45 protein-coding genes and 2 pseudogenes (1 of these 47 running past the window's edge) are annotated in these 57,671 nt (G+C 51.2%); 33 read left to right on the plus strand and 14 right to left on the minus strand.

The genetic code is table 11. The features are described from left to right. The coding region (locus tag L0M99_RS03875) for a type I restriction endonuclease subunit R, EcoR124 family (RefSeq protein WP_425304304.1) at nucleotides 1–1,397 on the plus strand (1,397 nt) is incomplete at its 5' end. Nucleotides 1,398–1,492: 95 nt separating this feature from the next. Here the strand turns inward: L0M99_RS03875 and L0M99_RS03880 are convergent. Then, complete coding sequence (locus tag L0M99_RS03880; RefSeq protein ID WP_024058883.1) at nucleotides 1,493–3,055, minus strand: LPXTG cell wall anchor domain-containing protein; 1,563 nt, start codon at nucleotides 3,053–3,055, stop codon at nucleotides 1,493–1,495. A 123-nt stretch (nucleotides 3,056–3,178) separates the two neighbouring features. Between L0M99_RS03880 and L0M99_RS03885 the strand changes: the two are divergent. The 3 genes and pseudogenes from L0M99_RS03885 to L0M99_RS03895 form a co-directional block, all read left to right on the plus strand. After that, nucleotides 3,179–3,490 (plus strand): annotated as a pseudogene (locus L0M99_RS03885) (IS30 family transposase); the annotation flags it as partial. Between the two features lie 380 nt (nucleotides 3,491–3,870). Further along, nucleotides 3,871–4,206 carry a helix-turn-helix domain-containing protein gene (locus L0M99_RS03890; RefSeq protein WP_024058881.1) on the plus strand — a complete coding sequence of 112 codons (336 nt, stop codon included), beginning with the start codon at nucleotides 3,871–3,873 and terminating at the stop codon, nucleotides 4,204–4,206. Beyond that, the gene (locus L0M99_RS03895; RefSeq protein ID WP_024058880.1) at nucleotides 4,203–4,952 is read left to right on the plus strand and encodes an ImmA/IrrE family metallo-endopeptidase; all 750 of its coding nucleotides are present in this window, start codon (nucleotides 4,203–4,205) and stop codon (nucleotides 4,950–4,952) included. Before L0M99_RS03890 ends, L0M99_RS03895 begins: the two co-directional genes overlap by 4 nt. A 137-nt stretch (nucleotides 4,953–5,089) precedes the next feature. On the opposite strand, the gene L0M99_RS03900 is transcribed toward L0M99_RS03895, so the two are convergent. Both L0M99_RS03900 and L0M99_RS03905 read right to left on the minus strand, forming a co-directional pair. Continuing rightward, a complete protein-coding gene (locus tag L0M99_RS03900; protein ID WP_024058879.1) occupies nucleotides 5,090–5,371 on the minus strand; it encodes a type II toxin-antitoxin system YafQ family toxin in 282 nt (93 codons plus the stop codon). Then, entirely contained in the window at nucleotides 5,368–5,643 is a 276-nt protein-coding gene (locus L0M99_RS03905; protein ID WP_024058878.1) for a type II toxin-antitoxin system RelB/DinJ family antitoxin, read from the minus strand. The genes L0M99_RS03900 and L0M99_RS03905 overlap by 4 nt, the downstream gene beginning before the upstream one ends. Nucleotides 5,644–6,037: 394 nt before the next feature. Here L0M99_RS03905 and L0M99_RS03910 point away from each other — a divergent pair, with 394 nt between their 5' ends. From L0M99_RS03910 to L0M99_RS03925, 4 genes and pseudogenes are all read left to right on the plus strand, one after another. Next, nucleotides 6,038–7,255: a hypothetical protein gene (locus tag L0M99_RS03910; RefSeq protein ID WP_238127817.1), complete on the plus strand. Its 1,218-nt coding sequence runs from the start codon at nucleotides 6,038–6,040 to the stop codon at nucleotides 7,253–7,255. 123 nt (nucleotides 7,256–7,378) lie between these two features. Beyond that, nucleotides 7,379–8,602 (plus strand): annotated as a pseudogene (locus L0M99_RS03915) (IS3 family transposase). Nucleotides 8,603–8,799: 197 nt separating this feature from the next. Further along, the gene (locus tag L0M99_RS03920; RefSeq protein WP_238127818.1) at nucleotides 8,800–9,840 is read left to right on the plus strand and encodes a DNA cytosine methyltransferase; all 1,041 of its coding nucleotides are present in this window, start codon (nucleotides 8,800–8,802) and stop codon (nucleotides 9,838–9,840) included. Nucleotides 9,841–9,869: 29 nt separating this feature from the next. Then, entirely contained in the window at nucleotides 9,870–11,516 is a 1,647-nt protein-coding gene (locus L0M99_RS03925; protein WP_238127819.1) for an ATP-binding protein, read from the plus strand. Nucleotides 11,517–11,526: 10 nt separating this feature from the next. On the opposite strand, the gene L0M99_RS03930 is transcribed toward L0M99_RS03925, so the two are convergent. From L0M99_RS03930 to L0M99_RS03940, 3 genes are all read right to left on the minus strand, one after another. Further along, nucleotides 11,527–11,694 (minus strand): hypothetical protein, encoded by a 168-nt coding sequence (locus tag L0M99_RS03930; protein ID WP_399336945.1) that lies wholly within the window; start codon nucleotides 11,692–11,694, stop codon nucleotides 11,527–11,529. Between the two features lie 350 nt (nucleotides 11,695–12,044). Then, a complete protein-coding gene (locus tag L0M99_RS03935; RefSeq protein ID WP_238127820.1) occupies nucleotides 12,045–12,437 on the minus strand; it encodes a hypothetical protein in 393 nt (130 codons plus the stop codon). An 82-nt stretch (nucleotides 12,438–12,519) separates the two neighbouring features. After that, nucleotides 12,520–17,628, minus strand: coding sequence for a DEAD/DEAH box helicase (locus L0M99_RS03940; protein ID WP_238127821.1), 5,109 nt, complete (start codon nucleotides 17,626–17,628; stop codon nucleotides 12,520–12,522). A 397-nt stretch (nucleotides 17,629–18,025) separates the two neighbouring features. On the opposite strand from L0M99_RS03940, the gene L0M99_RS03945 reads away from it, so the two are divergent. Beyond that, nucleotides 18,026–18,865, plus strand: coding sequence for a hypothetical protein (locus tag L0M99_RS03945; protein ID WP_238127822.1), 840 nt, complete (start codon nucleotides 18,026–18,028; stop codon nucleotides 18,863–18,865). A 125-nt stretch (nucleotides 18,866–18,990) separates the two neighbouring features. Here L0M99_RS03945 and L0M99_RS03950 read toward each other — a convergent pair whose 3' ends face one another. Together L0M99_RS03950 and L0M99_RS03955 are read right to left on the minus strand one after the other, a co-directional pair. Then, nucleotides 18,991–19,434 (minus strand): DUF3021 family protein, encoded by a 444-nt coding sequence (locus tag L0M99_RS03950; protein ID WP_238127823.1) that lies wholly within the window; start codon nucleotides 19,432–19,434, stop codon nucleotides 18,991–18,993. A 41-nt stretch (nucleotides 19,435–19,475) separates the two neighbouring features. Then, nucleotides 19,476–19,949 (minus strand): LytTR family DNA-binding domain-containing protein, encoded by a 474-nt coding sequence (locus L0M99_RS03955; protein WP_238127824.1) that lies wholly within the window; start codon nucleotides 19,947–19,949, stop codon nucleotides 19,476–19,478. A 354-nt stretch (nucleotides 19,950–20,303) separates the two neighbouring features. Between L0M99_RS03955 and L0M99_RS03960 the strand changes: the two genes are divergently transcribed. The 4 genes from L0M99_RS03960 to L0M99_RS03975 all read left to right on the plus strand — a co-directional run bounded on the left by L0M99_RS03960 (nucleotide 20,304) and on the right by L0M99_RS03975 (nucleotide 25,993). Continuing rightward, nucleotides 20,304–20,585, plus strand: coding sequence for a type II toxin-antitoxin system RelB/DinJ family antitoxin (locus tag L0M99_RS03960; protein WP_238127825.1), 282 nt, complete (start codon nucleotides 20,304–20,306; stop codon nucleotides 20,583–20,585). 179 nt (nucleotides 20,586–20,764) lie between these two features. Continuing rightward, the gene (locus L0M99_RS03965; RefSeq protein WP_238127826.1) at nucleotides 20,765–21,250 is read left to right on the plus strand and encodes a hypothetical protein; all 486 of its coding nucleotides are present in this window, start codon (nucleotides 20,765–20,767) and stop codon (nucleotides 21,248–21,250) included. A 100-nt stretch (nucleotides 21,251–21,350) separates the two neighbouring features. Continuing rightward, on the plus strand, nucleotides 21,351–22,925 hold the full coding sequence (locus L0M99_RS03970) for a hypothetical protein (RefSeq protein WP_238127827.1): 1,575 nt from the start codon (nucleotides 21,351–21,353) through the stop codon (nucleotides 22,923–22,925). Beyond that, nucleotides 22,922–25,993, plus strand: a complete 3,072-nt coding sequence (locus tag L0M99_RS03975) for an error-prone DNA polymerase (protein ID WP_238127828.1) — start codon at nucleotides 22,922–22,924, stop codon at nucleotides 25,991–25,993. The genes L0M99_RS03970 and L0M99_RS03975 overlap by 4 nt, the downstream gene beginning before the upstream one ends. 56 nt (nucleotides 25,994–26,049) lie before the next feature. Here L0M99_RS03975 and pepN read toward each other — a convergent pair whose 3' ends face one another. Next, entirely contained in the window at nucleotides 26,050–28,608 is a 2,559-nt protein-coding gene (pepN, locus tag L0M99_RS03980; RefSeq protein ID WP_238127829.1) for an aminopeptidase N, read from the minus strand. A gap of 49 nt (nucleotides 28,609–28,657) precedes the next feature. Then, the gene (locus tag L0M99_RS03985) at nucleotides 28,658–30,637 is read right to left on the minus strand and encodes a M13 family metallopeptidase (protein ID WP_238127830.1); all 1,980 of its coding nucleotides are present in this window, start codon (nucleotides 30,635–30,637) and stop codon (nucleotides 28,658–28,660) included. A gap of 62 nt (nucleotides 30,638–30,699) precedes the next feature. Between L0M99_RS03985 and L0M99_RS03990 the strand changes: the two genes are divergently transcribed. Continuing rightward, nucleotides 30,700–31,560: an Fpg/Nei family DNA glycosylase gene (locus L0M99_RS03990; protein WP_238127831.1), complete on the plus strand. Its 861-nt coding sequence runs from the start codon at nucleotides 30,700–30,702 to the stop codon at nucleotides 31,558–31,560. A 60-nt stretch (nucleotides 31,561–31,620) separates the two neighbouring features. Here the strand turns inward: L0M99_RS03990 and purU are convergent, their stop codons facing one another. Continuing rightward, entirely contained in the window at nucleotides 31,621–32,475 is an 855-nt protein-coding gene (gene purU, locus L0M99_RS03995; protein ID WP_238127832.1) for a formyltetrahydrofolate deformylase, read from the minus strand. Between the two features lie 157 nt (nucleotides 32,476–32,632). Here purU and L0M99_RS04000 point away from each other — a divergent pair, with 157 nt between their 5' ends. From L0M99_RS04000 to L0M99_RS04045, 10 genes are all read left to right on the plus strand, one after another. Next, the gene (locus tag L0M99_RS04000) at nucleotides 32,633–33,061 is read left to right on the plus strand and encodes an FHA domain-containing protein (RefSeq protein ID WP_238127833.1); all 429 of its coding nucleotides are present in this window, start codon (nucleotides 32,633–32,635) and stop codon (nucleotides 33,059–33,061) included. Between the two features lie 5 nt (nucleotides 33,062–33,066). Further along, nucleotides 33,067–33,831, plus strand: a complete 765-nt coding sequence (locus L0M99_RS04005) for a MerR family transcriptional regulator (protein ID WP_238127834.1) — start codon at nucleotides 33,067–33,069, stop codon at nucleotides 33,829–33,831. A gap of 103 nt (nucleotides 33,832–33,934) precedes the next feature. After that, entirely contained in the window at nucleotides 33,935–34,486 is a 552-nt protein-coding gene (locus L0M99_RS04010) for a MerR family transcriptional regulator (protein WP_278605541.1), read from the plus strand. 2 nt (nucleotides 34,487–34,488) lie between these two features. Continuing rightward, the gene (locus L0M99_RS04015; RefSeq protein ID WP_024058861.1) at nucleotides 34,489–35,265 is read left to right on the plus strand and encodes a sensor histidine kinase; all 777 of its coding nucleotides are present in this window, start codon (nucleotides 34,489–34,491) and stop codon (nucleotides 35,263–35,265) included. After that, the gene (locus L0M99_RS04020; protein ID WP_238127835.1) at nucleotides 35,262–35,957 is read left to right on the plus strand and encodes a response regulator transcription factor; all 696 of its coding nucleotides are present in this window, start codon (nucleotides 35,262–35,264) and stop codon (nucleotides 35,955–35,957) included. Before L0M99_RS04015 ends, L0M99_RS04020 begins: the two co-directional genes overlap by 4 nt. A gap of 130 nt (nucleotides 35,958–36,087) precedes the next feature. Then, nucleotides 36,088–37,470 (plus strand): MFS transporter, encoded by a 1,383-nt coding sequence (locus L0M99_RS04025; protein WP_024058859.1) that lies wholly within the window; start codon nucleotides 36,088–36,090, stop codon nucleotides 37,468–37,470. A gap of 101 nt (nucleotides 37,471–37,571) precedes the next feature. Further along, on the plus strand, nucleotides 37,572–38,576 hold the full coding sequence (locus L0M99_RS04030; protein ID WP_238127836.1) for an extracellular solute-binding protein: 1,005 nt from the start codon (nucleotides 37,572–37,574) through the stop codon (nucleotides 38,574–38,576). Beyond that, on the plus strand, nucleotides 38,573–40,069 hold the full coding sequence (locus tag L0M99_RS04035) for an ABC transporter permease (protein WP_238127837.1): 1,497 nt from the start codon (nucleotides 38,573–38,575) through the stop codon (nucleotides 40,067–40,069). The genes L0M99_RS04030 and L0M99_RS04035 overlap by 4 nt, the downstream gene beginning before the upstream one ends. Then, entirely contained in the window at nucleotides 40,051–41,127 is a 1,077-nt protein-coding gene (locus L0M99_RS04040) for an ABC transporter ATP-binding protein (protein ID WP_024058856.1), read from the plus strand. The genes L0M99_RS04035 and L0M99_RS04040 overlap by 19 nt, the downstream gene beginning before the upstream one ends. A gap of 152 nt (nucleotides 41,128–41,279) precedes the next feature. Next, nucleotides 41,280–42,848: an alanine/glycine:cation symporter family protein gene (locus L0M99_RS04045; protein ID WP_238127838.1), complete on the plus strand. Its 1,569-nt coding sequence runs from the start codon at nucleotides 41,280–41,282 to the stop codon at nucleotides 42,846–42,848. Nucleotides 42,849–42,854: 6 nt separating this feature from the next. On the opposite strand, the gene L0M99_RS04050 is transcribed toward L0M99_RS04045, so the two are convergent. Further along, on the minus strand, nucleotides 42,855–44,849 hold the full coding sequence (locus L0M99_RS04050) for a solute carrier family 23 protein (protein WP_238127839.1): 1,995 nt from the start codon (nucleotides 44,847–44,849) through the stop codon (nucleotides 42,855–42,857). A 323-nt stretch (nucleotides 44,850–45,172) separates the two neighbouring features. Between L0M99_RS04050 and tkt the strand changes: the two genes are divergently transcribed. The 9 genes from tkt to L0M99_RS04095 all read left to right on the plus strand — a co-directional run bounded on the left by tkt (nucleotide 45,173) and on the right by L0M99_RS04095 (nucleotide 55,884). Then, nucleotides 45,173–47,272, plus strand: coding sequence for a transketolase (gene tkt, locus L0M99_RS04055; RefSeq protein ID WP_238127840.1), 2,100 nt, complete (start codon nucleotides 45,173–45,175; stop codon nucleotides 47,270–47,272). Between the two features lie 91 nt (nucleotides 47,273–47,363). Beyond that, entirely contained in the window at nucleotides 47,364–47,855 is a 492-nt protein-coding gene (locus L0M99_RS04060; RefSeq protein WP_238127841.1) for a ribose-5-phosphate isomerase, read from the plus strand. A gap of 95 nt (nucleotides 47,856–47,950) precedes the next feature. Then, entirely contained in the window at nucleotides 47,951–48,952 is a 1,002-nt protein-coding gene (locus L0M99_RS04065) for a hypothetical protein (protein ID WP_024058851.1), read from the plus strand. Between the two features lie 65 nt (nucleotides 48,953–49,017). Next, nucleotides 49,018–49,893 carry an HAD-IIA family hydrolase gene (locus tag L0M99_RS04070; protein ID WP_278605534.1) on the plus strand — a complete coding sequence of 292 codons (876 nt, stop codon included), beginning with the start codon at nucleotides 49,018–49,020 and terminating at the stop codon, nucleotides 49,891–49,893. A 102-nt stretch (nucleotides 49,894–49,995) separates the two neighbouring features. Then, on the plus strand, nucleotides 49,996–51,567 hold the full coding sequence (locus tag L0M99_RS04075; protein ID WP_238127842.1) for an FGGY-family carbohydrate kinase: 1,572 nt from the start codon (nucleotides 49,996–49,998) through the stop codon (nucleotides 51,565–51,567). Between the two features lie 26 nt (nucleotides 51,568–51,593). Beyond that, nucleotides 51,594–52,955 carry a sn-glycerol-1-phosphate dehydrogenase gene (locus tag L0M99_RS04080; RefSeq protein ID WP_238127843.1) on the plus strand — a complete coding sequence of 454 codons (1,362 nt, stop codon included), beginning with the start codon at nucleotides 51,594–51,596 and terminating at the stop codon, nucleotides 52,953–52,955. A 62-nt stretch (nucleotides 52,956–53,017) separates the two neighbouring features. Continuing rightward, nucleotides 53,018–54,682: a ribulokinase gene (locus L0M99_RS04085; RefSeq protein WP_238127844.1), complete on the plus strand. Its 1,665-nt coding sequence runs from the start codon at nucleotides 53,018–53,020 to the stop codon at nucleotides 54,680–54,682. Nucleotides 54,683–54,692: 10 nt separating this feature from the next. Continuing rightward, the gene (locus L0M99_RS04090; protein WP_238127845.1) at nucleotides 54,693–55,403 is read left to right on the plus strand and encodes an L-ribulose-5-phosphate 4-epimerase; all 711 of its coding nucleotides are present in this window, start codon (nucleotides 54,693–54,695) and stop codon (nucleotides 55,401–55,403) included. A 118-nt stretch (nucleotides 55,404–55,521) separates the two neighbouring features. Further along, nucleotides 55,522–55,884, plus strand: coding sequence for an RNA polymerase-binding protein RbpA (locus L0M99_RS04095; protein WP_022865235.1), 363 nt, complete (start codon nucleotides 55,522–55,524; stop codon nucleotides 55,882–55,884). 89 nt (nucleotides 55,885–55,973) lie between these two features. Here L0M99_RS04095 and L0M99_RS04100 read toward each other — a convergent pair whose 3' ends face one another. Together L0M99_RS04100 and lnt are read right to left on the minus strand one after the other, a co-directional pair. After that, entirely contained in the window at nucleotides 55,974–56,711 is a 738-nt protein-coding gene (locus L0M99_RS04100; RefSeq protein WP_238127846.1) for a polyprenol monophosphomannose synthase, read from the minus strand. Then, nucleotides 56,708–57,671, minus strand: partial view of an apolipoprotein N-acyltransferase gene (gene lnt / locus L0M99_RS04105; protein ID WP_238127847.1) — the 3' portion only. The gene runs 644 nt beyond the window's last position; 964 of the gene's 1,608 nt are visible here — the last part of the coding sequence; its start codon lies beyond the right edge, outside the window; it ends in the stop codon at nucleotides 56,708–56,710. Before lnt ends, L0M99_RS04100 begins: the two co-directional genes overlap by 4 nt.

The raw sequence follows: 57,671 nt of genomic DNA on the forward strand, positions 1-57,671 counted from the left end.
AAACAATCCTCTCAAAAAATCAAAAAAACCTAGGAACAAAACCTGGGACGCTTCAGCGGGGGTTTAACTCTATTTTTGCCGCTGCCTCGGTTAAAGCCGCTAAAGCCTACTATGTAGAGTTTGCGCGCCAGCAAAGCGAGCTTGCTGCCGATAAACGTCTCAAAATCGCCACTATTTTTACCTACGCCCCGAACTCGGATGACTATAGCGACGGGTTGCTGCCGGAAGAAGATTTCGATACCGGGGCTTTAGAACTCCCTGACCGCGAGTTTTTAGAGACTGCGATTGGAGACTATAACCAAATGTTTGGGAGTAGTTTCGATACCTCGGCAGATAGTTTTGGTGCCTACTATGAGGATGTGTCCGAGAAGATGCGTAACCGCCAGCTAGATATGTTGCTGGTAGTTAACATGTTCCTGACCGGTTTTGATGCGAAAACCCTCAACACGTTGTGGGTGGATAAACATATGCATCACCACGGGTTGTTGCAGGCCTATTCGCGTACTAACCGTATTTTGAACTCGGTGAAAGCTTACGGAAATATTGTTTCCTTTAGGAACCTAGAAAAAGAAACTTCCGAGGCTATCGCCCTCTTCGGTAATAAAGAAGCCGAGGGGATTACGGTACTTAAGCCTTTCGGGGTTTATTTTGATGCCTATTTGGAAAAACTTGACCAGTTGTCGCGCTGGGAGCCGGGTGAGCTAATTATTGGGGAGGCCGAACAAGACCTGTTTATAAAAACTTTCGGGGAACTGTTACGGTTGCGAAATATTCTGTCTGCTTTCGATGAATTTGAGGAAAAAGATCCGCTCAGCCCGCGTGACCTACAAGACTATCAGTCAGAATATATTGAGCTTTACCGGCAGCGGCGTGCCGAATCTGAGGGGGAACGTAAACGGATCAATGATGATTTGACCTTTGAAATCGAATTAATAAAACAGGTCGAAGTAAATGTTGACTACATTTTGATGCTGGTAGAAAAATACCGTGACCAGCACGCTGAGCAGAGCCGCCAGGAAGTGCGGGAAGATATTCGCCGCGCAGTTAAGTCCAGTCCTACCTTCCAGAATAAGCTGGATCTGATTGAACGGTTCGTGGATTCGGTTTCTGCCACTAGCGGTGAGATTGATGAAGAGTGGAAAGCTTTCCTAACTGATCAAAAAGCTATCGAGCTTGCAGGAATTGTCAAGGAAGAAAATCTGAAACAACCTGAAACCGAGCGGTTCATTAACGCCATGTTTAGGCGGGGACATCTGGAAACCTCTGGATCCGATATTGACCAGATTTTGCCGCGAGGATCCCTGTTCGCTACGGGTGCTGATAGCCGGATTGAACGCAAGAAGCGGGTTATCGAAAAGCTGAAAACCTTCTTTGATCGTTTCCACACCCTCGGATAGTTTTGACCAGGTTCTATGAAGAGCAGCGTCAGGTCGTATAAAAAGATTTCGCCTCCCGGCTAATGCCGGGAGGCGAAATGTAGGTTGCTAATTGGTTACTTGAACCTGCGTGCGGTTAGTGCACCACCTGCAAGGAGCAGTAGAGCAGAGATGCTGAGTAGGGTAGCGACCTCAACACCAGTTTTAGGGAGCTTCTTCATAGGATGGGAAGCTTGCTTATTATTAGGCTGAGCCGGCTTACAGGCTGGGGCCATTGCAGTATCGTGGCTGTCCCAGGTCCACTCAGTTACCGCGTCTTCAGCAAAGAAGTAACCGTCCAATGCGGAGGCCTTAACTTCTACCTTCGAGTTGTACGGGTAGATGTACTTGCCATCCTGGTTAGCCTTCAGCTTCACGCCGTTTGCAGTAACCGTGTAGGAAACGCCTTCGGTCTCTTGAATCGTCACGTAAGGATCGACGGTGCAAGAAGCAGGATCATCAGCGGAAGGATTGATCAGCTTAGGAGCAACCGGAGTTGCCAACTGTTCAGCTGGATCTAGTGTGCACGGTTTAGCTGCAACATTGAACTCCCACTTGGTGTCGCCCTTAACTTCGATCTTGTCCTTGAAATCCTGCTTCAATAGGGCGGCTACCGAAACTTTGGTTCCCTTGGTAACGGTTTCATAATCAAAGTACTTGGACTCGGGAAGCTGTACCGTTCCCTCAACCCCGCACTTATCTGCCTCTACTAGAGTGGGTGCCTCAGGAGTCATTGTGCGGACAGCCGAGCTTACCTTCACGGTCCAGCCATCAATGTCATTACCTTCAACGCTTTCAACGCGGAAGAGCTTAGCTTGTTCAGGATCGTCAATCGAAGCGGTCAACTGGTACCACCGGTAACGGCCAGTGTAGCCAGAGAACATGTCCAGGCTATTACCAATCGAAGCACGAGTAATAGGAGTATCCTGACGGTTCTTCGGATTGACTTCGGCAGAAGGCCTATGAGCAGCCTTATCGGCGAAAACGTACTTGTTTGCCGCCGGGTCGCCGCCCTTGGTTATAAGGGGCTTGTAAACTTTTTCGCCATCTTCGGTAACCGGGTCTCCGGCTTTATGCTGTGAAACTCCGATAGTAATTGTGGGGGCCTTACCCTCGGGAACCTTACCAAGATAGGTTTCCCCATCCCACTCGCCTTTAACCAACTCAAACTTGAAATCGGTGTTGGCCTGCTGGTTCATGGCGAGCTTTTTAACGCCATTGCTATAGCCGGTTGAAAAAGAGAACTGGCTGTGTCCGTACTTCCCGTCGCGATACTGGTAACAGTCCTGAACGCCGATCTTGTCAACACCCTTGTACGCGGGCTTGTCGAGTTTTATTTCAAGGGGAATTTTTTCATCTTTGCCAACAGTGAGTTGGAGCGTTGGCCACTCGTAACCAAGCTGGGAACCTGTTTTCTTGCCATCTTTGAATTCGTAAACCTCACAGTATAGAGGCACGTTAACTTCGGTGCCTTCCAGCTTGGGGTCATAGCGTTTGACCTTGTCACTCCAAGTAACATCGAAGGTCTTGACGTTGCTACCGTCGTCTACACTGTTTGCTGCTACAGCGGAAACAGCGCCCCCCAGTGTCAGTGCTGCCGCGCCTGCGAGAGCAGCCGTGGCTCGCAACCAATTCTTCATTATCCCTCCTAAATATGGTGAAAATTCCATAACTATGGTATCAAGGAAATTTGCCGTCCGGTACTCGTGCTACTTAGGTTCTAATGGTGGTTGCAACACCGAGTTTGAAAGGATGTTTCGACGGTGTTGTATGAGTATGCGGGTGTTGTTTACCCGTCTCGTTGAAAGATGTGTGCTGCTCGGCGTGAGCATTATGTAGAGCTTTTGCGTCAGGGGCTGAATTTTACGCAAGCAGCCAAAGTAGTGGGTATTTCCAAACGTACCGGGAAAGTATGGTGTAATGGGCGTACTCGCTCTAGCGGGCGTAACGAAAAGGCTAGCGTTGCCTGGTACTGTGCAAAAATGCAGACCCCTGGAAATGCTGGACCGTACTATCTAGGCCTGCAAGAACGAATCATTATCGCCGATAGACTTCATGCAGGTAAAAGTATTCGCGAAAAAACCGTAAAAAACGCGATGAAGAAACCACCCCAGACCAGGCAGATAATCCCACGCAAATCGGCAGGCTAACCCGCACGCACAGAGCAAAAAAGTTTAAAGGATCGACAAAACGTAAAGGATCACGTCATACAGCGCGACCGCGTAAATAATCGCGCACCCCCAAAACCCCTCAAACCAGCGCAAAAGCCGCCAAGCGTCCCCTCAAAACATCTCCAAGGATCTGTCTCCGGGATTTGAAAACCGGCAGTGGCAAGGGCTTTTAGTCGCCTCTTCGGTGGCCTGGTCAATTTTCCCGTTTAAATTGTGATTTTCACAAATTTACCTTCTGTTTTCATTAATCTTCGTTTATGCTGGGGTTATAGGAGGTGTCAGAGATGAAAAATATCGGAGAGCGGATTGGAAGCGCTTGCAAGGATAGCGGTCTAAGTCAAAAGCAATTAGCGGAGAAGCTGGGTTGGGATCAGGCTAGACTAAGCCGGGTGATTAGCGGTAGCCGCAAAGTTAGCGCTGGCGAGATTGCCGAAATCGCGACTATTTTGGACGTTTCTTTAGATTGGTTAATTACCGGCTCTGACCCTTATTGGGTATCCAAAAAAGAAGTGGCTGCTCGTCATGATTGGGATGGGAAAGCCAAAAAATACCACTTTAACCCGGCTGATTTAGATATTTTCCGTTCTGTTGCGTTGGTCTATAAGCAGGCATATAGATGAGTGATTTGCAAGGGAAAACTCCGGAAGAAGTCTGGGAGATGCTTGGGGATAGAATTAAGATTGATTTTTCTTCCCAAATCGAAGAGTATCTACACATTGACGTGGTGCAGATTGGGCTAGAGGGTAACGGAACCTGTCTTATACTGGATTATCGCCCGGTCATTGTGGTTCCCAGAACCGATAACTGGTTTAGGCAAGTATTTGCGATTGCCCATGAAATCGGGCATATAGCTAACGACACTACGATTAAGCGGGACGATGAAATATCAGAGCAGGAACGTGGTGCTAATCGTTTTGCTGCCGACTTATTGATGCCGAAAGTACAGGTTGAAAGGCTAGTAGAGGACAAAGCTGAACCGGCAAGGTTCGCCAAGTTTTTGTGGGATTGGGGGGTATCAGTTGCGGCCTTGGTGAATCGGCTCAATAAGTTTGACTTACCTACCCCAGATTTTCTTTTCGAGGACGAGAAAACAATAGTTACCCAAAAATTCCTAGGTAAACATCTAAAAGAAATCGGTCTTACCTGGAGTGATGTGCAGCGCCGTGCCAGTTTATCGGGCGCGCAAAGATTTCCTGCGCATCTGCTTGCTAAGCTCTACGAACAAGTAAATAGCGGGAAAGCACCAGCGCAAACCTATGAGTGGGCTCTTGGGGTGCAAAATACTGCCACAACTGCGGAGGAATCTGCACGGGAGACACCCGAGATGCTGTCGGCAGACGAGGTTCTTGAACTGCTGGAGCAATAAATCCATCCTGGCTTTTTGATAGGGAGCTAGTGCCGCTTTGGGGTTGCTTGCAGTGGTTAATTATTTGTAGGGCGCTGGTGTAAGCGGAATCGCCACCCGGGCTTTAGCCAATCTCAAATAGAAGTTGCCGGTTCGACTTACATGCCGAAGAGATCGGCGTGTGAGCCAGTTCGGTTTAAGAACAATATGAGGTCTTCGCCGTCTATACGATAGACCAAGAGCCAATCCGGTTTTATATGGCATTCGCGAAATCCTCGGAAATTACCTCCAAGGTCGTGATCTCGATGTTTAGGGGCAAGAGGTTTTCTTTGGGCGAGACGGTTGATAACCGAGTTCAGCAGTTCCAGATCTAAACCGCGTTTTTTCGCAAGTTTCAAGTCCTTCTTGAAACGGTTGGAAAGAATAATATTTAGCCTCATGCAAGGACGTCTTTCATTGCTTCTTCGAAGCTGTTATAGCGCGGGTACTTTTCGGGGTGTGCCTTCATATCCTCGTATTCCTGCAAGGCAGCAAGAGTCTGGGCGTTGGGAATGTCGCGCGATATTTGGAACGGGATTGCCTGATCTCGCACGGTTTGCCGCAAGAATATGGTGACCGCAGTGGTTAGATCCATGCCCAGGTCTTTGAGTAAGAGCTGCGCGGAGCGCTTGAGATCGGCGTCCAGATTGATGTTGGTACTAACTTTAGCCATCTGTACCCCTCCTGTTCTGACATAAATAGTAGAAAAATTGGGGCAAAAAATCAATGGTTATATGCGTGCTATATGTGTAATGCGCATATAACTATTGTTTTTTGGGGTTCACACCCTGGATGCGGAAACTTTAGAATTGGATGAGGACGTCTCGGCGGCGGCTGCTAACTTCCAGCCCCTGTTTGATTCCCTGGCGTCCGCGGTAACTCGGAAACGCTCCAACCTCGCTAAATTATTCGCGAGTGCTTTAGGTCTCAAGAAATATCCGAGCTGATAGCGTGGCTGACGGTGCTATGAAAACTCTAGTAGGTTGGGTTTACGAAACTTTACAATCGATTGGATATAATTTTGTTGCTCTTATGAGCTGGCTGTCTGAATAGCTCAACTAGAAAAGGTGTGGTTCGCATCGTCCCCCAGCGATTATTTAGATCCCCATTCACGCGGAGGATTTATTGCTTCGAAAGTTGACCAACAAGACGCTGTTGCTCTTTGGCTTGCAATGGAGCTATTCCATTCACCTGAACGTCTTGGGTTTGACCGGGAAACAGATCTTTACTTGGATTGTGAGCAAAATGAAGATTTGTGCTTTTCTGGAGCTCAACGCAGAGTGGTGGTGTCAGTAAAGAACACAAATATGACCATCGGAGAGTTTGCGGCTGAGTTGGAACGGCTTTCAACACTCGTTGCGATGAAGGAAGCTGACCTAGCACTTCTCGCGTTTATAGGCGCAGTAGACAGGAAAATCGTTGAAGCCATTAAACGTGACGAAGAATATCGGAGTCTTGTACAGGAAAAATCATTCGTGGAGTCCGTCCATATTAAGAAAGAATTCGATGAAAAATACGAAGGGGTGTTCAGCTCCGATGTGCTTCTGAGGCAATTTCCCGAACTGGACGCAGACGCATTTACTGCCGGTATTTCTCAGCTGCTCAGGCGAGCCCTTCCGATTAGCGATTACTCAGACGAAAGGATAGAGAGCCAAATCATATTTCTGTCTGCACGCATTGCTCGTGCGCGTCGTAAACGTGGCACAGTTAGACTATCCGAACTAGCAGAGGATGTTCTATCGCTCGTATCAAACCCTATGACAAGAGGTATATTAAAAGGGTTGCCTTATAAGTTAGACTCGGCGGGCTACGTTTTGGACAGAGCGCGCGCGAATGAAATTTTCTTTTTACACAGGAAAACGCAACAGGCTCAGCGATCTACACTAAGAAAATTTCGGAAACGCCATTTTTGGCACGCGTTGGGTTGGTTAATGTTTGGGGCTCCTGTCTGTCAAAATTGTTCTCACCCGTTACTGGCAAACCTGTGTGGTCTGGGGAAACTTGGGATTGCCTGCCCAGATTGCGGTGCGACTCCGTTTGTAACGCTTTATTTAGCGTGCCCATGTGGAGAAGCACTGTTGTTATTGGAGCAACCGCCATTGGATGATTTTTCTGCATTCAACCTTGCCTTAATAGCTTCAGTATCTGATCTGAAGTGCGGGAAGTGTGGACGCTCTGCGTCTTATGAAGACCTGGATTTGAGAGTATTTCAATTGAATATCCCAGCAGATGACACAGTTACTGTCACTGAAGCGTTAAAAAATCTGGTAGAGCCGACCGACTAGTTTAGTTTCTGTTCACAAGTATCTAGCCATCGCTAAATATAAAGCTCAGCACACTATCAGTACCTATCTCGAGGTGAAGCGTCCTGGGTTTTGTTTCTACTCGTTTTTGAGAGGATTAGGGATATGTCTAAGAGGTATTCTCAGGAGTTTAAGGATCGGGCGGTGCGTATGCTCGTGGATCGCTTAGCTGGTGATGGCTCGTGTTCTCAGTGGCAGGCAGTCCGTGAGATCGCGCCGAAGCTGGGGGTTGCAAACGAGTCACTGCGCCGCTGGTATGAGCAGCATCTTGTGAACACGGGTGAACGGCAGGGGTTCACGCGTGAAGAGCATGAGGAAATCAAACGGCTTAAGCGTGAGAATGCGGAGCTGCGTAGGGCGAATGAGATTTTGAAAACTGCTTCGGCTTTTTTCGCAGCGGAGCTCAACCGACCTGCCCGATGATGGTTGCTTATATTGACGAATATAGGGGTCGTTTCGGGGTCGAGCCGATTTGCCGGGTACTGGGTGCGAGTCTGGAAGGAGGGTTTATTACCTTTCGCGGCTACCGGCTAGCCAAGAGCAGACCAGCAAGTGTCAGAAGCATTCGTGATCGAAAACTTGCTAGGGAGTTGGCAGCTATTCACGCTCATAATTTCGGGGTTTACGGGATACGCAAGATGTGGCACGCAGCCAGGCGCGCGGGCTGGTATTGTTCGTGACCAGGTCGCCAGAATCATGAGGATCGCTGGGATTGCTGGTGTTCGCCGGGGACGCACAGCAATAACAACCAGACCCGCTCAAGTACCAGATTCTCGCCCGGATTTGGTTAAGCGTTGTTTTAAAGCTGGCAAACCCAATGAATTATGGGTCGCTGATATCACGTATGTGCGTACTCTGTCTGGTTTTGTTTATACAGCATTCGTTACTGACGTGTTCTCCAGGAAGATTGAGGGCTGGGCAACCAGATTGACCATGCAAACAGAGGCATTGCCACTGGAAGCGTTAGAGCAGGCGATCCTGAACGCTAAAGAGCACCTGTCTGGCTTGGTTCACCACTCAGATCACGGTTCTCAGTACACGAGTATTATCTATAACGACAAACTCGCTCACTGGGGAATCAAACCTTCCACCGGCAGTGTGGGAGATAGCTACGATAACGCGCTAGCCGAAGCGGTCAACGACCTATATAAGAGCGAGCTGATCTATTCACAATCAGGGTCTTCTTTGACCGAGGTTGAATTCGCCACCATGAACTGGGTCCACTGGTGGAACAACCACCGCCTATACCAGGAACTCGGATACAGAAGCCCCAGCGAGATAATCACCAGCTATAATCAAACACGGGTCAACGAATTGACCCCAGTATAAAAAGCGGAACAAAACCCAGTACGCTTCAGACTTCGAAATTTTGGTGTCAGAAGAATTGTGCCAATCTACAAAGACAACAAGTGGGCTACAAGGACACCCCGGGTAGCTTGACATGGTATACCAACTGAAAATACGGGTCGCTGGGGTAATATTGAAGAAATTCGGTAACCGAAACCCAAGAATATGGTGGGTAGCAGATGAACGTAGAAGCAATAGATTTGTTTTGTGGCGTGGGAGGGTTAACTAGGGGTCTAATAGACGCCGGTGTTCCTGTTGTTGCAGGCTACGATAATGACCCTACTTGTAAATTTGCGTATGAAAAAAATAATTTGGTCAATTTTTACGAAAGAGACATAAAAACGTTACATGGAAAAGAACTTAAAACGCTGTATGATCAAAACTCAATAAAAGTATTGGTCGGTTGTGCTCCATGTCAACCATTTTCCTCAATGCGCTCAAAATTAGGTATAGAGAATACAATGGATGAGAAGTATGGTCTGCTTCTTGAATTCGGCAGAGTAATCTCTGAGCTAAAGCCGGATATTATATCTATGGAAAATGTTCCTCAACTAATGAAAACAGACGTCTATCATGAGTTTATTAAAATAATTGAGGATAATGACTATTTCCATGACGAAGGGGTTGTCTATTGCCCTGATTATGGTATATCTCAGACTAGAAGAAGATTTGTCTTACTGGCATCAAAACTAAGAAAGATTACACTGAGTTCACCACAGACAACAAAACCTCTAGACCCTCCACTAACAGTAGATGTTATTGGCGCGTTACCCCCTATTGCAGCTGGCGAGGTTTGTGATAATGATCCATTACACAGAGCATCTAAGCTTTCAGCAACGAATTTAATACGAATTCAGGCATCCAGGCCGGGTGGCTCGTGGAAAGACTGGCCTGCAGCTTTGCGCTGTAAATGTCATCAAGAGAAATCAGGAAAAACTTATGGTTCTGTATATGGAAGATTGAAGTGGAATCAAATTGGTCCAACTATCACCACACAGTTTTATTCCTATGGAACCGGAAGATTTGGTCATCCTTCGCAGGATCGAGCTTTGTCGTTAAGAGAGGGTGCTATGTTCCAGACCTTCCCCAAAAATTATGACTTCATTGATCCTTCAGTGCCGTTTTCATTTCGCCGTATAGCGAGACATATTGGAAACGCTGTGCCTGTCAGGCTGGGCGAGGTAATTGGCAACTCAATTTTGAACCACGTGTCAGATTAATCAAGAGTTCACCGAAAATGGAGGTTGCTATGGATGAGTTTAGTTTTAATATTTCTCTAAGCGTTCTGAATCATTTAGGTAGGAATCTTTATAGAAATATAATTACGATTCTTGGTGAGGCTATTTCAAATTCTTGGGATGCAGATGCCCATAACGTGCGAATTGAGATCAACCGGCAGGACCGTACAATGTTAATTGTTGATGATGGTCTAGGGATGACGGCAAAAGATTTTCAAAATAAGTTTCTAAAGATTGGTTATAGTAAACGTAAGACCGGCATATATAAATCAAAATTAAATCGAAGGTTTATTGGTAGAAAAGGTATTGGTAAACTAGCATTATTATCTTGTGCACAAAGAATTAGTGTACTTACTAAGACTAAAACAACCGATGTTGTCGGCGGGGTAATTGATAATTCTGAATTAGATAAAGCAATTAAAGAAGACGAAGTTTCGGGCGATTATCACTTAAGTAAAGTTAATGCAAAGCTATATCGTCTTTTGGATGAGAAGGAACAAGGTACAGCGATTTTTTTTGAAAACATAACAGACGGAATTTATAATACAGTTGAGTATATTAGAAAAGCTATATCTCTCTATTTTAAATTTTCCTTGTATGATTCTGATTTTAACATTTTTGTTAATGGTAAAAAGATAGAAATTTCTGAATTAAAGGAATTGGCAAATAATACTCAGTTTCGGTGGTCGATAAATAACTTTACTGATCCATTATTTTCTATGATGAATGAATTAGATAATGTAATCGAGGTATCAACAAAACTTAATATTCGTGGATATATTGCTACTGTAAGAAAACCCTCAAATTTAAAAATTCCTAACACGAACGAGAAGGCTACAGTAGATTTATTTGTGAATGGTCGTCTAAGGGAGCGAGATGTTGTAAGACATATTCCTACAGCTAGGATTGTTGAAAATTACGTTTATGGACAGATTCATTACGATGACCTAGATAATGGCAGTGGAAAAGATATCTTTACGAGCAGTCGTGAAGGTATTGTTCCTAATGATCCTATTTTCAATAATTTCCTTGTTGAGTTCAAAAAGATTTTTAAGCAAGTGATAAATGAATGGGATGATTATCGACGACAGGCGCTAGATACTGGTGATCCAGATAATTTTAAAATAAAACCGAAAGAGCGAAAAGCAGAGGAACTTTTTAGTCTCACCATAAAAGATATGCAGGAAAAGGAGAAGTTTATTAGAAAGGGGGGTACTGTTCAGCAGTGGGCACAAACTCTTGCTTCCGAAGCACGATTTAATATCCCTTCATATACAGAATGTTTCATCTCGGAAAACCTTTTAAGATTTTATATAAAAAATACCGATAAGCCACTTTCTCAGGAGGCCATTAGGCAAGCCAAAAAATGGAAAAAGAGAGAGAATGAAAGCAAGAATGCTGCTAATATAAGCTATTCCGTTAGAGTGGATGAAGGGGATTTATACTATCTTGATATGTCTGATTTAGCAAACCTAATAGATAAAGCCAAAAACCAAAAAAGTGCTAGTCTTAGCCGATCTTCAATCACTTATAAACCACTCAGAGACGCTATTGGGCACACCTCTATTATTACCGATAACGCCAAGCGTCAGCTCTCTTTGACCTACGAAAATATTAAGAAAAGATTAGGGGAGATATTATCTCAAGTTAAAGATTGATAGTGCGAAGCTATTGTTCCGTGGGAAACCCCCTACGGTCTTCCGGCAGACCGGCTACTATCTGGGGGTCTACTCTTCGTTCTTCGGAGTACCTTACTATGCGTAGCCCCAGATTTGGTCCACTGTCCTCGTCCTCTTTTTCGGCCTCGACATACAAGGTAGTCACGTCATACAACACAGGGACAAATCCCCTGTTTTAGCGGCATGTCTGAAACAAGCTGCAGCAATCCTGGAAGGGTACTCTTGCCTGGCACAGTGTTGCAGGGTAGTGAACACGGTTCGCACACTCGTATTCTCCACCTCGAGCTCTATAAAAACTGTACTGTGTAGGCCTTGGAGGCGGGCTCCGCAGTCCTGGCCGTAACCAGCTGCTCAAACGTCCTATAGCCTATAGCCTAACCGAAACCAAAAACTCAATACGCATCACCTAGGACTCCCGACAACAGTACTTAGCGTTTAGACAAGGTGTTAGCACGTGAGGCGTCGGCGCAACCAGTATCAAACAAGTCGAATTCCAATTGCCTGGGACTAAGATCCCTGCGGCCTTTTCTCTAGTAATAGCTGGAGTTTAGCCTCATCAAGTGCCGAGCCTAGATGTTTTATAACCCTGTTTACACGACCCGGTTTCGCCAATATCTGCACATCCGTCGCATCAGAGGCAGTTCTCACTTCACGCAGTGGAGCCAACCGGGAAAATACAAATTTTACCCAGCTTTGGAAATCTTGCTGCCGTTCAACTAATGCGGATAATCCATCCACCCTAAACGGCGGAGAAATTATTTTAAGAGTATCCAAGGTAGAAAATTGCTTCGCTAAGGATTCAGCCACCGGAACAAGCGAAGGTGTCGCAAGCGGGCGAACTTTTCCAAATCTCTTCCCCAAAAGCTTATCGAAGCTATTATTTTGGGATTCTGTACTCATATCTACTAGCTTTCAGATCTAGAACTAGCATCTCAGTTCATTACAAGCTTGCCGGGTTACCGTCTGGTTAACCGATCCTTGCTCACTGTTCTTCATCGATGATGAATTCTGGGAGTGCGCGCGTTAGCTCTAGGGTGCGCATCGATACCGTGACTAATGCCGGAATTAGTTTAGCGATATAGGCAGGATCATTAATTTCACGACAATAATCATTGGGGTCATTGACAATGCCACTCTTGGTATCAGTCTTGATACGATAGCGATCCACCATCCACTCTAAGGGGCTGCGTCCACCTATCTTGTATTCATTAGCTTGTTCAGGAATCCCCGTGAACGTCAGATACTCGTTATACACCAAGGTAGTGTAATCCTTGGAACGTTTACCGGGCTTCTTCCCCCAGACCAGTTGTTTTAGGTGATACTTCTGCCAATCATCATCGGGTGCAATCAGACTGGTTTTTGCGGTAACTCCTGGATAGGGGGCGACTTCTTCATAGTTCACGTGTAGTTCCGCTAGTTCCCGCCCGATATTGGCGTAGCTCCAAAAATCCTGCACCTTCGGAATTCGAGGCAGCATCTTCTTCAAATCAGCTTCATAACGTTCCCGGAACTGCGGATGGTGCAGCAGGGCATAGATATAAAAGAAAATATCTTCTTTGCTGATCACCTCTTCCCGATAATGATGGCGGTAGGCGCTAAGCGTGGCATCGGTAATGTTGTCTCGGCGGCAGTAGCCGTTAATTTTTGCCGGTACCTGTGAGCTGATGGGCTTATTAAAATCAAAACTCCCAGAAAATTCCTCCGGCGTATCAAGATCTTCCCAGTTACCCGTAGACGCAAATAATGAATTATCATTCCCGGTTTTTTCTGTTTTCTCCCAGGTATAAAGGGGGAATACTTGACTAGTGCCGACTAAATGCAAATCAGGTATGTGCGCAACTAGGAAACCTGTTCCTTCTTTTATCGCATCGCTATCTATGGATATTCCTAGATTGGGCTGCTTGGGAGTGGGGAAAATCTGTGGTAGCTGATAAATCATGTCATTCATCGTCTGCTTAAAATAGACAGACTGTTTACAGAAAGGACGATACATTGACAGATTTAAGGCGTTAGATACAAATTTGTGCTGAGCTTGTTTATCTAAGTCTTTTAGTAACTGCCGGTTCCAAGCAATCTTTGTTTTGTCATTTATAGTATTTTTGCTGGTATGTCCGCAGGATACCTCCTGGTTGTAGTTATCAATCATTCGTTGCATATTTGATTCCACGGCCTGGCGTGAGAAGTTATAGCACCAAGCATCGCGGTTAGTCTTAAGTCCTCCCGAGTACTGTTGGAAAACCGCAGGTGTATTAACTTTGCCCTTGGTGCGCTTGTCCCCGATTTCCTGGAACTCCAGGTATCTTTCATCGCGTTGGTTAATCCAATCCCCATGAGCATTAGGGCTAATTAGTTCGAAGTCGGTATCTGCTATGGAAGCTTCTCGCGTTAGCAGATCTAATTTTTCCTGTCGTGCCAGATAGTCTCCCACCTCGGCGTAATGAATGCGGCAGGGGCGCGAAAGAGCATCTTTCTTCTTAACCAGGAGGGTAATCGCCACACCGGTGCGGGATCCTTCTCCAAATACGTTTCCTGCTTCTTGGCGTCTGCGTTCACCTTGGGTGCGGGCATTACCTCGCAGGTTATATATATAAATATCGCTAAATTCTTCCGCCCAACTGAGGCGAACCCCATCAGCGGTATTGCCATCAATAAAGGAACTATTGGATACAAAGGCGATAATTCCTTCTTCCCCGACACGGTCACTTGCCCAGCGCAGAGCCCGGAAGTAAGAATCGTAGAGGCTATTTTTATTAGTGGCGCTAGAACGAGCCACATAAGTATTTTCTATCCGCGCATCCAATTGGGGATACTTTAAATTCTGATTATTATCGTTCGCACTCTTTTGTCCGGCAGAATAGGGTGGATTCATCACTACCACCCGGATGGGAGCTTCCCGCTGCCGCTTAACGCGCTCCAGATTGGCCTGAAAATCACCAATACCAGCAAGTTGTCCCTCACCTTCGCGTAGTTGGAAGGTATCGGTCAAAGTGATGCCCGGAAATTCCAGATACCCTTGGTCTTGTCCGCGGTCCGCTCGAATCTGGTGATAAACCTGCTCGATATTAATACTGGCGATATAGTAGCTGAGCAGTACGATTTCATTAGCAAAAATTTCGTGTAGATATTTGTGCTCGAGCTGTTCAGGGGAAATAATCTCGGATTGCAGCAAGCGACTTACGAAAGTTCCGGTTCCCAAGAAGGGATCAATAATCGATACTCCACTATCACCCAGGCTCTTACCAAAGTGTCGTTGCATGGCGTACTCCGCCGATTTTAGGATGTAATCCACCACCGGCACCGGGGTAAACACTATCCCCAGGCGATCCTTAATCGCGGGGAAAGCCTTGGAAAAGAACCGATCGTAAAGAGTGCGCATGATTTCTTGTTTGCCAGCAAGATTATCGATGCTAGTAATCTTCTCGGCCATAGTGGCATAGAATTTTGCCAGCGGTTCCCTCTCATTTTCAAAAACTTGATTGGTAGCTAGGCGATCCAAAATAGCTTGCATCGCCTGGCTAACCGGGTTTTGGGCGGTGAAGTCCTGATTTGGGAACATGGCATCAAATAGCGGCTTAGTAATCAGATGCTGTGCCAGCATCTCCACCGCCTCGGCATTGTCAATAGCCGGATTCAAAGTAGTTTGCAAAGATTCCACAAACTTAGCGAAGTAATCTTGATTTAGCGGATCTTCGAGAAGATGATCAATCAGGTTAATATAGCGGCTGGCAATATCAGCAATGTCTTGGCTCCAGTCATCCCAGTAAAGCCGGTTACCAACTTTCTTCACTATTTTGGAATAAACCGCATCTTTCCATTCGGAACTGGGAATGTTTAACATGGCTTGAACTCCGCTGACTGCGTTATCCGCAGGAATGCCATCACCAGTTCCAACTTCAGTGCCTTCGATGTAGGTAGTAGAACCAGAGCCACGCTCTTTTGATTGGGCGAGATTTACTACCTCCACCATGATGTTTTCGGGAGGATTTTCGTTGTACTCGATGGCGTTTATCGTGGAATCAAAACGTTCGTCATGAGCGCGAATAGCTTGTAGCACCTGCCAGACAACCGCAAAGCGCTTATTATCATCCATTGCCTTTTCCGGTTCAGTGCCAACCGGTACCGCAACCGGCAAAATAATATAGCCAAACTCTTTGCCCTCGGCTTTGCGCATAAACCTACCGACTGCTTGGATTACATCCACCTGCGACCTGCGAGGATTGAGGAAAAGTACCGCATCCAGGGTAGGAACGTCTACTCCCTCAGAAAGGCAGCGAGCATTGGTAAGAATGCGGCAAACTGGATGATCATCTGAGGTTTCTGACTTTAACCAATCGAGTGCTTCGCCACGCTCGATAGCATTCATGGAACCATCCACGTGCTTACACTGCACTTCCAGGTTATCGCTCTCATCGGTGTTATTGAGGTCTTGTAGGTGAGTGCGTACTAACTCTGGGAACTCAGCAGTTACCTGTTTCGAGGTCTTGATATCTTTGGCAAAAGCCACAGCTCGGCGCATCGGTGATTTATCTTCGCCGTATTGCACATCAAATAGGTCATTTTTACGTTTGGAAAGGGCATTCCAACATCCCACGAGTTTCGCGGCTTCGGGGATCGTTAGTTCGCCTTCGGGGAGATCTTGTTGGAAAAACTGGGTAATCTGATCTTCCGGTATAGCCAGGACTACCACTTTATAATCGGTGAGTAACCCCAAACTTACAGCTTGACCGAATCCTAGTCGATGAAAAACCTTGCCATAAAGAGATTCATCATCCATCGAAGCAAGAATCGCATCGTTTTCTTTCGCTACGTTCTTCACTCGAGGCTGGAAAATGCGCGGGGTAGCAGTCATATAAAGCCGTTTTTCCGCGCGTAAATAAGTGTTGTCGTGTACCCGAGTAAAAGCAGACTCGTCCTCACCCGAAAGAGTAACGCCTGTGGTCCTATGTGCTTCATCGCAAATAATCAGATCGAAGTCACGCCATTGCTTTCCCGCGAGTTCTTGTGCCTGATGCACGATATCAATCGATTGATAGGTACAGAACACTACTTGCAGTCCTTCATCATCTTGGTGTTTTAAGAGAGAATCTGCAAGTTTCTTGGCATCGGTAGTGGGGGGAGTTTTCAAATCAACGGTGGCGATATCCACCAGGTCTTCGTGTTTCCTACGTTTGCGGTTAACTTTGGTGTCCGAGCAAACACTCCAAGCGGAAAAAGGAACCTGCACTTCAGATGCCCATTCGCTGAGAGTCTGACTCATTAGAGACAAAGACGGAACCATAAACATGATGCGAGCATTTCCGTCAAGATCATCGGTGAGCTGTTCAGCGATTTTTAGCGAGGTGAAGGTTTTCCCGGTACCGCAGGCCATCACCAAGGTTCCTCTATCGTGAGACTTGAACCCCTCGAACACATCATTTATTGCATTTACCTGGTGGTCGCGCAAAATTTTAGGTTGCCGATGCTGAGGAGCATCGTCAGGGGCATTAAAAGAATAAGTAGCCCAGTCAATATTCGAATTGCGCAAATCAGTAAGCCCGATTCGAGTAACTGGCTTACTTTGCCCTTCGATAGCTGTTTCGGCATTATCGCTCCAAGGCACGCCAGTAGTTTCTACAAAAATGCGACGCTTAAACGGTTCCTTACCAGAATCAGAAAGAAACGAATCGAGATTCCCTTTTTGGATCGTGTGACCCTGGCGGTAAAACTTGCATTGAATCGCCACCGCAGGGGTGTCAGCTGTCGGTTCTGAGCCATCGGCAGGCATATCTTCGGTCTCAATCGCTACCAGATCAATCCCGGTATCTGGTTTTCCAGCCAAGCCACCACCAGGCCAGTCCCTCCACAGATATACTGCACCGAACTGCGGCCCCATCTGCGAATCATTGAGCAGATATGAACGAATTAGCTGCTCGAACAAGTTACCTTTATTGCGTTCCGAATCAGCGATTTCGCGATATTCAGTTAACAGCGCGTCAAAAGCGGCAACGCTACGGGCTGCTTCTTGCTGGGTATCTACCGCATTCAAGGAATCCGAGGCGGAGATACCTTCACCTTTTGGAGCGGCATGCTCTGAAAAAATATCGGTGTTCAAGGTACTTCTCCTTCGATAAATTTAGTTCGCCAAGACCGTTTGTCAGGGGCGGCATCCTCGCGTTATCGCAGATTCTTATGGGTGCATAGGTGCCTGTCTATAAATAAGATATCGCTTGGTGAACGCTTACACTTTAAGCCTCGCTGGGTAGTTTCGGTTTTGGTGTGGTTAGTTAATTTGCCCCTGGTAGCAAGAAAGACTTCTTCGATCGTTTTTACACCCTTGGATAAATCTTTAGCTGTAAAGACGGTAAAAACTTAGCCATTCCAAAAACTTTCCGCCGCCGCGGGCATGGTGTGTTTTAAGATTCTACCTGCCGGTTCTAAGTCCGGGTGGTTCCCAGAGGTATTAGTGCAAACATCTTCCGGATTGGTATACCGACTATTAAAGTCGAGTTATGAACGATTTCTTTGACCTCGACTGTTTTTTACTGAACCCCGAACTTCCTAAAGAAGTGAGTAGTGAACACGTCCGCACGTGGCTTGAGCACAAAGCAGGAGGAGGGGTAGAAGATCCTAATTCCTCTGATGGAGCTCGCTATTTTTATAAAGAGCTGTGGGGAGAGCGTCTAGGTATTGCTGTTCGTGAATGCCGTAACACATTTAGTCGGAGACCGTCTAAATACGTCCAGGGGGATTGGATGTGTTCGGTGTGGACAACCCTTAAGTATGCTCTGCAGGAGGTTTACGGAAAAAATAAGAATGGAAATAAGTGGTGGCAAAAGCCTGATATCGAAGATAACTTCGCCGGCTCCAGTGCAACGAAAAAGACTTTTGATGCAATCTTGAAGCACTTTGACGAATTCAGGGAAGTGTTCGAAGAAAAAACTGTGCAAGAATTTATTCGCTCAGCATACACTTCGGCAAATCTGATTATTGTGCCAGATGGATTTAATGTTAAGCGTAACAACCGAGCTACCGAGGATTACTGGGATTTAACTTTAAAGAAGTATTACCAAGATAAAGAGTCTCTTTTCTATAAACCTCGAAATGATGATGGAAAATATGACGTGGCTACGCCTTTTCGAAAGCTGCTTAAGAAAAATCAGGAAGAGGGCGATCCGTTGTGTCTTTCTCCTTGGATAGACGAACAAGGTAATCCGATTCTTTTGCCACATTCGCCTAATGATGATAAGGACAACTGGCGTGAGTTGATGGCAGAAATGACTAAGCGCATTGATCGCCGCCGTGACCAAATGGCTCAACGTATGGAACAAATAGCCGCTAAGAATCGTTAATCGTTTTCTCGCTAGATTGAATACCCCGCCTAGCCCCGCCCGGTTTAGTACCGCCTAAAACCATATTCTCTGCTTTGGATTTTCCCGTTTACCCATTTGAGTAAACGGGAATCCAGAGGGAGATTTTATTGTAGTTTTTGGTTCATCTTTTTGACTTCAGCGCGAACCACTAGCCAATTAAACAGCCAAATCAGCAGATAGATAAGCAGTATTACGATGATTACGCCGAGCATATCGAAGCTAGAGCCCCACCATTTAAGGTAGCTACCAGCAGCAATCCCGCAGATAAGGATGATGCCGAAATGCAGGGCAGTATTGAGAGCAATTGGTCGGGTTTCGTTACGGTAAAGCAACCCCGCGAAGCTGCTAATGATGCCGTAGGCTGCGTAAATAAGCCGCTCAATTAGTACTGCCACGTTTTCGCTTCCAAAACTGTTTAAGAATTCTGGAACTCCCGGGTAATAGCTAGAGGAGGAAAGAGAAGAAAAAATAAGTTCAATACTGGTGCCGATAGTAATCCCAATGCAAGCCCCTACCAGGGTGAGACCAACTATTTTTTTAGTTTTCATGGTTTTTATCCTTTGTGTGATTTAAAGGTTTTCTGCGGAGGTTAGATTCCGAGTTTGGATTTAAAAGCTGGAAGTTGCCGGCGGGAAACGTAATAGCGAGAGCCATCTTTTAGCTGCACACTGATCGTTCCCGAGAAAGAAAGATCAAGTTTTTTGATCGCGACAATATTGACAATCTCCGATTGTGAAATGCGTACGAAATCGCCTGCGGGTAGAGATTCTTCGAGTTCATACATTCGGGCTTTAATTCGCCAATCACCGTCTCTGGTGTGGGCAAACACCGCTTTCTTTTTAGTAAAGAACGCGAGTATCGCGCGCACTTCCAACACCGTGGCATCATTGCCGCTGGTCCCGATGAGGCGGCGAAGCGGACGTTCAACTGCGGGGGAGGAGGAGCTATCTAGGCTACCGGAGGCGAGCCTTTGGATCGCTTGCACCTCAGCGTCGACCTCCCGCGCCGTTACCGTTACGATAGTTTCGGTTACGGTGGGATCAATCGTGAGCGTGAATTTCATTCCGTTCCGACTCCTTTCCTCTCGCACTTACCGGCAATATTGCGCAAAACCAGGACGTTTGCGTATCTGGTACTTACAGTTAAAAGCCTTAATGTCGGCAGTACAAGTAATCTGAACTAAGCGGTATAAAACCCGCGCCAAGAGGGCAGATTTCGAGCCTCACGCACGCCCTCAAAGGTAGATTTTCTTGCCCAGAAAGTGTCCGTGGTTCCTTCCGTCCCACGCGCTTGCGTGCTGTCTTCGTGGCTAAGACGATACCGGGTCTATCTGTAATTTCTAAATACTACTTCTGTCATAAAAAGTATTGATTTATTTGTGCAAATACCATACTATGCACCTAAAAGAAGGTGTTTTATGGCTACAACAAATATCAGTATTCGTATGGATGCAGCCTTGAAGAAAGAGGCGGATCAGCTGTTTAACGAGATGGGAATGAATATTTCTACCGCGTTCAATATCTTCGTACGGCAAGCTATCCGCGAGCGTGCCATTCCTTTCCAGATTCAACTAGGCAACCCCAATAGGGAGACGATTGCCGCCATGTTAGAGGCGGAACAGATTGCCAAAGACCCTCGCGTTCCCGGCTACGCAAGCGCCCGTGAAGCGTTTGCTGCCGCTCTTAGCGAGGATGACTAATGGCATGTTATGTCATTAAGTACTCCTCGCAGTTTCGCAAACAACTGACCGGAAGTCACGCAGACCTCTTTTAGGGGGCATAAGTACTTAACTGCATCTCTTTAAGGTGGATTTTTACCCCAAAAGCACTCCCGGAAAAAGGGGTGACAAATCAGGGGAGGCTCCCTATAATCGAACGTATGTTCGATAAGTTGGCTCAATTGCAGCGCCTAGAAAGGGCGCGCCGGGTCTTGGCGAACCGTCCTCGCCGGGTAAAGCCGCTGGCTAGCGCCTATCAACAGGTAGTGGGCGGGGCTGGGCTGCTAGAGATGGCCGCCGAAAAAATGGGGGAGAGCGGCTGGGCAGTGTTCCTAGATTTTCCCGATCTAGGCTGGCAGCGCGCCTGGCAAATCGGCTTGGACTTAAGGCGGGTAATCACCATTCCCTATACCGGGGGCAGCGCCCTGGCGTGCGCCCAACTTTTCGTCCCCTGCTCGGCAGTCCTGGCTATCGGGATGGTAGATTATGGCCCGCAGCAACAACGGATTCTAACTGCGAAGGCACGCCGCTCCGGCTGCGTAATTCTGTCTGCTCCGGCCTGGGCAGGCGCTATCTCCCTAGCAGCCAGTGCCCGGCACTCGGCAAGTTCCCCTGGGGTAGCTTCAGCCATAAAGGTGAGTGCCTGATGCATTCTCTGTACTGTTCAACCCCGCCACCGACGTTATTAAGTTTGCCTCTGGTGTTTCTCTTTCTCCTACCTATCCCGATTAAGGCGAGGAGGGCGCGATGAATGACAGATTACTAGCCCTCTATATCCCCGCCTGGCCAGCCCAAGCCGCTAAGCTCCCCCTAGATGAAGCGGTGGCGCTATGCAGTGGCGGGCGGGTGCAGGCAGTCACGGCTCCCGCGCGCGCCGCCGGAATCAGGCCGCAGATGCGGCTAAAGCAAGCGCGCGTCCTCTGCCCCTCCCTGAAAGAAAAACCCTACTCACTGGCAGATGCGGAACTGGCGTTTCAACCAGTTATCGAGGGCGCAACCCAGCAACTCTATTCCCCCAAGTGTTGGTTCCCAGGGCTGATAACCGCCGCTTTAAGTCGCAGTCAGCGCCGCGCAGAATCCGCCCTCGTCGCAGAACTAACTGAAGAGTTAGCGCAGGTAGGGTTCGCGGTGCAGATTGGGATTGCTCGGGGTACTTTAGCGGCGAGCCTAGCTGCCCGCGAACAGCTGCTGATTGCCGACCCTGGGGTAATGCCGTTTCTTGGTGCGCAACCCCTAAGTAGCCTGGGGTTTTTCTTGCGTCCGGGGATAAAAATAAGCGGATTCGATTTCTCCGACCAGTACCTAACGAAAATGACAGACAGCCTAACCCATTTGGGAATCACCAGCTTGGGGCAAATGTGCGCCCTGGGACGCCCAGCATTAATCCGGCGTTTCGGCACTCTGGGGGCGATTAGTTACGACTTAGCGAGTGGGGAAAATCTAGAGGACGCGGCCAAGGTGAAAACCGCGCCCGCTACGCCCGGTCTCTACCAATTCTTCACCCCGCCCGCCAGCTCCCTCATCCAGCTATTACTGCCCGCTAGGGCATTAGTGGTGGAAATGTATGCCCACCTACGCGCGAGCGGACTGGTATGCAGCCAGGTGCAGTTTATCTGCCGCTGCGAAAACGGGAAAATGCTTAGCCGCAGCTGGAACCTGGGGGTAGAAGCTAGCAGCAAAGACCTAGTAGAGAGGATAAAACACCAGTTAGATACGGTTACAGTCGGAGGCAGCGGCAGCGAAGCCCTGGGGGCAGTTAGCCAGATAGAACTCCACCCCTTACGGGTGGTGGATGCCCGCCAGGCAATGACCCCGCTTTGGGGACGAAACGCCGATCCTCCCCAGGAAGTCGATCAGGCAGCCTGCAGCGCCAGCTCTTTATTAGGTGAAAGCGGGGTACGCGTACCTCATTTAACCAGTGGATATGATCCGCGTTCGGTGATTGAACTGAAACCATGGCAAGAGCGGGGGAGCCAAAAGCGGCCGCGCCCTAGAGTCGGAGCGCTTACCGGGGTAGCCCCGGAAATAGTGTTCATGCATCCCAAACCGGCGGGAATTATCGATAGTCGCGGCCGGAAAATTATGCCCGGACGTGACGGACAGATAAAATCCCCGGTCAAATGGGTGCAGGTGGCTGGACGGAAAATCGAGGTGCAGAAAACCGAAGGCCCCTGGCCGATAAACGGACAGTGGTGGCGCCAGGATGCTCCCAGTCGGCTAGGACCGCGAATCTTTCTGCGGGTTTACGGCGAGCAAGAAACCTTACTGCTGGTGTTCCGCAAATCCTCCTGGTGGCTAGATGCCTGGGAAGGGCAAAAATGAGTGGCTATATCGAGCTGCACGCTCATTCGGCATATTCCTTCGCAGTCGGGGCGTGTTCGCCGCGCGAAATGGTGCACGGGGCGAAAAAACTGGGGATATCCGGCCTGGCGCTACTCGATTATGACGGAGTTTACGGGTTAATGGAGGCGCGCGCCGCCGCCCGCAAAGCCGAGCTGCCTTTCCTGCCGGGGTGCGAATTTACTTTAGAGGACGAAACCCATCTGCCGGTTATCTGCCGCTCTAGCCAAGGATATTCCGCTTTAACCGGGGCAATCAGCGCTCATCACCTAGCAGCCGGCAAACGCGAAGCAGACCGGCAAAACCTAAGTGAGCTAGCCTCCTGGGCAAAAGGACAGTGGCTAGTATTAACCGGAACCCGCGCCGGGCCGCTCCGCCGCGTGCTTTACCGCTTTGGAATCGCGGCGGCTACCCGCTTCCTCAAGCAGCTAAAAGAGCTGTTTGGGGCAGAAAATATCGCGGTAGAGGCCGCCTTAGCCGGTTTCGATGGGGAAGAACGCTTAGCGGCACAGCTAGCTTACTTGGCACGCAAAACCAAGTTACCCTTGGTAGCCACCAGTGCTGCCCGCTGCGCTGACCCCGCCAGTCAGCGCCTGGCAGACGTTATGACCGCCACCCGCCTGGCGCGTCCTCTCGATAAAATCCAAGACGACTTGCCCGCTTGCCATGCCATGTTGCGTAGCGAAGCTGAGATGCTCCGGATTCATCGGCATTTTCCGGGCGCAGTCGCTAACGCTGCCCAGATAGGTAAAGACCTGATCTTTGATTTTTCTACCCCGGTGCCGCATCTACCTTTAGCCCGGGTGCCCCCCGGCTATAGCGCCGACTCCTACCTGGAGCAGCTTACCTGGCAGGGGGCGCGCAGACGCTACGGGGATCCAGTACCCAAAAAAGCCGCCGACACAATTCGGCAAGAATTGAAAGTGATTTTCCAAAAAGGATTCTCCGGGTACTTCCTAATCGTGAAAGAAATAGTTGACTACTGTTTTTCCTCCGGTATCTATGTGCAAGGACGCGGCTCCGCCGCCAACTCGGCAGTCTGTTACTGCCTGGGAATCACCGCGGTAGATGCGGTGCGTCACCAAATGCTATTCGACCGCTTCCTAACCCCGGACCGTAAAGATCTACCCGATATTGACCTAGATATTGAATCTAACCAACGCGAAAAAGTACTTCAACACGTCTATAACAAATACGGACGAGAAAACGCTGCTCAAGTAGCTAATGTGATTAGCTATCGCCCGCGAGCCGCCCTAAAAGACGCCTCCCGCGCCCTCGGATACGATGCTAAAACCGCCGCGAAATGGTCGCGGCTAGACCGGAACTCTTTACCGGAAAACGTACAAAAAATAGCGGGACAGCTACAAAAACTTCCCCGTCACCTGGGGATCCACTGTGGAGGCATGGTGCTTTCCGATAAACCGCTTACCGAAGTAGCCGCGATTAACTGGGCAAATATGCCCGGGCGAACCGTGGTGCAATGGGATAAAGACAGCTGCGCCGAAGCCGGGTTAGTGAAAATCGATTTGTTATCCCTGGGAATGATGGGGGCGCTGCGTACCGCTTTTGAAACTTTAGAGGCGCGGGGCGAAAAATCGCCCTCCGGCAAGCCCTGGCGCCTGCATAACCTACCCCCGGAAGACCCCCGCGTCTACCAACTGTTACAGGCAGCCGACACCGTCGGGGTTTTTCAAGTAGAATCCCGCGCCCAAATGTCTACCTTGCCGCGGCTAAAACCAAAATGCTTCTATGACCTGGTAGTCGAAGTGGCTTTGATTCGTCCCGGCCCGATCCAAGGGCAAGCCGTAAACCCTTATCTGGCGCGCCGCTTAGGGCGCGAAAAGGTAACCTACCTGCATCCGCTGCTAAAACCCGCCCTGGAACGCACCTTGGGGGTGCCACTTTTCCAAGAACAACTAATGCGGATAGCCAAAGATGTGGCCGGATTTAACGGCTCCCAATCGGATAACCTGCGCCGGGCAATGGGACGCAAAAACCCGGGAGAACACCTAGCTGACCTGCGTGCCGAATTCTTCAAAGGCATGGAAAAGAACCAGATCCCGCCGCCGGTACAAGAAAAAATCTGGGCACAAATGTCCGGTTTCGCCGAATTTGGTTTCCCGGAATCTCACGCTTTTTCCTTCGCCTATCTGGTGTATGCTTCCGCCTGGCTAAAAGCCTATTATCCCGCGGTATTCTATGCCGCAATCCTTGCCAATCAGCCGATGGGTTTTTATTCCCCGCAATCATTAATCTCCGATGCGCGCCGCCACGGCCTTAAAATTCTGCGCCCAGACGTGAACACTTCTCAGAAGGATTCCATCCCCGGAACCGATTTAGCCTCCCTAAACCTGGGACTAGCAGAGATCCGCGGGATACGCCCGCCGTGGATAGAAAGCATCCTATCCGCCCGCACCACCGCTCCTTTTAAAACCCTGGAGGACTTTACTTCCCGCGTCCACCTGCCCACTGCCGCCCTAGAAGTGCTGGCTGGCGCGGGCGCGCTTTCTTCCCTGGGGGTGACCCGCCGCGAAGGACTCTGGCGCGCGCCCCTGCTAGCTGCCCCGCAAAAACGCTTTTACCAGCCAGAACTACCCGGGCTCGCCCTCAGCGAGACGACACCTAACTTCGCGCCCTTAAGCACCGGGGAACAGGTAAAATGGGACAGCTTAGCCCTGGGAATCAGCCTGTGGGGATACCCCACGAAACTGTTCAGACCAGAACTTAACCGGCGCGGAATCCTCCCGGCCGCTAGGCTGCGCCCGCAACTAGCCGGCAAACGTATCCGGTGCGCAGGGATAGTTACGCACCGCCAGCGCCCCCACACTGCCAAAGGGGTAGTGTTCCTATCTTTAGAGGACGAAACCGGGATAGTCAACGTGATCTGCCAAGTTGGTTGCTGGCAGCATTACCGCCGCCTCGCCCTCAGCCAAAACGCCCTCATCGTGCGGGGAGTGCTGCAAGCCAAAGACGGAGCCCTAGCCCTGCTAGCCGATAAAATCGAGCCGTTAAATCTGCCAGTCCCCACCAAATCCCGAGATTTTCGTTAGGCGGCCGACCCCTTTAGCTAAACGCTTTGAGCAGCCAGCCGCGCTAAGCGAAAAGCTTATTCACCAGTGCGGGCATGGCGTGAACGCCGCGCCCCATCAAGTTCCTCTAGCACCAGGCGACGCAGCGCCTTATCGGCATCTGGATTCTCTGCCAACCAACGCTCTGTCCGCTCCACCAGGTCAAAACCTTCCCGGCTTTGCACCGCTAAGGGATAAAGCCCGCCGACTAGGGATTCTGCCATATGCATAGTGCGGGAGGACCAAATATCGTTCAGCGCTGCAAAATAGGGCTCGATCATATCGGCGGCATCGGCTGGCTGCAGCCAGAGGGAACGCGCAATCCCCACGGTCAAAGCATCAATCTGCCCATTGGTGAGGCTAGTGTCTTCCAGGACCCGCTGCGCCCACTGCGTCTTGTTATCTCGACCCGGCAGGGCGGCGCGCGCTAAGAAAGCGTTCTCCCGACCGGTAATCGTATCGTCGCTTTCCTCCATTTTGCGGATCATATCTTCGTTGGCCTGCCCATTAGCCGCCAAAGCAAAAAGCATATCCCAACGCAGATCCGTATCTACGCTCACGCCCTCAAGCACTTTGCCTTCCGCAAACCAACGCTCGATTTCCGGGGCTTCCTTTCCTCCCGCAACCTGCAAGAATGCCCGCACCAATTGCCGTTGGCGATCCGAGGCCGGCTCTGCTTCCTCTGCCAAAGCGAAAAGCGCCGGAGCCAGCAGGCGATGCGCGCTAGCGGGATCGGCAGCATAGTAAACCAGGGCACCCTGGATGTGCCGTAGAATCCCGTTCAACACCGAAGAATTAGTTTCGTGTTTGAGCGCCCCCAAAGCCATCTCTAGGTATTTCGAAGCGCTCAGATCTCCGTCGCGCACCATATCCCAGGCAGCACACATAATCACTGCTCGCGGCAACGAATCCGCGAAATCGCCAACGCGAGTACGCAGTACTTCCCAGGAATCAGCATCAAAACGGATCTTCGCATACGCTAAATCTTCATAGTTAAGTACATAGACGTCATGCCTGGTTCCCACTAACCCGGGAACCGCGGTGACCTCGCCTTTAATGTCCACATCGACGCGGCGCACCAAAACCAGTTTCCCGCGCGAATCAAAATCGTAGGCGCCGACGCTAGTGGCGTGGGGACGCAGACTAGTGCCTTCCTGCGGCAAAGACTGAACAATGTTGAAGCTGGTAACCTTCCCGCTCGCGTCCCTTTCAATCTGTGACTCCAGCTGGGTAATCCCGGCCTCTAGCAGCCAAACCTGACTCCACTGCTTCAAGTTGCGTCCACTGGCGTTTTCCAGCTCTCCCAAGAAATCAGCCAAAGTCGCATTGGAATATTCGTGGCTAGCAAAATAGCTACGCAGAGCTTTCAAGAAATTACCTTCACCCACATAAGCCACCAATTGCCGCAGCACGCAGGCGCCCTTGGAATAGGTAATGCCATCGAAGTTGACTTCTACATCTGCAAGATCACTGATGGGTGCCACAATCGGGTGAGTGGTAGGCAGCTGATCGCAGTTGACCCCCCATACTTTCCGCATGGTGAACCCGGTCCAGGCATCCTGGAAGCGAGTGCCTTCGGCCATGCACCAATACGACATAAACTCGGCAAAAGACTCATTTAGCCACAGGTCATCCCACCATTTCATAGTGACCAGATCCCCGAACCACATGTGAGCCAGCTCGTGCAAAATTGTGTTAGTTAGCTGTTCCAGCTGCGCTCCAGACGGCTTAGTGCGGAAAATATATTCATCCCGGAAAGTAATACAGCCCGCGTTTTCCATTGCCCCCGCGTTATATTCGGGAACAAAAATCTGGTCATACTTGGTGAAGGGATAGGGGCGACCGTAGTGAGATTCGTAAAAACGGAACCCGGCAATGGTTTGCTCGAAAACAAAATCCGCGTCCAGATATTTGGCTAGCGATTGCCGGCAGTAAACTCCCAAGGGAATGGAGCGCCCATCAATACTGGTAAGCACAGATTTTACGCTATGGTAGGGGCCGGCGACCAGGGCAGTGATATAGCTGGATAGTAAAGGCGTGCGTTCAAAATGGAAAACATGTTGCTTAGTATCCCCGGCGCGCTCCACCTTTAAAGATTGCGGACGCGGGGTATCCATATTCGATAGCACCGTCCAACTTTCCGGTACCGTCACCGAGAACTGGTAGGTCGCTTTCAGGTCGGGCTGTTCAAAACAGGCAAATACTCGCCGCGCATCCGGTACCTCAAACTGGGTGTAAACATAGGTGAGGCCATCGGCAGGATCAGTAAAGCGATGCGCACCCTCGCCAGTATGCATATAGGCGCAGTTAGCTACTACTTCCAGGTGATTTTCCGACTGCAAGTCGCTAAGTTCAATCCGCCTGTCGCGGTAACAATCAGTGCCCAAATCTTGGCCGTTTAACTCGATAGAGACCACTTCCGGGGCGATTAAATCTACGAAAGTGCTGGCTCCGGCTTTAGCCTCAAAATCAATCACCGTGCGGGAAGAAAAAGTTTCTCCGCGTTCCGATAGCTCTACTTCGACGGTGTAATCGACTTTCCCGATAACGTTCTTGCGTTCTTGCGCCTCAATCTTGGTCAGATTAGTACCCGGCATGTCCTCTCCTGTTTTTAGACCTATCCTAATGCTTACTTTTGAAGTGTTCCTATTCCCAGATTCTTACCCGTTCCTCCGGCTCCATCCAGAGTTTATCCGCGGGCGTGGTCTGGAAAGTATCGTGGAAAGCATCCAAGTTACGTACTACCCCGTTACAGCGGAACTCGGCAGGGGAGTGGGGGTCGATCACCAGGCGTTGGCGGGCCGCTTCCGGGCGGATCGCAGTGCGCCACACCCGGGCCCAAGAATAAAAGAACTCGGGAGCCAAGTCGGCCTCTTCTGGATGCGCCTTCTTCCAAGCTTTAAAAGCAATCGCCAGTCCGCCCAGGTCACCGATATTTTCCCCGATAGTGAGGGCGCCGTTGACGTGCACGTCCTCGCCCGGAAGTTCGCTGGGGCGGTAGCTATCGTATTGCGCGATTAAGGCTGCGGTGCGTTTAGTAAACTCTTCCCGGTCGTCCTCGGTCCACCATTCGGTAAGCTTGCCGTCACCGTCATAGTGGGAGCCTTGATCATCGAAACCATGCCCGATTTCGTGGCCGATCACCGCACCGATACCGCCAAAGTTGGCGGCGTGCGAAGCCTTCGGATCAAAAAATGGGGGCTGCAGAATGGCGGCCGGAAAGACGATTTCATTGGCCAGCGGAGAATAATAGGCGTTAACCGTTTGCGGGCTCATATGCCATTCTTCCTTATCTACCGGTTTTAAAATCCGCGCCAGCTGGAAGTCAGTTTCAAAAGCACTGGAAGCGCGAATCATATCTACCAGGGTGTCGCCTTCGTTAAAGCGCAGAGCGCTATCGTCGCGCCAACGTCGTGGATACCCGATTTTGTAAGTAAATTTGGAAAGTTTTTCGAGGGCGCGCGTGCGGGTTTCTTCTCCCATCCAATCAAGTTTTTCGATTCCCTCCCGATAGGCATCCAAAAGCGCCCCCACGAGTTTCTCCATCTCGTCGCGGCGCTCCGGCGGGAAATGGTAGGCCACATAGGCGCGCCCCAGCGCCTCATCTAAAACCGATTCCACGGTTCCCACCGCCCGCTTCCATAGCTTGGGGCGCTGGGGAGTCCCCGAAAGGGTAGTTCCGTAAAAAGAAAAGCGGAGTTCTTGCAGCTGCGGAGCCAGATACGGCGCGAAGGCTAAAACTACTTTCATCTGAAGATAATGCTTTAAAACGGCTAGATCGGTGTTCGCCCACAGCTGGGCAAACCCTTCCTGATAGGAAGGCATATACACGTTAATCGGATCCGCACCGGCCGCAAGTTTCACCCTCAAACCGTCCGCCCAAGCAGTGTAGGCAAACCCGGTATTTTTACGGGTAAACTCCTCGAAAGTAGTGGGGTTATTGGTAGCTTGCGCGTCGCGGCTGCGCACCGCATCCCAGTGGTGACCCGCTAACGCGGTTTCAAAATCGAAAATCTGCTGAGCGAAGTCGGTTTCCGTTCCCGCGGCAGCAATCCCGCTTTCTAAGGCCATTTGCGCCAAAAAATCTCGGTATTTTTCCCGGATCTCCCGGTGTTCATCCTGATGGTAATAGGATTCATCAGGCAATCCCAGCCCCGCCTGATAGAACTGTCCGATATACCGCTGCGGATTTTCAGCATCGATACTGACCAGGAAAGCAACCGGAGAATCAATGCCTTCCCGCTCCAACTCTCCCAGTACCTGGGCTAACTTCTCCCGGCTTGCGCAGGAGTCCACTTTTTCTAGCAGAGGCGCAATCGGGGCGGTTCCCTGCGCGGTGAGCGCTTCTTGATCCAGATAAGCCTGAAAGAGCTGTCCAATCCGGGTGGCATCAAAATCCCAACGCTCACTGCTGGTTTCCGCCTCCTGCGGGCGCTCCAATTTTCCGGCTGCCGCATTTTCACAAAGGGTACGGCAGTGGAGTAGCGCCTCCTCTACCAGGTCGCGGAAAGCCCCATCAACCGCGCGGTCAGCTGGGATTTCATAGCTGTCTAGCCAAGTGCCATTGATATGGCGGTAAAGGTCATCTTGAACACGCGGGGTCTGCCCCCAGGAATTTTCACTCATGCTTCAAGCCTAGATATTCCCGGCGGTTTGGCAAACGTAGCGCCCTAGGCAAGAATTGTCCTATGCCAGAGGGACATTCTATTCACCGTTTAGCCATCGCTTTTACCGAGCTCTCAAAACTCGGTATCGCGCGCGCTTCCTCCCCGCAGGGACGTTTTGCTGAGGGCGCGGCCGCCCTCGATAACGCAAAAATTACTCGCCCCTGGGCCTGGGGCAAACACCTCTTCCTAGATTTTAATGTTCCGCAGCCAGCGACTTTGCACGTACACCTGGGGCTATACGGTTCCTGGAAGTTTCAAGCTGGGGAGGGCATAGCTTTGCCCGGGCATATCGGTGCTCCCCGGATGGCGGGCGAACACCCTGGCGATACCTATAAACATTTTTCGGGTCAGTTCCAGCCGACTCCTCCCGGGGAAAACGTGCGGCTGCGGCTAGAATTTTCGCGGGCAATAGCTGACCTTTCTGGTCCGAACCAATGCGAACTGCTCGATAAAGCGGGGGTAGAGAAAATTTTGGATCGCCTGGGACCTGATCCGCTGGTGGATTCTTGCACGGCTGAGGATTTTATTGCCCGCGCCCGCAAAACTACCCGCCGGATCGGGGAAGTAGTAATGGATCAATCCTTTATCGCCGGGCCCGGCAATATTTACCGCGCCGAATGCCTATTTCGCTGCGGGATCAACCCTAACCGGCAGGCCGCTAAAGTCTCGGTAAAACGCTTGCAGGCATTATGGGAAGACCTGCGCTCCCAAATGCGGCGCGGCCTCAAAGAAGGCCTGATATGCACCACTGATGATCCTTCCCAGGGGCGTTTTTGGGTTTACCAGCGCTCTGGACAGCCTTGTCGGCGTTGCGGAGCAACTGTCCGCGAACAGATCGTGGCCGGCAGGCGCAGCTACTGGTGTCCTAAGTGCCAAAATTAAGGTGCATCTTTAAGGGCGCGCCCGCAAAAACGTGCCGGGCGGATTCCCTCTACAGACGCCCTATTCAAAAACCACAGTGCGGTTACCGTTTAGCAGGATTCGCCGCTGGGAATACCAGGTGACGGCCTGAGCCAGCACCCTACGCTCAACATCCTGCCCCTTTTGCACCATGGAGGCAGTAGAGTCCCGGTGGGAAACCGGAATCACCTCTTGGGCAATAATCGGGCCTTCGTCCAGATCGGGCGTTACGAAATGGGCAGTTGCCCCGATTAGTTTCACTCCCCGTTGATGCGCCTGGTGATAGGGACGCGCCCCCTTGAAAGAAGGTAAGAAAGAGTGGTGGATATTGATTACTTGGCCGTGCAGGCGCTCGCAAACCTTATCGGAGAGAATCTGCATATAGCGGGCAAGCACCACTAGTTCCACATTTTCCGCATCAATGAGGGCGAGCAGCTCTGCCTCTGCCTTGGCTTTAGTGTCTTTGGTCACTGGGATACACAGGAAGGGCGCATCATAGAACTGGGCAAGCGGCGCCAAATCTGGGTGGTTGCCGATTACTGCCACCACTTCGAGCGGTAGATTCAAATTACGGTGGCGATATAGCAGGTCAGACAGGCAATGCCCTTCTTTGGAAACCATAATGATAGTGCGGACTTTCTTGCCGACCTCATTGACGCTCCAACGCATCGAGTACTGCTGCGCCAAGGGGGTAAAAGCCTCTCTAACTTCCTGGACGCTGCGCCGGGTGTGGATCTCTACCCGCATAAAGAAACTTTTAGTTTCAGGATCGTCGAACTGTTGAGAATCGACAATGTTGCCCTCTACCTTGACAATCACTTTGGTGACGTCATGGACAATTCCAGGACGGTCAGGACAGGACAAGGTTAAGACCAAATGTGATACGGGTTCGTTCATGGCGCAAACTATACCAGTCCTGGCGCGACCTATATTTTTTGGCTCGGAAAATTTTGTTACCAATATGTGACAAACCGGTGAGTCGGAAAAAGTTTTGCGCTAACATTGAAAAGCCCGCCAGGATAGGTGGGCAAGGAACTAGCAAGAGGAGGACTCCATGAGCGACAACGACTTGGCAGATCCCATAACTACCGCGGTTATCGGCGCGATTAGGGACGATGATCTGGTTGCCGGCAGTGCGCTTTCTGAAGATGCTCGCAACACCATTGCGCAGCTTCCGGAGGGGTCAGCTTTGCTGGTAGTCGTACGCGGCCCGAACGTAGGAGCCCGCTTCTTACTAAACGCGGAAAAAGTCACAGTAGGGCGCAAACCCAAATGCGACATTTTCCTTGATGACGTTACCGTTTCTCGCAAGCACGCCATCTTTGTAAGCGAAGAGGACGGTTACGTGGTTCGCGATGCCGGTTCCCTTAACGGAACCTATGTAAACCGCGAGCGGGTAGATTCTATCCAGTTGAAAACCGGCGATAGTGTGCAGATTGGAAAATACCGGATGGTTTACTATGCCTCCCGGAGGGATTCTTAGACTTGGTGGCGGCATCAGCAAGACGGAGCGCGCAACTTGAGACTAAAGCTGCGTCCTGGCCGGCGGGAGTATCCATTAAGCCGGTTTTCTCGATCGGCAAAGTAGTCGAACGCGTAAAAGGTGAATTCCCGACTATTTCGGTCTCCAAGCTGCGTTTCCTGGAAGATCAGGGGATAGTTTCACCGGCGCGTACTGCCTCGGGATACCGCAAGTATTCGGCTGCCGACATCGAGAGGGTTCGTTTTTGCCTGTCGAGGCAACGTGATTCTTTTCTGCCCCTGCGGGTTATTCGCGAACAGCTAGCGCAACTAGACGCGGGGCAAACTCTCAGTGAGGTTCCCCCTCCGCAACAGGCGGCGCGGCTGATTGCCTCCGAAGGGCAATTGGTTACCTCTGCGGCGAGCGATGGAACCCTTACGACCCGTGAGCTTTTGGACTTAAGTGGGGTTTCCACTGCGGAATTAAACTCTTTTGTGCAGGCAGGGCTGGTTTCCCCGGATCTGGCGGGGCGGTTTCCTCCTCGCAGTCACCAAATCGTTAAGCTGGCTAGCCTGCTGGTGGAACAGGGGATTCCTCCGCGTCAGTTACGGTTCTTAAAAACTGCTGCCCTGCGTTTACTAGACCTGGTAGAACGGGCGGCTACTCCTGCGGGCTACCGCGCGAATAGCGTGGCGAAGGCGCGACATCTATCGGAGACGCAAGAACTGTCCGAAGCAGCTGCTCAAATGTTTTTGCAGATGGTGCGGGTTTCTGCGGAAAAGCTGAATTAAACCTCAAGTAAAGCTTGAGACTTTCCGTAAAAGGTTCTTGACCGACCAGGGCAAAGAAAATACCGTTAAGACTGTAGTTAAACCGATCGTCAGGGAGTTGTCCATGGATAGGCAGCCGCGCCCACAACGTTCGCAAGGCATGTTATTTGGAGATACCTTAGCGGATCTGGATACCGAGACCGGCTACCGCGGCCCTATTGCTTGTAAAGCCGCCGGGATAACTTACCGGCAACTGGATTATTGGGCGCGAACCGGATTGGTGGAGCCCACCATTCGCTCCGCTAAAGGCTCAGGTTCCCATCGCCTGTATTCTTTCCGCGATATTTTGGTGCTGAAAATTGTAAAACGTCTGCTCGATACCGGAGTATCCCTGCAACAGATTCGAGTAGCAGTCGACGCCCTCTCAAAACGCGGGGTGGACTCGCTTTCCTCTATTACCCTCATGTCCGATGGAGCCTCCGTTTACGAATGTACCTCCACCGACGAGGTAATCGACCTGGTGCAAGGGGGACAAGGAGTATTTGGAATCGCAGTAGGGCGCGTCTGGCGAGAGATTGAAGGCACCCTAGCGGAACTTCCGGTAGAGTCTGCTAACCAAGAACTGAAAGTTCCCGACGAGCTAGCTGCCGCCCGGGCACGGCGAAATGCCGGATAACGGTGGAAATCCTAGTTTTCTTAATTGGGCTGGCTGGCGGAATTTTAGGTGGCTACGCCCTACACAAATGGATATGGCATCTGCCACGGCGCAGAGCAAAGCTCCCCAGTGACGCCACCAACACCGATATTTTGTCCCATGAAATCCGTACCCCTTTGGCGCTGATTTCCGGGGCGGCGGAACTTTTAGAAGATACTTCCCTGGATGAGCGGCAACGCCGCCTGTTACACACGGTTACCACTAATTCTGCCCACGCGATTCGCCTCGCGGAAACCTTTCTAACCGGTGCGAAGATTCGCGGCTCGGGATTGCGACTAGACAAAGAAGACGTGGATTTGCGCGAGCTAGTACGGCAGGCAGCCTCGCAGGTTCGCGAAATTTTAGCGGTAGATATTTTGTTAACCGATCCCGGCGCCCCGCTCTATGTATACGGGGATCGGCAGTTACTTTCACAGGTGATTTGGAACCTGATCAATAACGCGGCTCGGCACTGCCGGGAGGGAGTAAAAATCGTGGTGCGCTCCTTCCAGGACGGAGCACAAGTTATTTTAGAAGTCACCGATAATGGCGGTGGAATCTCTAAGAGTCAGCGGCGTGATTTGTTCACCTACTACGGGGGACAAACCAGCCAGGCTGCGACTGCGAACTCGGGGGCGGGACTAGGACTGGGGGTAGTCTCCCAAATCGTTCGCGGCCATGGGGGAGAGGTATTGGTTGACACTTTAGAGGGAAGAGGAACTACATTTGTAGTGAGTTTGCCCAAGGGAGGAACAAAGTGAAACCACTGGTGCTGGTAGTAGATGACGAAGCGCAAATGCGCGAAATTGTTCGCTATACCCTGGAGGAAACCGGTTGCGAAGTATTGGAGGCCTCCGGTGCGGCCTCGGCCTGGAAATTGGTTAAATCTTCCGATTTAGCGCTGGTGATACTGGATTTAATGCTACCTGACGGCTCGGGGGTAGAACTGGCAAAACGCATTAGATCAGCGCAAAAGCTGCCGATTCTAATGCTTACTGCTCTGGGGGACCCTCAGCAGCGCATCGAAGGGTTGCAGGCGGGTGCCGATGACTATTTACCGAAACCCTTTTCTCCCCGGGAACTATCCTTGCGGGTAGAAGCAATTTTACGGCGTACCCATAAAATGCGGCAGATGGAACCGCGGCGCGAACTAGGGCCGCTTTCGCTGGATACTGCGCGCGGACGCGCCTACTATCTAGCTAAAGATCTAAAGCTGTCGGAAACCGAATTTAAGTTACTGCGAGTATTAGCTGAGGCCAACGGGGGAGTAGTAACTATTCGGGAACTACTTAACCAAGTTTGGGAAACCACCTCTACTTCGGGCGGCCGCGATATGGTAAAAACTACTATTTACCGCCTACGTGCCAAACTGCGCTCTGCCGGCAGTGATGAAATGATTCATACCCTGCGCGGTGGCGGGTATATTTTAGAGTATCTCGGTCGAGAAAATTGATTTTTGGGTAACAGCATCGTTACTGCCTGTCACCGCTTTTGCCGCTGATTGTTACCAATAGGAAGGCAGACTAGAGTCTGTAAGTTTCCTTAAGGCGGTCAAAGCCGCCACGAACACAGCGGAGTGAATTATGGCATCCCCTAAAGGTCTTTCCTGGCTAAAGGCACCCTTGCCGGCGCCACGACTGCCCGAAAATAAAGTCAAACAGCTTTTCCCTCGCCTGCGATTGCAGGTCTTCTTAGGTATCTTCATTGGTTATGCCGGTTTTTATCTGATTAGAAACAATATCTCCTCCATCGCTCCTTTGCTGATGGATGACACCGGCATCGACAAAGTCGGAGTAGGAATTATCGCGAACGCGGTTCTGTTTGCCTACGGGCTATCGAAGTTCTTCTCCGCGATGCTCTCTGACCGTTCCAACGCCCGCTATTTCCTGGTGATCGGCCTGGCACTATCGGCATGTACCAACCTGGTAGTAGCCTTCGTGCCTTGGGTAACCGCCTCAGTCGGAATCTTTGCGACCGTCATGTTTTTGAATGGATGGTTCCAAGGTATGGGCTGGCCTCCTTGCGGCAGGGTATTAGTACACTGGTTCTCCACTAATGAACGCGGTACCATCACCTCTATTTGGAATACTGCCCATAACGTTGGGGGAGCCCTGCTACCCACCCTGGTAGGTATTGGCCTGGCCTGGACCGCTGATGACTGGCGCTCGGCCTTTTGGTTGCCTGCGGTGATCGCCCTGATAGTAGCGTTTATTGGCTTCCTGTTGATCCGGGATACTCCCGAATCTCTTGGGCTTCCCCCGATCGAGGAATACCGCAACGACCCGGCCAAAGTGGAAGTAGACGAGGGAGAAAAGATGTCCGCCAAGGATTTGATTTTCAAACACGTCCTCACCAACCGCACGATCGTCATGCTGGCAGTGGCTAACGTATTCGTCTACGCCCTGCGTTACGGGGTACTGAACTGGATTACCGTCTACATGAACGAAAAGCATCATGCCGAGATTGGTTCCGGCCTGGCGGGTATCTTCGCCTATGAAATCGCGGGGATCGTGGGTACGCTACTATGTGGCTGGATGTCCGACAAAGTCTTTAAAGGATATCGCTCGGGGGCAGGAATCTTCTTTACTATCTGCACTGCCCTAGCAATCCTGGGGTACTGGTTGGCTCCGGTAGGGACTCCCATGTGGGTATTGATCCTGCTAGTAGCGCTAATCGGGGGACTTATTTACGGTCCGGTGATGCTGATTGGTTTGCAGGCTATTGACCTATCTCCGCGTAACGTAGCGGGTACCGCCGCTGGATTCACTGGTCTATTCGGATATCTGCTGGGAGCTACCTTGGCTTCCACTGGAGTCGGGCTGCTAGTTCATAACTTCGGTTGGAACCTGACCTTTATCGTATTTATCGTCTTTTCGGTATTGACAGTCTTAATCTTTGCGATCGTAGGACGTGACGAACGGCGGATTATGAGCGCCCATAAACAAAAACTGGATGAGCGGGCATAGCGTTACGCCTAAGCGGCGCTAAACGATCCCAAATAATCAAAATACCCAAAGCAGGCTGGCGGAAACCAAAATGTTTCCGCCAGCCTGCTATCGTTACTGACATGCGTTCCCGCTTGGTAGTTCTCTTGACTTTGCTTTTGAGCATGGTTTTATGCGGTTGTCACCCCGCAGGAAAAGAACAACTAGCTTTTATCTGTTCTAACGAAGAATCCATCTGTAAAAATTGGCGGGATGCCTATGCCGCCGCCACGGGAAAAAATGTTTCCTACCTGCGCTTGCCGACTGCTCAAGCCTTAACCCGGATTTCCTCGAGCCCCAAAACCCGCGAGTTTGATGTTTGGGTGGGAGGCCCGGCAGAAAACTATGTGCTAGCGAAGCGGCGCGGCCTGCTGTCTGCCTACCAGCCAGCGGGAATCAGCGATATTCCGGAAGCTATGCGCGATGGCGAGGGTTACTGGTTCGGGGTTTATGGCTCGTTGCTGGGGTTTTGTTCTGATCAAACAGCTTTAGCCGCCCGGGGCTTACCGGTACCTAGATCATGGGCCGAGCTTGCCAACCCGCAATATCGCACCCTGGTGGCTGCTTCTTCTCCGCTTACTTCGGGAACTGCCTTTACCGTGGTGCGGGTTCTAGATGAAATCTATGCTGACCAGGCGAGCACTGCCATTAGAAACATTTACGACAATGTACCCCGTCTTACGAACTCGGGAACTGCTCCTGTGAAAACGGTACTGGCAGGGGAAGCCGCGATTGCGATCACCTTCACCCCCTATTGTGCTGGCAAAAGCGAAGCTACCAAGCCCCTTACTATCTCCTATCCACAAGAGGGCACCTCCTATGAGATCGGTTCGGCCGCCCTTTTGAAGAATGCGGGTCGCGTCGGAGAAGCAAAACGGTTTCTGGATTGGCTGTCACAAAAAGCTGGCCAAGGGGTAGCCGTTAAATCTGCTACCCCGCAACTGGCGATTATTCGGTCTATCCCCGGCTCTCTAGCTTCGCGTTTAGAGCAGGACGACCCCTATATTTTGCCGGCGCGTCCGCAAAAATCAGCCGCGGATCGTGATCGCTGGTTGACTTGGTTCGCCAGGCAGGAGTGGCGGCAGTGAACAAGATATTACTACGCACACTTAGCTGGTCAATTATTATTGTCTTCTGTATTCTCGCAGCTCTATGGCCGCTGGCTTTCGTAGTTCGCGCGGCGATCGTAAAATCTAGCCCCGGAGAGGAAGCCATTACTGCTGCCATCCGTCTGTCCCTACTCGAGGCGATTGGTTCGGCAATTCTGGCTACTTTATGGGGCAGTGGTGCCGCCTTAGGAACCCGGTTTTTACCCGAGCGTTTTCGGCAACTTGCCACCATGCTATGCCTGTGTCCCATCGCGATCCCGCCCTTTATAGTTGCTAGCGCTTTACGCTCCTTCGCGGGTTCCTCCGCGAGCGTCCTCGTCGGGCCGCTTCCAGTAATAGCGGTTTTTGCTTTCTCGCTCGCGCCCTTAGCCTATTTTTCTGCCCGCTCTACTTTGCAAACCATTCGCCCGGATCAACTAGACCAGGCGCGAATCTTGGGGCTTAGTAACTGGCAGGTTTTCCGCTTGGTGATTGCGCGGCCCCTATTGGTATCGGTTCCTTTATCGCTGGGGGTAACTTTCTCGCTAGCTCTTTCCGACCCGCTAGTGCCTGACCTGGTGGGAGGAAAAAATATGAATGTGGCTCACTCTTTATGGCTGCGATCCACCGGCAGTTTCGAAACCGCATTTTTAGGACGCGCCTCCCTGGCACTAATCGGTCTTTGCCTATGCGTGGCCGGACTTTTAATCGGCCTATATTTCTCTAGCTACCGCCGGTTTTTCCCGGCTGCCTCCCTAGGAGAGCGTAGCTTTTCTTTGGGGCCGGCCCGGCCGCTCCCGCTTGTAGCAGTGGGCCTCTATGCCGTTAGCTCTGCATGCTTGCTCCTATACCTGCTGCTCAACGCCAAGTTCTCTTTCGATAAGTTGGAATCGGTGATCAACACCTGGTTGCTATCGGCCTTAGCCGCCGGCCTGTGCCTACTGGTGCTAGCAGCTACTAGAGGCGCCGGATCCCAGAGACGAAATCTGGGTGTCGAAGCCTTGTTTATTGTGATCTTGTCCCTGCCCGCAGCCGCCATTGGTGCTGGCTGGATGCTTAGTCGCCAACAGGGTTTGCCGTGGCCCTTTTCCAGTGGAGGGTTTTTATCACTATGTTCCTTCCTCTTAATCGGTATGCCGGTTACCTATTTTTTGGCTGCCCGTTTTAGAGTTATCGGCCAAGCCGAATTTGAGTCGGTAAGAGTCTTAGGCGTCGGTAGGGTAGAGGCAGCCCTAAAAATACTGCTTCCCGCTGTCAGGCGCTACTTCAGTTTGACTTTAGCGACAGTAGTCGCGATTTCCACCACTTTATCGGCGCCACTGGTGTGGGTGGCGGCTCCCGATACTCCGGTGGTGGTTCCGCAAATGTTTGCCATGGTTGATGAAGCGAACTATCCGCCAGCTTTCGGACTGTCTTTGGCGGTATTAATTGTCTCTATTTTGCTATTTATCCTGGTACCGAAGGAGGAGGGAAAATGGAACCGTCCGCGTTAACGGTAAAAGAGCTACGGGTTTCGCGTTCTTCACATTGGGTGCTCGGTCCCGTGTCCTTTAGCGTTGATCCGGGAGAACTAGTGGTAATTATCGGGCCTTCCGGAGCGGGGAAAACCACATTATTACGAGCCATTGCGGGACTGCAACCAAGTAGTGGCCAGATATTTTGTGGGGACGAGGACGTGTCTGACTTTTCTCCCGGTGCCCGCGCCAGTGCGCTGGTAGCTGATCGGGACGGCCTCTTTCCGCATCTAACGGTTCAGGAAAATGTGGCCTTAGCCGGGGGGAATGCGGAAGACCTGCAGGTAACGCTGACCGATCTGGGGTTAAGTTCCCTTTCGCGGCAATATCCCGGCTCACTATCTACCGGGCAACGGCAAATGGTGGCTTTGGCGCGAGCACTACTGCGCCGACCCCGTTGGCTACTGTTTGATGAGCCTTTAGCCCATGTCGACCCCTATTCGCGCCTGCGACTTCGCGGAGAAATCTTGCGGATCCACCGGCGGATTGGGGCTGCTTCCCTGTATGTTACCCACGACCTGCCGGAAGCCTTTGCGATTGCCGACCGGATTATTTTGCTGCGCGAAGGAAAAATTATTCAAGATGATTACCCGCAGGATCTGGTATCTCACCCGGCGGATCTGCAAACCGCCCTCTACCTGGGAGCCACTACCCAAGTCAGTACTAACGCGGTGATCAACACAGATCGATTCGGGCAAGTTAGTGCGCATTTCACCGCTTTTGGACAGCAGCTGGAGGTTCCCGCTGCTGATAGCTTAGCTGGTGCCAATGGACAGAGCCGGAAAATAGTGGCGCTCGGCTCGCCCTATTCTATAGAAATTAGTAACCTGCCCCCTGAACGTAATAAAGATCCTATCCAAGCAGAAGTGGGGCAGGTAGTGGGGTCGCTTTTCGAAGGCGATACCTATCTTCTGCAGGTGGAAACCGAGTTTGGGCTACTGGCCAGTCGTCGCCAAAGCGGGGATGAACCATTTATTGTGGGGGACCGGGTAAAAGTGAAGGCGCTTGCGACCCATCTGTGGGCAGTGCCGGCTTAACTTAAATGCCGGGGCTTTTTCTGCAAATTTAAGAAATATACAAATTTTTTAGCTACCCGCTACAGCGAGTATATTTAAACAGGTTTCGGGAGTATCTTCCCCTCACCTAGTCAAAGCTAATTGCTAAGCCGCCCATCATGAAGGAGTAACCTATGCCGATTTCGGTCTCTAAAGAATCTCTAACTGCCTTTGAACAGTGGAATGAGACAATCTCCGGCCTCCTCGATACTGCCTATAACAATTCGGTGGTGTGGTTGCTGATGATAACCCTGCTAGGGGTGGGCATCTGGCTCACCATACGTACCTCAGGTATGCAGGTGCGCATGTTCACCCACATGCTGAAAGTAATTACGCGTTCTCGTGGCGGCTCCGAAGGTGGGGTTTCTTCCTTCCAAGCGTTTGCGATCGGGCTGGCAGATAGGGTAGGGACGGGCTCAATTACCGGGGTTGCGCTGGCGGTAGTTGCCGGCGGACCGGGCTCGGTATTTTGGATGTGGGTAGTGGCGTTAGTCGGTATGGCTACCGCTTTTGTGGAAGCTACTTTGGCACAGCTATTTAAAGTTCGCAACGGAGACGGCACCTTCCGGGGCGGCCCGGCCTTTTATATTCAACGCGGCCTTGGCTCGCGTACCTGGGGGATTGTGTTTGCGGTGCTGCTAATCTTTGCCTACGGATTTAGTTTCGAAATGATCCAGGCAAACTCGATTTCTCAGCTAGCCAACTCCGACTATCTAGGTTTCCCGGTCTGGGCAACCGCACTGATCCTAGTCCTTTTAACTTTGCCGCTAGTAGTAGGTGGGGTACGCAAAATTGCTCAGTTTTCGGAATATCTGGCTCCGGCGATGGCGCTGCTGTATGTTGCCATGGGGATCTTGGTGATTATTCTTAACTATGATCGGATTCCCTTTGTGTTCCGGGAGATCTTTATGGGAGCGTTCGGGCAGTCCAACACCTATATGCCGCCGGCAGTTGCGGGAGCTGGGGGAGCGTTCATTGCCGCGATTACTACCGGTACTAAGCGGGGTCTGTTTACTAACGAGGCCGGCATGGGGTCGGCTCCTAATGCGGCTGCTATTGCTACGGTGCGTCACCCCGCCACCCAGGGAATGATTCAAGCGCTGGGAGTTTTCGTGGACACCATGCTGGTGTGCACCTCCACCGCCTTCATTATTTTGATGTCAGTTCCCTTCTGGGATAAGCAAAACCATGTCGATGGGGCAGTGCTGACTATGGATTCCATAGTTACGTCATTGGGGTCAAATAGCACCACCCAAACTGTGGTGTTCGTGTTCGTAATGGTAATGATGGTTTGTTTTGGTTATTCCACTATCCTGGGGAACTACACCTACGCGGAAACCAATTACAAGTTTATTGTGGGTGTAGATCGCTCCGCTTTGCCTTTGAAATTGCTGGTAATCGCGTCTACGGCTATCGGGGCGATTCTGCCTTTGAAATCAGTGTGGTCGATAGCTGACTGGGCGACCGCCCTAATGGCATTGGTTAATCTGGTAGCCCTGATTTTCTTGGGGAAATGGGCAGTGGGAGCCTTGCGCGACTACCGCGCGCAGATGAAAACTGATGATCCTGCTGGACCGATCTTCTGTTCGCAAAATAATCAGTATTTGCCAGGGGAGCTACCCACCCGGGTATGGACAACCCCGGGTGGGTTCGATCCCGCATGGGAAACCTCTTCTGGTACGTCAGAAAAGGAAAATAGCTAATCGCTATTAGTCGAGTTGTTCAAACTTGCGACTCCAAGCCGAACGGATGGGGTTGGCGTCCGCCATCATGATCTCTAAGCGATCATTGGCCACTTCTACCACCTGACCCAGGGCGACTACCCGTTCATGGCGCGGGGAGTTCTCTAGGCGGTGTAGTCCGTCCTTAATGATCTCCTCTACGCTGTCCATTCGGGAAAGCAAGGCCACTAAAGGCAGATTGAACTTCTCATGATAGGAGCTTTCCAAGGTGTGCAGCTGAGCTTTTTGTTCTTCCGTGAGCGTACCTAAGGCTAAAGAACCCACGTCTTGGGAAATTTCTTTGGCTTCACTCTCGCTGGCAGTCAACATCTGGGTTACATCAGGATAGGCAGCAATCAGCTGATTCTGAGCGTCTTTATCCGCCACCATTACCGCGTCCTGGAGTGCTTCTTTAAGTTCTCCTACATCCTGGAAGGGACGCATCCCAGCTGCTGCCTGCAGCGGCCAAGTTACCCCATTAAACAAGCGGGAGAAGGTATTTACAAACTCTTCTTCACTCATTTTGTTAACTGCCCGCAAAGAACGTCGCTTGCCGGTGGCACCTAGCGCCACGTCCTCGCCTTTTGCGCGCGGGCCCACGTGGAAGAACAACAAGTTGAGCAAGATGGCGGTAATCGAGCCAAGGGTTACTCCCGAAGCGAAGAAAATCTGTGCCCAGGCAGGGAAGGCGTCTGCAATTGCTGGTTTGAAGGAAACTAGCATGGCTAGCGCGATCGAAGTAGTCAGAATAATCCCGTTGCGGGTATCTGAAAGGTCTACGCGAGATAGGGTCTGAATCCCCACTAAGGTTAAGTTGGCAAACAAAGCCATGGAGGCTCCGCCCAGAACCGGGGAGGGGATTGAGGCTACAATCGCCCCCGCCTTGGGAATAACTCCCAAAATGATCATAATTCCGCCGGCACAGGCTACTACCCAGCGAGAATGTACCTTAGTTAGGCGAACCAAACCAATATTTTGCGCGAAGCAGGTGTAGGGGAAAGAGTTCAAGATTCCCCCTAAAGTAGTAGAGAGGCCATCGGCGCGCAAAGCTGCCGTGATCTCTTTCTTTCCGATACGTTTGCCCACGATTTCACCGGTGGCAAAGACGTCGCCGGTAGTTTCTACCATGGTCAGCAGCATGACTACGATCATAGAAATACAGGCAGTTAGGGAGAATTGGGGCCAGCCGAAATAGAACGGGGTAGTGACTGCTACCCAGGACGATTTGCCTACCTGGCTGAAGGAAGCATCACCGAGAGCCACCGCGACTCCGGTGCCAATTATGAGGCCGGCGAGTACCGCCAAGGTGCCCATAAAACCTTTAAAGAAACGTTGAATGAGGACGATTATGGCTAAGGTTCCCAGGCCATAGGCTAAAGAGCGCAAAGTGATCGGCATGGGCGGTACCTGTTCGTCGACGCGTCCGATCACGTCCGCAGCGGATACTCCCAGCAATGTGGTGCCCATAGTGGTTAGCACAATCCCGATAACCAGCGGAGGGAAGAAACGAATCAGCTTGGCAAAAACTGGAGCCGCGAAGAAAGTAAATAGTCCGGCTACAATGACTGCGCCGTAAATCGTGGGGAGCACTCCCACGCCGCCGTCTTGGTTAACCGCCAGACCAATGGCAATCATAGGCGAAATCGCCATGGTGGTTACGCCCTGGATAATCGGCAGGCGCACCCCGACACGCCAAAATCCAATCGACTGAATCAGCGTTGCGATTCCACAAGTAAAAAGGTCAGCATTAATTAGGTGCACGGTAGTAGTGGGATCGAGCTTAAGGCCGCCCGCAACTACCAAGGGAACAACTACCGCGCCCGCGTAAAACGCTAAAACGTGCTGTACTGATAGCAGCAGCGTCCGAGGAGCCGAAGGTACTTGGTCTACCGGATGCTTATGGGTTTTTCTGTCTTTAATTTCTGCCTCTAGGCTGTCACCTAGAGCTTTCAGTGGTGGATTTAGTGGCTCGTCAGCGGCCATCGTGGATATTCTCCTTTGTGCTTTGCCGGAAATACTTCCAGTGTTAATTCAAGCGCTTGGCAACCCATAACTCAAAACGACCACGAAGATGTTGTCCGGAAGACAGGAGAGAGGTCGTCCGGTAGGTAGAGAGCAGAGAATGTTCCCTAAACCGTTTAGTTTACATAATGTACATTATCGGATCTAGGTTTGGAGTTTCGCGTCAGAGTACGCGCGTGCACTTTTGTGAGCAAAACTCGCTAGACCCGACTTTCTGACGAGCCAACTGTTAGTATCGGCAACAGAGTAAGTGCCTAATCAATCCAATGATGGAAGGGAAAAATATGACCACTCAGTGGAATGAACTTGATCAACGCGCAGTTAAAACGGCAAAGCTCTTAGCTGCCGATGCAGTAGAAAAAGCCGGCAGCGGACACCCGGGAACCCCAATTTCGCTAGCAGCCGCTGCCTATTTGCTTTACCAACGTCACCTGCGTTTTGATCCTAAGGATTCAGATTGGTTAGGACGCGACCGCTTCGTACTTTCAGCCGGACACGCCTCGCTGCTGCAATACATTCAGTTGTATCTGGCTGGTCAAGACATGGAGCTCGATGATTTAAAGAGTTTCCGTATCTTTAATTCTTATACTCCCGGTCACCCCGAATACGGTCATACTAAGGGCGTGGAGGTTACTACTGGGCCGCTGGGATCTGGCTTTGCCGCCGCGGTTGGTTTTGCGATGGCTTCCCGGCGGGCACACGGTATGCTCGACTCTTCCACTCCCCTCGGCGAAAGCCCCTTTGACCACAATGTTTACGTGATCGCTGGTGATGGTTGCCTGCAAGAAGGAATCTCCGGAGAAGCGTCCTCCCTGGCTGGGGTACAAGATCTGGGTAACCTCATTGTGATCTGGGATGATAACCATATCTCCATTGAGGACGATACCGATGTATCTTTCCAAGAAGACGTACTCAAGCGCTACGAATCTTACGGCTGGCACACCCAGCGGGTTGATTGGCTGGCTAAGGACGGAAAATACGACGAAGATGTAAATGCTCTTGACCAGGCAATAAATGCTGCTAAAGCTGAAAAGCATCGGCCTTCAATCATTGCCTTGCGCACAATTATCGGTTGGCCTTCGCCTACCAAGCAAAACACCGGCGCGATTCATGGCGCAAAACTGGGGGAAGAAGAACTCAAGGGCTTGAAGAAAGCTCTGGGAGCTGACCCGGAGAAAATGTTTGCTATCGACGAAGAAGCCGTCAAACACTCCCGGGACAATGCCGCCGCGCGTGCCCAGGAAGCTCATTCCGATTGGGAGCCCCGCTTTGAGGCCTGGAAGAAAGCAAATCCGGATAAAAATGAGCTACTAGAGCGGATCCTAGCCGGCAAGCTCCCCGAGGGTATCGAGGACGCACTCCCGGTATTTACTGCCGGAGGCTCACTAGCTACTCGCGCGGCCTCGGGAAAGGTTATTTCTGCAATCGGAGCCGTAATGCCAGAATTTTGGGGTGGATCCGCTGACCTGGCCGGTTCGAATAATACAACTATCGCCGATGCTGACAGCTTCATCCCCGAATCGGCGCAAACCGATATGTGGAAAGGTAACCCCTTCGGGCGGGTACTACACTTTGGAGTGCGCGAACACGCTATGGGCGCCATTATGAACGGTATTGCTATCGATGGTCTCACCCGGGTTTTCGGGGGCACTTTCTTCGTCTTTAGCGACTACATGCGCGGTGCAGTCCGCCTAGCTGCGCTAATGAATATCCCGGTAACCTATGTTTGGACTCATGACTCTATTGGAGTTGGCGAGGACGGGCCTACCCACCAGCCGGTCGAACATTTGACTGCCTATCGGGCAATCCCCAATCTGTCGATTGTTCGTCCTATGGATGCCAATGAAACCGCGGCCTGCTGGCTGCAGATTTTGCGTCAAAGCGGGCCGGCAGGTTTGGTTTTAACCCGCCAGGGACTTCCCATCGTCGAGCGGGAAGATATGGAGGACGCAAGCGGCGAAGCGTTCGCTAGCGCCAAGAATGCAGATAAAGGCGCCTATATTTTGGCCGACACCGCAGGGCAGCCGGACGTGATCTTGCTTGCCTCCGGATCCGAGGTGCAATATGCTTTGCAGGCTCGCGAAACTCTAGCTCAGGAATCCATTGCTGCCCGGGTGGTTTCAGTTCCCTGTATGGAATGGTTTAAAGCTCAAGGCGCTGACTACCGTGAACAGGTACTCCCGGCAGCGGTAAAAGCCCGAGTATCGATCGAGGCCGGTCTAGTCGATCCTTGGCGCGACCTCGTAGGAGATAACGGCGAGAGTATAGGTATTGAAGGATTTGGTCTGCCCGGTGCCGCCGGCGAGCTGTTTAAGCATTACGGACTAGACAGTGAGCATGTGGTGGCGGCCGCCAAGCGCTCTTTGGAGCGCGTTCGCTCATAAGTGCAGTTTTCTATAACTAGTGGGGACAACATCCCTAGGTGTTATAGAAAGAACTTAGGTCGTCAACGCTGATGATGAGAGGAGAAAAATAATGGGACTTCGAATAGTAATCGGAGCGGATTCCGCTGCTGTCGACTATAAAGAGATAATCAAAAAAGATTTAGAGGCAGACGAGCGAGTTGCAGAAGTAATTGATATCGGACTAAAAGCCGGCGAGGACGTGGACTACCCCCATGTGGGTATCAAAGGAGCGCGTATGGTTGCTGCCGGAGAAGCGGACCGTGCCCTCCTGCTGTGCGGCACCGGGATTGGCATGGCGATCACCGCCAACAAAGTTCCCGGGATTCGCGCAAGCGTGGGACATGATTCCTTCAGTGTAGAGCGCTTAATCAAATCCAATAACGCACAAGTTCTAACCATGGGACAACGCGTAATTGGTATTGAACTAGCGCGGCGCCTCGTCAACGAATGGCTAGGTTACGAGTTTGATCCCCAGTCGAATTCGGCGCGGAAAGTCCAGTTAATCTGTGACTACGAAGTACCGGAGACCGACGGGGAGACTACTCCCGGCAGCTGCTGCTAGCAAACACTCCCCTAACTTCCCGGCTCGGATAGGCCAAGCCGGGCTACTAAAAGCTTGGCAATTTTGCCAATCCCTATCTAACTAAAGGTATAAACATGATCGAAACTATACAAATGGCGGCGCAAGCCAGCGACTTTGTAAACTCATTTGGCGCTTCGACCGGATTTTCGCTGTTCTGGGCAATCTGTGCCATTGGCGGAGGCATGCTCGGGGCCGGAATCGGCGGTAACTGGGCCTTTGTAATGACCGGTTTCTCCGTCTTCCTCGGTTTTGGAATAGCTGCTACTACCGGTAGCGATATTGGGCTAACCTATCTGGCATTTGGCCCGGTATTTGGCCCTCACGTCTGCTTTGCATCGGCTGTGGCAGCTCATGCCTATGCGGGACGGAAAGGTCTTTTGGGAGACAAGAAGGGCAAGGATATCGACACCTCCCCTGCCGGATTCGGGGATCCGACCATGTTGTGGATCGGTGCTGCCTTCGGCCTGGGTGGATACTTAGTTGAACGTTGTATCCGACTGATCCCCTGGTTCGGATCTAACACTGATACCGTGGCGTTGACCGTTTTCCTCTCCGCTTTCGTAACCCGGCTAGTCTTCGGTAAGACCCCGATCTTTAATTGGACCTCAAAGCTTACCGATAAAGAATCCTGGCTGCGTTGGCAGGAAAAGCCTTCCCAGTGGATCACCATTGGGGTTATGGCTTCGCTAATGGCAGGCGGTTTGTCCTTAACCGTTGCCTATCTGCTTCCTGCGGTCAACCCGGAGACAGCAAAGGTACTAGAACTTAACGCGCAAGCCCTACCCTTCGGGATTTCCGCGATCACCATTTTGATGTTGATTCTAGGCTTCAAGATTCCCGTTACCCACCACATCACCATCACAGCTGGTCTTGCCGCCATGGTCTGGTTCCCGGTCGTGGGACACAACCTGATCCTGGCGCTGGTAGCGGCAGTAGTATTTGGCGTGATGGCGGCAGGTCTGGCCGAGGTTGCGCAACGGCTAATGTATGCCCGTGGCGACACCCATATTGACCCGCCGGCAGCCTCCATCTGGCTGTCTCACACCATTGTTTGTGCTCTGGCGCTACTGTTCTAACCCCAGTCGATTATCGGGGGTGGAAAGCCCGCCGGCTTTCCACCCCCGCTTTTAAGAAATACTAGTTGAGAGGAAAACCGTTGTACGCCGAAGAGAATCTTAAGTTCCCCACCGAGTTCTATGATGCCTATATTTTTGATATGGATGGCACCATTTATTTGGGAGACCACCTATTGCCCGGGGCGAAGAGACTAATTGAGGAGCTGCGGCGCCGCGACATCCCGGTACGTTTCCTCTCTAATAATCCCACTAAAGATCCCCATCTTTATGTGGACAAACTTGAGAGGCTGGATATTCCCACCCCCTTAGAAGACATTGCCAACACCGTGGTCACTATGACCCGTTGGCTAAAAGAGCACCATCCTGACAAGACGGTTTTCCCGATTGCGGAGCAGCCGTTGATTGATGCTCTACAGGATGCGGGAATAAAAATCAGTGATGATCCGGAAAAAATAGATATTGTAATCGCGTCTTATGACCGCACCTTTGACTATCACAAACTGCAAATAGCTTTCGATGCCATCTGGTTCCACAAGCGAGCAATTTTGGTGGCCACCAACCCCGACCGTTACTGCCCCTTCCCGGGAGGGCGAGGCGAACCGGACTGTGCCGCGATTATTGCCGCGATCGAAGCCTGCACCCAGACCAAGTGCCAGGTTATTACCGGCAAACCGGAGCCGGTGATGCTCGAGGTCGCCATTGAAGGCCTAGATGTTAACCCTCGTAACTGCATGATGGTTGGTGATCGTCTCTATACCGATATTGAGATGGCCAAAAAAACCGGGATGTTCTCGGCGATGCCGCTGACCGGAGACTCCACTATGGAAGAAGCACTAGCTCTGCCGAAAGCACATCAACCAGACTTTTTACTCGATCGTGTTGACCGCCTGATCCCCGCTGCCGTATGGGAAGAAAACGGTTGGACCGAAAACGATAACTAAATAGCAACACTTAGTACCACCCTAACAACCACAAAATGCGCTACCACTGCGCACAAAAAGTCGCCGACAATGATGCCGGCGCAAAGTTTAAGGAGAAGACAAATGGTAGCACCGGGTTATGAAGGTCCCTACCTACTGGGAATCGACTATGGCACGGAATCTTGCCGTGCCGCGATTTTTGACTTACGAGGCACCCCGATTGGCTTTGCTGCCACCGGTTACCCCACCTATCACCCGCATCCGGGATGGGCTGAACAAGACCCCTCCGACTGGTGGGAAGCTCTAGTCGCTTCAGTTCGCAAAGTGCTAGACCAAACCGGTATTCCTGCTCGGCATATTGCGGGTATTAGCTATGATGCCACCACTATGACCGTGGTTCCCATCAATAAAGCAGGCAAAGAACTCCGCCGTGCCATTATGTGGATGGATGTGCGTGCCACTAAGCAAATGGAACGGGTAATGGATATGGATCACTGGGCGCGCCTATACAACGGGGGTAAGACTACTCCCCCAACCGCTGAATGGTATCCCTTCAAAGTGGCTTGGCTACAGGAAAATGAGCCCGAAATATTTAAAGAAGCCTACCGGATTGTTGACGCTCCTGACTGGCTAACCTATCGCCTAACCGGCGAATGGACGATTAACATTAACTCTGCCTCTATGCGGATGAACTATAACCGTGACTATGGCGGGTGGCCGGTTGACTATTACGAGAAAATCGGGGCCGGCGATGCTTTTGAAAAGATGCCGGAAAGGGTGGAAGACCTGGGCGTTCCGCTGGGCGGCTTGCTCCCCTCGGTAGCGCAAGAACTAGGACTGCTCCCGGGTACTCCGGTAGCTCAGGGCTGCGCTGACGCCTGGGCTGGACAGATCGGTTTGGGGGCGGTAAACCCGGGGCAAGTATCGCTAACTACCGGATCTTCTCACGTTATTGCTGGTCAATCTGATAAACCGGTTTATGGCAATGGTTTCATGGGCTCCTATACCGATGGAGTTATTAAAGGGCAGTACACCTTGGAAGGCTCGCTAGTATCTTCCGGTTCTGTTCTCAAATGGTTCAAGGAAGGTTTTTGTGAGCACCTGGTAAGGAGTGCTGAAACCGTAGGAGTTAACCCCTATGAGATCCTGGATCGTAAATGCGCCGATATCGCACCAGGCTCCGACGGGTTAATTATTAACGAATATTTCCAAGGCAACCGTACTCCCTATACCGATTCCAAAGCCCGGGGAATCATGTGGGGACTGTCCCTATCGCACACTCCCCTGCATGTTTACCATGCAATTATGGAGGCAGTTGCCTTCGGCACCGCCTTTAACTTTAAGAAGATGGAAGATGCTGGATTTAACTTTGACCGGGTAACCGTTTGTGGTGGCGCCACTAAGTCGCCGCTATGGATGCAGATGCATGCCGATGTTTCCGGAAAGCCCCTGGTAAAGACCGAAGTTGGGGACGCGGTCGTGCTTGGTACCTGTATTTTAGCGGCAGTGGGATCTGGGCAATACGCCACTATCCAAGAGGCTGCTTCCAATATGGTGCACGAAACCGAGCGGATCGAACCCAACCCGGAAACCCATGAGGAATACCAGTTCTACCTACAAAAATACATGGAAAGCTACCCGGCGATGCAAGAGCTGACCCATGAGGTAGTCGACCATGTGGCCGCCGGTGAATAATCCTAAAAATAGAGAAAGAAGTATCAATGACAAACGAATTGATCGCAACCGCACTAGAAACTGCTAGCGACACTAAAGATATCGAGTTCGGCGTTGGGGTATTGAAGGAAACTGGCTCGCTGTTCGCCCGCCTCTTTCCCGGTAAAACCGCCCTGGTAGTCGCGGATGAGAACACCTTTGGCGCCGCTGGAAAGGGAGTAGTAGACTCCCTCAAAGCTGCAGGCGTACCGATGCATGAACCCTACGTTTTCCCCGGTAAACCTACTTTGTATGCCGGTTACGAGAACGTCATTAAAGTTCGGGAAGTACTGGAAGCTCTCGATGACACGGTGATCTGTTCCATTGCCTCCGGAACCCTCAATGACCTTTGCAAATTGGCTAGCGGAGAACTTCGGCGTCCCTATATGAACGTGTGCACCGCGGCCTCGGTAGATGGTTATGCGGCTTTTGGGGCGTCTATCACCAAAGATGGCTTCAAAATTACCCGCGAGTGCCCTGCTCCTGCCGGTTTAGTGGCTGATCTGGATGTAATCGCCGCTGCCCCGCAGCGCCTGACCGCTACCGGTTACGGGGATCTGATTGAAAAGATTCCCGCCGGAGCCGACTGGCTACTGGCCGATCGCCTCGGCGTGGAAGCAGTAGATGACTATACCTGGTCTTTGGTGCAAGGCCCCTTGCGGGGAGCCCTTTCTGATCCGGAAGGCGCCTGCAGGGGTGATCGCGACGCGATTGAAGGGCTAGCCGAAGGCAATATCATGTCCGGGCTGGCTATGCAGGCTCTGTCTTCCTCTCGCCCTGCCTCGGGTGCTGGCCACCAGTTCTCCCACACTTGGGAAATGGAAGGACACGGCCTCGACTGGGAACCCCCGCTATCGCACGGTTTCAAAGTGGGAGTCGGCACGGTCGCCTCTCTGGCGATTTGGGAAGAGTTCTTGGCAATGGATATTCCTAACCTGGATATTGAGGAAGTAGTTGCCAATGCCCCCGGTGAAGAAGAGGTCTTAGCCAAGGTAGAAGAACTAATCATTCCCAGTATCCAGGGTGAAGCGAAGAAACACACCCTTAATAAGCATTTAGAGGGCGAAGAACTTCGTAAACGCTTAGAACTGCTGAAAGAAAAATGGAGTGAGATTAAAGAGATTTGCTCCAAGCAGCTGATCTCGCCGGAGGAAGCGCAAGAAAACTTGCGTAAAGCTGGTGCGCCCTATCACCCCGAAATGATCAAGATCGATTGGGATCGTTTCCGCAAGACGCATCGTCAGGCGCAAATGATTCGTTCTCGCTACACAGTGCTGGATATTCTGATGGATCTCAATGCTCTCGACCAGGTAATCGAGCACCTGTTTAGCCCAGAAGGTTTCTGGGGTAAACATCGCCACGCTAACTAGGCGACTAGCTAGCTAATCAAGAATCAAGACTCTAGAAGAATCGCAATGCAACGGAGCCTGCAATGGAAAATAAATATGTAATCGGAATTGATTTCGGTACCCTGTCCGGTCGAGCGGTAGTGGTGCGGGTAAGTGATGGCGAAGTTTTAGCTTCTGCTGTTACCGAGTACGCGCACGCAGTTATGGATACCACTCTTAGTGCCGGTGATGGGCAGGCACTACCTCCCGAGTTCGCCCTGGAGGTACCCGCTGATTATATTGAGGTGCTGGCCAGTGCGGTTCCTCAGGCGGTTAAGGATTCCGGAGTGGATCCTAAGGACGTGGTGGCTATCGGTTTGGACACTACCTCTGCTTCCCTGGTGGTTACCGATAAGGAAGGTATCCCGCTTTGCGAAAAAGAAGAGTTTAAGAATAACCCGCATGCTTATATTAAGCTGTGGAAACACCACGGCGGCCAAGACCAGGCAGACCGGATCGTAGCGCTGGCAAAAGAGCGCAACGAACCCTGGCTTGGCCGCTATGGCGGGGTGCTTTCTTCGGAGCTGGCACTACCCAAGATGCTGGAGGTATATGAAAAAGCCCCGGAGGTATATCAGGCAGCCGAAGCGATTACCGATGTGATGGATTGGCTGATCTGGCAAATGACCGGAGTTCAGACCCAAACTGCTGGTGCCAGCGGATATAAGCGGATGTACCAGGACGGAAAGTATCCGGATAAAGAGTATTTAGAGGCGCTAGCTCCCGGATTCGGTGAGGTCTTCGAGCAAAAAATGTCCGCGCCGATCGCCCCTTTGGGCTCCAAGGTCGGAGAGCTGACCGAAAAGATGGCCTCTCTTATGGGACTGGAAGCAGGCATCACCGTCTGTTCGGGCAATATTGATGCCCACGTACATGCGGCTGGGGTGGGTGCCACTGAAAATGGGGTACTCACTGCTATTGCTGGTACCTCTACTTGTTTTGTGGTTTCTGCCCATGACTACGCGGATGTACCGGGAATCTTCGGAGTAGTCGATGGCGGTATCGTCGACGGTGAATGGGGTTTTGAGGCCGGTCAAACCGCGGTCGGAGATATTTTCTCTTGGTTTACTAACCAGTGCGTGCCCGCCAGCATTCGCGAAGAAGCTGAGCAGCGCGGTAAGAATGTCCATGAACTACTCACCGAACAGGCGGCGGAGCAACAAATCGGCGAACATGGCCTGCTGGCCTTGGATTGGTGGAACGGTAACCGGTCTGTCCTGGCCGATGCGCGTTTGTCAGGAATGATGTTGGGGATGACCCTGACCACTACTCCTGCTGACATGTATCGCGCGTTGCTAGAATCCACGATTTTTGGAGCCAAGATTATTATCGACAACTTCATTGAACATGGGGTCGATATTAAAGAGATCGTGGTTGCGGGCGGCCTGTTAAAGAACCAGTTGTATATGCAGATGTACGCGGATATTACCGGTCTGCCGATCTCTATTTCCGCTACTGACCAAGCGGGTGCCTTGGGCTCGGCGGTATTTGCGGCGGTTGCCGATGGACAATACCCCGATATTTTCGCGGCTTCCGCGGCTATGGGCAAGAAGATTTCTCACGCCTACCAGCCGATCCCTGAAAATGTGGAAGCTTATCGCGAACTCTATGCTGCCTTTAAAGAAATGCATGACTTCTTCGGCCGGGGCGGCACTACAGTTATGCGCAACTTGAAAGCGATTAAAGCGCAGGTACACCGCTCAAATTAAAGGGGGAAGTATGCCTCATGTAAATGAACTGCCCGCTAAGATCCGCAAGCAGGTTGCAGCCACTCGGGAAGTGGTTGCATCATTGCATGCGGAACTGCCGGCTAACGACCTGGTAGTTTGGACTGCCGGGAATGTTTCGCAGAGGGTGGAGGGCGCGGATCTATTCGTGATTAAACCTTCCGGGGTACGTTACGATGAGTTGTCAGCAGACGCTATGGTGGTTTGCGATCTAGATGGTAACAAACTGGATGATGATACCTCCGGAGATTTGCAGCCTTCTTCAGATACTGCGGCTCACGCCTATGTTTACCGGCACATGAGTGCAGTCGGGGGCGTGGTTCATACCCACTCCCCCTATGCCACCGCTTTTGCGGCGGTGCAACAGCCCATTCCCTGCGTGTTGACCATGATGGGTGACGAGTTTGGCGGCGAAGTTCCGGTAGGTCCTTTCGCGATCATCGGGGATGATTCCATCGGACGCGGGATTGTAGAAACCTTAAAAGATTCCCGCTCCCCCGCAGTATTGATGGCCAACCACGGGCCGTTCACTATTGGTAAGGATGCTAAAGCCGCAGTTAAAGCGGCAGTCATGGTCGAGGAAGTAGCTAAGACAGTAGCGATTGCCCGGTCTCTGGGTGAGCTATGTCCGATTGAATCACGTCATATCGATTCTTTGTACGAGCGCTACCAAAACGTCTACGGTCAGCCTCCCGTTAAATAGTTTTAGTTTCGCCGGTGGGCAAAAGAGCAGGTTAGCTTTTTTGCGCACCGGCGCAGCTGTTAGAATAGGGCGGTATTTGCTGGGTTGCTAGGACGGGAAGCAAGGAGAAGTTATTACTATGGCAGAGCGGGCACTACGCGGAACAAGTATCGGTTCGAAAAGCCTAGAGACAGAAGATGGCGTAGTATTCGCAGAACGCCGCGAAAGTCTCTACATTTGCCCTAATGGGCACCGTTTCCACATGACTTTTGCCGCCGAGGTTGCCGCGCCCGCCGAGTGGGAGTGTAAATGCGGGGAAACCGGCGAACTGCAATACGAAGAACCCGCAGAAGAAGAAGATTCTAAGCCTTTACGTCCCCAGCGTACCCACTGGGATATGCTCATGGAGCGTCGCAGTGAGGAAGAATTGCAGCAGCTGTTAAAAGAACAGCTGGAGGTACTGCATTCAGGGGCGCTAATGGACGGAGTGCATTACCGCTAGTAATTCCCCAGATTAACTGCCATTTGCGGGGTTTAATCACCGCGTCCCAGCGAGGCTTTCTAAGGGTGCCTGGGGATAGCAGTTAGGCTTTAGCTTTGCGCAGCGGGCGCCTTAAATAGGTCAGCTAGCCCCCAGCGGGTAACTTTTACCAGGGCTTCCAAGATAATAGCGCTGGACATTTTGGAGGCTCCGGCGGCGCGTTCTTGGAAAGTGATCGGTACTTCCACAATATTTCCTCCGGCTTTTACCGCCCGCCGGGTCATATCTATTTGGAAGCAATATCCGCGGGAATCTAGATCTGCTAATCCCAGGCGACTAAGAAAATCTAGCCGATAAACCCGAAAACCGGCGGTAGCATCCCCGATCCCCAGGCGCAGCAGCGCCCCGATATAGGCGTTTCCACCTCGCGAGAGCGCCTCCCGTAACTTTGACCAACCCTCTAGGCGGCCTCCCCTTATCCAACGCGAACCAATCACCAGATCCGGCTCACTCGGCCATAGCCGGCGAGCCAATAGTTTTTTCAGGTCACGCACCCGGTGAGAACCATCTGCATCCATCTGCACTATCCAGGTGTATCCTGCCTGCTGGGCCCAAGAAAATGCTTCCAAATAGGCCGGGCCAAGTCCGGCTTTCTCCGATCGGTGTACTACCTTCACTCCCCTATCTTTGCTTGCCAGTTCCTCGGCAAGCTCGCCAGTACCATCGGGAGAATTATCGTCAACAATCACCAAGTCTGCCTGGGGAATTTCACGACGCAGTTTTGCCACCTGCCGAGGTAGCGTTTCTAGTTCGTTGTAGGTAGGAATCGCGATTACGATATCTTTCATTTCTTTCTTTTTCCTTTCGAGCCGTTATTTCCGCTTCCTCTGCTCTTATTCACCGCTGGTTTACGTCCTGTTCGAGGGGAAAACTCGGTTCTTTGAAAGCTGCGTTTTTGTATTTTCAAGAAAACTAGGATTGCTCCCACCAGCGCCAGTCCAATTAGGGTTCCGAAACGGAAGCTGGCGTTCATCGCCTCCCCAAAACGTGCCTGCCAGGTGAGAGTGTCGCGCAAAGGCAGAGCCGCTTTTAAAGTATCTGCCCGAAAGAGCCCGGATTGGGAGACAACCTGACCTTCTGGATCGATCAGGGCGCTTACTCCCCCTACTGCCACTTGGACAGTGGAGCGATCATATTCGAGGGCGCGAAAGCGGGCAATCTGCAGCTGCTGTCGGGACTGATAGGAGTATCCAAAAGAAGAATTATTAGTGGGGAAATAAAGTAGGTTCGCCCCCGCGTGCACCGTATCGCGCACCAGCTGGTCAATCGCCACTTCGAAACAGATATTTGTCCCTATCTGCGCATTACCAACTGGGGTAACTCCGGGGGCTTTGCCCGGTATCATATCGCGCGGGAGCATTTTTACCTGTTCGGGGAAGATCTTAGAGATAGTAGGGCGAGCCGGTAAGAATTCCCCAAAAGGCACCGGTTCCCGCTTGCTATAGATCTGCGAGAACTTGCTATCCTCCAGTTTTACTACCTGGTTAGAGGTAGTTTTATTCCCATAAACCAAGGTGCCAAAAATGATGGGAATTTGCAGGTTTTCCTGCCAGGAGCGTAGTTCCTCCGCCCACTGCGCATTAGCACGCAGATCGATATCTGCTGCCTGTTCCCCCCATAAAACTACTTCGCTTCCGCGCAAATCACTACTACGTGCTTGTTCCATATGACCAGACAAGATGGTGCCAGGATGGGAATAGGTAGACCCAATTGGCCAGGAAACACCCCCCTGCATAGCCGCCACTTTT

Origin of the sequence: Varibaculum cambriense (genome assembly GCF_022133705.1) — a bacterium.
Lineage (GTDB): Bacteria > Actinomycetota > Actinomycetes > Actinomycetales > Actinomycetaceae > Varibaculum > Varibaculum cambriense_A.

Coding starts and splice junctions, on each gene's coding strand:
- L0M99_RS03880 (WP_024058883.1), bottom strand. CDS start 3,055: ATGAAGAATTGGTTGCGAGCCACGGCTGCTCTCGCAGGCGCGGCAGCA.
- L0M99_RS03890 (WP_024058881.1), top strand. CDS start 3,871: ATGAAAAATATCGGAGAGCGGATTGGAAGCGCTTGCAAGGATAGCGGT.
- L0M99_RS03895 (WP_024058880.1), top strand. CDS start 4,203: ATGAGTGATTTGCAAGGGAAAACTCCGGAAGAAGTCTGGGAGATGCTT.
- L0M99_RS03900 (WP_024058879.1), bottom strand. CDS start 5,371: ATGAGGCTAAATATTATTCTTTCCAACCGTTTCAAGAAGGACTTGAAA.
- L0M99_RS03905 (WP_024058878.1), bottom strand. CDS start 5,643: ATGGCTAAAGTTAGTACCAACATCAATCTGGACGCCGATCTCAAGCGC.
- L0M99_RS03920 (WP_238127818.1), top strand. CDS start 8,800: ATGAACGTAGAAGCAATAGATTTGTTTTGTGGCGTGGGAGGGTTAACT.
- L0M99_RS03925 (WP_238127819.1), top strand. CDS start 9,870: ATGGATGAGTTTAGTTTTAATATTTCTCTAAGCGTTCTGAATCATTTA.
- L0M99_RS03935 (WP_238127820.1), bottom strand. CDS start 12,437: ATGAGTACAGAATCCCAAAATAATAGCTTCGATAAGCTTTTGGGGAAG.
- L0M99_RS03945 (WP_238127822.1), top strand. CDS start 18,026: ATGAACGATTTCTTTGACCTCGACTGTTTTTTACTGAACCCCGAACTT.
- L0M99_RS03950 (WP_238127823.1), bottom strand. CDS start 19,434: ATGAAAACTAAAAAAATAGTTGGTCTCACCCTGGTAGGGGCTTGCATT.
- L0M99_RS03955 (WP_238127824.1), bottom strand. CDS start 19,949: ATGAAATTCACGCTCACGATTGATCCCACCGTAACCGAAACTATCGTA.
- L0M99_RS03960 (WP_238127825.1), top strand. CDS start 20,304: ATGGCTACAACAAATATCAGTATTCGTATGGATGCAGCCTTGAAGAAA.
- L0M99_RS03965 (WP_238127826.1), top strand. CDS start 20,765: ATGTTCGATAAGTTGGCTCAATTGCAGCGCCTAGAAAGGGCGCGCCGG.
- L0M99_RS03970 (WP_238127827.1), top strand. CDS start 21,351: ATGAATGACAGATTACTAGCCCTCTATATCCCCGCCTGGCCAGCCCAA.
- L0M99_RS03975 (WP_238127828.1), top strand. CDS start 22,922: ATGAGTGGCTATATCGAGCTGCACGCTCATTCGGCATATTCCTTCGCA.
- pepN (WP_238127829.1), bottom strand. CDS start 28,608: ATGCCGGGTACTAATCTGACCAAGATTGAGGCGCAAGAACGCAAGAAC.
- L0M99_RS03985 (WP_238127830.1), bottom strand. CDS start 30,637: ATGAGTGAAAATTCCTGGGGGCAGACCCCGCGTGTTCAAGATGACCTT.
- L0M99_RS03990 (WP_238127831.1), top strand. CDS start 30,700: ATGCCAGAGGGACATTCTATTCACCGTTTAGCCATCGCTTTTACCGAG.
- purU (WP_238127832.1), bottom strand. CDS start 32,475: ATGAACGAACCCGTATCACATTTGGTCTTAACCTTGTCCTGTCCTGAC.
- L0M99_RS04000 (WP_238127833.1), top strand. CDS start 32,633: ATGAGCGACAACGACTTGGCAGATCCCATAACTACCGCGGTTATCGGC.
- L0M99_RS04010 (WP_278605541.1), top strand. CDS start 33,935: ATGGATAGGCAGCCGCGCCCACAACGTTCGCAAGGCATGTTATTTGGA.
- L0M99_RS04025 (WP_024058859.1), top strand. CDS start 36,088: ATGGCATCCCCTAAAGGTCTTTCCTGGCTAAAGGCACCCTTGCCGGCG.
- L0M99_RS04030 (WP_238127836.1), top strand. CDS start 37,572: ATGCGTTCCCGCTTGGTAGTTCTCTTGACTTTGCTTTTGAGCATGGTT.
- L0M99_RS04040 (WP_024058856.1), top strand. CDS start 40,051: ATGGAACCGTCCGCGTTAACGGTAAAAGAGCTACGGGTTTCGCGTTCT.
- L0M99_RS04045 (WP_238127838.1), top strand. CDS start 41,280: ATGCCGATTTCGGTCTCTAAAGAATCTCTAACTGCCTTTGAACAGTGG.
- L0M99_RS04050 (WP_238127839.1), bottom strand. CDS start 44,849: ATGGCCGCTGACGAGCCACTAAATCCACCACTGAAAGCTCTAGGTGAC.
- tkt (WP_238127840.1), top strand. CDS start 45,173: ATGACCACTCAGTGGAATGAACTTGATCAACGCGCAGTTAAAACGGCA.
- L0M99_RS04060 (WP_238127841.1), top strand. CDS start 47,364: ATGGGACTTCGAATAGTAATCGGAGCGGATTCCGCTGCTGTCGACTAT.
- L0M99_RS04065 (WP_024058851.1), top strand. CDS start 47,951: ATGATCGAAACTATACAAATGGCGGCGCAAGCCAGCGACTTTGTAAAC.
- L0M99_RS04075 (WP_238127842.1), top strand. CDS start 49,996: ATGGTAGCACCGGGTTATGAAGGTCCCTACCTACTGGGAATCGACTAT.
- L0M99_RS04080 (WP_238127843.1), top strand. CDS start 51,594: ATGACAAACGAATTGATCGCAACCGCACTAGAAACTGCTAGCGACACT.
- L0M99_RS04085 (WP_238127844.1), top strand. CDS start 53,018: ATGGAAAATAAATATGTAATCGGAATTGATTTCGGTACCCTGTCCGGT.
- L0M99_RS04090 (WP_238127845.1), top strand. CDS start 54,693: ATGCCTCATGTAAATGAACTGCCCGCTAAGATCCGCAAGCAGGTTGCA.
- L0M99_RS04095 (WP_022865235.1), top strand. CDS start 55,522: ATGGCAGAGCGGGCACTACGCGGAACAAGTATCGGTTCGAAAAGCCTA.
- L0M99_RS04100 (WP_238127846.1), bottom strand. CDS start 56,711: ATGAAAGATATCGTAATCGCGATTCCTACCTACAACGAACTAGAAACG.